Here is a 57,671-nt window from a genome sequence, read left to right on the forward strand (position 1 = left end):
GCAACGCGCGCTCGACCCGAAGGTCAGGCGCCGCAACATCATCCTGACCTCGATCGGACTCGTGATCATCGCGGCCGTCGTCGGCTTCTACGTGTGGAAGTTCGGGATCGTGATGCCCTGGAAGATCAAGGACCAGTGAACCGCCGCCGCGGCGAGGGGGCGGCCCGACCGTGGTCACGGGGACCCGCTGACATGCGGTAATGTACTTCCTGCGCCCGGGCGATTAGCTCAGTGGGAGAGCGCTTCGTTCACACCGAAGAGGTCACTGGTTCGAACCCAGTATCGCCCACCCGGCACGACGGCCCGTCTGCGACAGAGCAGACGGGCCGTCGTCGTGTGTGCGGGCCTCCCGACCCCGCGCAGCCCGCGAAGACCCGCACGTGCCGCGCCGCGGACAGGCGTGGCGCACGGTCCCCGCCGTGACGGGCGGCCCGTGACAGCGGCCCTCGGGCATCGCCCGCACCGGTCCCCTCCCGCTTTCCCGGTCCTGCGTTCGGCCCCTTGTGCCCGGTTCCGCGACCAGGACGTGCGAACGGCTCCCGTGCCCCGCCCTTCGCGCCCTGCCGCCGTCAAGCCGCCCGGCGGCCGGCTTCCGTCAGGGCGCCCGACGGCCTGTTGCGTCACGGCGCCCGACGGCCGACTCCCGCCTCCCGTCACCGTCTCCGGCGGTTGGCTCCCGGTGCATCGTCCGGTGGCCGGCTTCCGTCACGGCACTCGGTGGCCTGCTGCCGTCACGGCGCCCGACGCCCGACGGCCGTCTCCCGTCACCGTGTCCGGCGGCGGGTTCCCGGCGCGTCGCCCGGCGGCCGGCTTCCGGGGCGTCGCCCGGCGGCCGTTTGCTGTGTCCGGATTCGCCGATCGGCGGCCTCCGTGGTGAGGGTCATGCGTACCGGCGGGTCGGCCCCGGCGGGTCGGCCCGCCGGCGACCGGTCCCCGGCGCCGGTCCTCAGCGGCCGGTCCCGGCGTGACGGTCCTGCGCGCGGCCTTCGCAGTTCCTGCGTGTGGTTTCCTCGGGACCCCCGTGAGGCGGCCCGTGGCGAGGGTCTCCGTGGGGCCTCCGGGAGGCGGCCCGTGGCGGCGGGCCTCCACGGGTGGCCGTGACGGCCGCAGCGGGCCGGCCTGGCGCGGCCGGTCGACGTCGGGCGGTCCGGTGCCGCGGTGCCGCGGTGCCGGCAGGGCGGCCTCCGTCCCGCGCCCCGGCGTCGGAGCGCGGGACGAGGACCGATCCGAAGAGGGCGGCAGCCCGGCCGGCCGGAGACCGATCCGGGGCCGACGGCCCGGCCGGTCGTTCGGCCGCGGCAGGCGCGTTTCGGCCGCCCGCGCCAGCCGGGCGAAACCTCGGTCACTGTCCGGGCAGCCGAACGGCCGCCGCCCGACCTGCGCGTTCACCCTGCCGGCGGCACGATGTCGGTTCCACACCACCCCGGCGCCCCGCGGTCGTCGATCGAGAAATTCCTGTCCGAATCATTGACGCTCCCCCCACCCCCTCGTACCTTGTGCCAGCAAGCGCTTTCTTGAAACGATTCATGCAAGCGGCAACGACGCTGCGGGGAGGCCGGCTGTGGGAACCAGCGGGAATGTGGAGAGGCGAACGATCCTGAAGGTCGCGGGGGCCACGGCGGCGACGCTCGGCCTGGCCGCGACCACGGGTTGCGGGGGGAGTGGAGGCGCCTCCTCCGACGGGACGGTGACGCTCCGTTACGCGTGGTGGGGCGGCGAGCCGCGCACCATTGCGATCAAGAAGACGATCGCACTCTTCGAGAAGAAGTTCCCGAAGATCAAGATCAAGCCTGAATTCACCGACTACGAGGCGTTCTGGGAGAAGTTCCAGACCCAGGCCTCCGGCGGGAATCCGCCGGACGTTTTCCAGAACGCGGTCGGTTTCCTGCGCAAGTACGACAAGCGCGGCGTTCTGATGGACCTCAAGTCGCAGGCGGACGCGGGCAATCTGAGCCTGGAGAACTTCCGCAACGGCGTTCTGGCGAACGGTCAGGTCGACGGCAAGCAGATCGGCGTCCCGGTCGGCGCCAACACCATGTCGCTCGTCATCGACCTCAACGCCTTCAAGAAGGCGGGCGTCGAGGCGAAGTTCGGCTGGACCTGGGACGAGTACTTCGACGCGCTCCAGACGATCCAGGACAAGCTGAAGATCGCCGGCGACACCGGCTACTTCAGCATCATGTACCTCTACGACCTGTACCTGCGCCAGAACGGCAAGGCCTTCTTCACCGACTCCGACCTCGGATTCACCGAGGACGACCTGACGCAGTGGTGGGAGGACGGCTACAAGCGCGTGAAGTCCGGGCTCGTCGCCGACCCGAAGAAGGTCGAGCAGGCCAAGCCCAAGTCCGCGCTCTCGGCCGGCCTCGCCGCGTCCGAGTTCACCTGGGACAACTTCTCCATCCGCTACCAGGGCGAGGGCGAGTCGGACTACGGGCTCGCGCCGATCCCCACCCGGGACGGCAAGAACACCGGCCAGTACCTCGGCTCGCTGATGCTCAGCGCCTTCTCCGGGACCAAGCACCCCAAGGAGGCCGCGCAGTTCATCGACTTCATGGTGCACGACCCCGAGGTCGGCAAGATCATGGGCTACGACCGCGGCATCCTCGCCACGACCGAGCAGTACGAGGCGTTCACGCCCACCGACGACAACAACAAGGGCGTCAAGGCGTACGAGGAGGAGGTCGCCGCGGCCGGCGTGCTCGGGAAGATCACCCCGCACCCGTCCGGCGCCGACGTCATCGAGGCAGCGTTCCTGCGGCTGGGCGGTGAGGTCGCCCAGGGCAAGTCCAAGCCGTCCGCCGCCGCCAAGGCGCTGTTCAGCGAGGCCAAGGCCGCGTTCGCGGGCTGAGGGGACCTACCATCATGACGCTCGTCAAGGAAGCGCCCGCGCGCCCGGCCGGGAAGCGGCCCGCCGCCCCCGTCGCCGGGCGGCGCGGGCGGCGCCGCGAGAACCTCGCCGGCTATCTCTTCATGTCGCCGTGGATCGCGGGGTTCCTGCTGCTCACGGCGGGGCCGATGATCGCGTCCCTCTACTACGCGTTCACCAGCTACAACCTGTTCACACCGCCCCGGTGGGTGGGGCTGGACAACTTCACGACGATGTTCGAGGACCCGCGCTGGCAGAAGTCGGTGCAGGTCACGCTCAAGTACGTCGTCGTGGCCACGCCGCTGAAGCTGCTGCTCGCGCTCGGCGTCGCGCTGCTGCTCGCGCAGAAGCGGCGCGGCCAGGGCCTGTACCGGGCCGCGTTCTACATGCCCTCGCTCATCGGCGCCAGCGTCTCCGTGGGCTTCGTGTGGCGGGCGCTGTTCTCCGACGACGCGGTCGTGGACCGTACGCAGAAGATCTTCGGTCTCGACGTGGGCGGCTGGATCGGCAACCCGGACTACGTCCTCTACGCCCTGGTGGCCCTGAGCATCTGGCAGTTCGGCGCACCCATGGTCATCTTCCTGGCCGGCCTCAAGCAGGTTCCGCGGGAGCTGTACGAGGCCGCAGAGATGGACGGGGCCGGACCCTTCCGCAGGTTCTGGAACGTCACGCTTCCGATGATTTCCCCGGTGCTGTTCTTCAACGTGCTGCTGGAGTCCATCCACGCGTTCCAGGTGTTCGGCTCCGCGTACGTCGTCTCCGACACCCGGTGCGGGCCCGCCGACGCCACGCTGGTCTACACCTGTTACCTCTACCAGAAGGGCTTCAAGGAGGCCCAGATGGGCTTCGCCTCCGCGATGGCCTGGACCCTGGTGGTCGCGGTGGCGCTCGTCACGGCGGTCCTGTTCTGGTCGCAGAAGAAGTGGGTGCACTACGAGGAGGCCGCCAAGTGACCACCGCCACCAGCCCCGCCGCGCGTACCGCGAACGAGCGGCGGCGCACCGGATCGCTCGCCTGGCACGTGGGCGCGCTCGCCGTCCTCGCGGTCGTCCTGTACCCCGTGGTCTGGGTGGTCGGCGCCTCGTTCAAGCCGAGCAAGGACATCATCGCCAGCCTCGACCTGCTGCCCACCGAACCGGTCCGGGCGAACTTCTCCGGACTCGCCGACGGCATCTCGGGCATCTCCATCAGCAGCTTCTTCGTCAACTCGCTGATGTACGCGGTCCTCGCCGTGGCCGGTGTCGTGGTGTCCAGCTCGCTGACCGCGTACGCCTTCGCCAAGATCCGGTTCGCCGGCCGGAACCTGCTGTTCACGCTGATGATCGGCACGCTGCTGCTGCCGTACCACGTCCTGCTCATCCCGCAGTACGTGATGTTCCGCAACCTGGAGCTCGTCGACACGCTGGTGCCGCTCGTCGCGGGCAAGTTCCTGGCCACGGAGGCGTTCTTCGTCTTCCTGATGGTGCAGTTCATGCGCGGGCTGCCGCGCGAGCTGGACGAGGCCGCCAGACTCGACGGCTGCGGTCACCTGAGGACCTACTGGTCCATCGTGCTGCCGCTGTGCCGGCCGGCCATCATCACCAGCGCCATCTTCACCTTCATCAACGCGTGGAACGACTTCATGGGGCCGTTGATCTACCTCAACACCCCCGAGAAGTACACCGTCTCGCTCGGCCTGATGATGTTCCGCGACCAGGAGGGCGTCTCCAACTACGGCAGCATGATCGCGATGTCGCTGGTGGCGCTGGTGCCGGTCATCGCCTTCTTCATGGCCTTCCAGCGCTACCTCATCGACGGTATGGCGACGTCCGGACTGAAGGGCTGAGGCGGTCACCGTGGCGCAAGCACGCGTGAAGGAGCGCGCCCCGCGCAAGGGGCGCCCGCGCGGGGAGTCCGTGTTCGGCGAGCGCTTCGCGGTGTTCGCCGAGTGCCTTCTCACCGGCGTGTGGATCGCCGTGGCCTGCCTCGGGGTCGTCACCTACCCCGCCGCCTTCGCCGCCGGCGCCCGGCACCTGCGGCGGCGTACGCGTCACGAGGACGGCGGCGGGCGGGAGTTCGTCACGGACTTCCGGGCGGCCCTGCGCCGCGGCTGGGCCGTCGGGCTCGCCGGGTGGGCGGCGGGCGCCGCGGTATGGGTGGACGTCCAGGCCGCGCGGGCCGGGCTGCCCGGCGGGCCGTTCGCCGGAGCCGTCGGCCTGTTCGCGCTGATCGGCCTGACCGTGGCCCTGCTGCGGGCGACGGCCGTCTGGACGCCGGGAACCTCCTGGCGGAGCGTGCTCGCGGACGCCGGACGGCGGACGGTGCTCGACCCTGCCGGGTCCTTCCTGATCGTCTGCGGGCTGGGCGTCGTGGCCCTGTCCGCCCTGTTCGTCGCGCCGCTGGCGGTCCCCGTCCTCGGGGCCGTCGCGGCGGCGGCCGTCGCCGTCGAGGAGCGTCACCGGCGCCGCTGACGGGCGCTGCTCCCCCTCCGGGCCGGCGCCCCGCGCGCCGGACCTCGATCTGTCATGCCCCTGACCACCCCCTGCATTCCGCACGGAAGGAAAGGCAGCATCCCATGTCTCCCATCCCCCGCAGGTCCCTCCTCAAGGCGGCGGCCGTCGCCGGAGCCGCCGCACAGTTCTCCTGGGCGCTAGGGACGAAGAACGCCGAGGCGGCCCCCGCGGCGGCCTCCGCGGACGCCGACCCGGTCACCCTGGACTGGCTGGAGGACGGCGGCCTCGGCGCCGCCCCCGGCTCCACGCTCGGCGTGCCCTGGCCGATGGGCGTCCACCGGGAGGACCAGACCTTCGCGCTGACGGACGCCGACGGCAGGGCCGTCCCCGTGCAGTCCTGGCCGATCGCCTACTGGCCGGACGGCTCCCTCAAGTGGACCGCCCACGCCGTGAGTTCGGGCAACGGCAAGCTCACCCTGGCCGCCGGCGCACCGGCCGCCCCCGCCAAGAAGGTCACCGTCGACAAGAGCGGCGGCACCATCGACGTGTCGACCGGCGTCATCACCGCGAAGATCGGCAAGTCCGGCGCCACCCTCGTCAAGTCGGTCACCCGCGGCTCCACAGAGATCGCCAGGAACGGCCGCCTCGTGCTCATCCGGCAGCCCGAGATCGAGGACGGGGACCAGGCCGCCGTCAGGACCGAGCGCTTCGACGGGGCCGTCGACGCCGTCACCGTCGAGCAGGAGGGCCCGGTCCGCGCCGTCGTCCGCATCGACGGCAAGCACCGCAAGGGCAGCCGCAGCTGGCTGCCCTTCTCGATCCGCCTCTACTTCTACGCGGGCGCCGACTCCTTCCGCATGGTGCACACCATCACCTACGACGGCACGCAGGAGCCCGGCAAGGCCAGTGGCGACTTCATCCGCGGCCTCGGCGTGCGCTTCACCGTCCCGATGCGCGACGCGGCCTACGACCGCCACGTCCGCATCGGCGGCGAGGGCACCGGCCTGCTGCGCGAGGCCGTCAAGGGCATCACCGGACTGCGCCGCGACCCGGGCGCGGCCGTGCAGGCGGCCCAGTACGCGGGGGAGAAGCTGCCCGACCCGGCCACCTGGGACCAGCGGGTCACCACCCGGCTGCAGTACATCCCCGAATGGGGCGACTACACCCTGTCCCAGCTCTCCGCCGACGGCTTCACCGTGCGCAAGCGCACCAAGAAGGGTCACGGCTGGATCGGCGCCGGCGGCGGCGGACGCGCCTCCGGCTTCGGATACGTCGGCGGGGCGAGCGGCGGACTCTCCTTCGGGCTGCGGGACTTCTGGGAGAGGTTCCCCGCCCAGCTCGACATCCGCGACGCCCAGACCGAGGAGGCCGAGGTCACCCTCTGGCTCTGGTCGCCCGAGGCGCAGCCCATGGACCTGCGCTTCTACCACGACGGCATGCAGCAGGACACCTTCCCCGAACAGCTCGAGGGCCTCAACATCACCTACGAGGACTACGAGCCCGGCTTCGGCACCCCCTACGGCATCGCCCGCACCTCCGAACTCCTCTTCTGGGCCAACGAGTCGACGCCGACCCCCGCCCGGCTCGCCGAGCAGGTCGAGGCGGTCCGGGTGCTGCCCCAGCTCGCCGCCCCGCCCAAGCAGCTCATCAAGGCCCAGGTCTTCGGTCCCGGCCTGTACTCCGAGCCGGACCGCTCCACCCCCGCCAAGGCGAAGATCGAGGACCACCTCGACTTCCTCTTCGCCTACTACAAGGACCAGGTGGAGCAGCGCCGCTGGTACGGCTTCTGGGACCACGGCGACATCATGCACACGTACGACACCGTGCGCCACCAGTGGCGTTACGACATCGGCGGCTACGCCTGGGACAACTCCGAACTGTCGCCGGATCTCTGGCTCTGGTTCGCGTACCTGCGCAGCGGCCGGTCGGACATCTTCCGCTTCGCCGAGGCGATGACCCGGCACACCGGCGAGGTGGACGTGTACCACCTCGGCCAGTGGGCCGGCCTCGGCACCCGGCACGGCGTCCAGCACTACGCCGACAGCGCCAAACAGCAGCGCATCGCCAACACGACGTACCGCCGCTACTACTACTTCCTCACCGCGGACGAGCGGGTCGGCGACCTCATGCACGCCAACGTCGACTCCGACGAGACGTTCCTCGTCCTGGACCCGATCCGCAAGATCCGCACCGAGCCGTACACCCCCGACCGGCACGCCCTGTCGATCGGCTTCGGCACGGACTGGAGCGGCCTGGTGTCGGCCTGGCTCACGGAGTGGGAGCGCAGGGGCCCCAAGTGGGAGAAGGCCAGGGCGCGCGTGCTGTCGACGATGGAGACGATCGCCGCCCAGCCCAACGGGTTCGTCCAGGGCACCGGCCTCTACGACCTGGACACCGGGAGGTTCGCCGTCGCCGACGAGCCCGCCGTCGGCGTCTCGCACCTCTCGGCCGTCTTCGGCCTCAACGAGCTGTGCGCCGAGCTCATCCACCTCGTGGACATGCCGAAGTTCGACGAGGCCTACTTCGACTACTGCCGCTACTTCAACGCCACCAAGGCCGAGCAGGCGGCCCGCTACGGCTCCCACTTCGGCACCCTGCTGCTGTTCCAGGGCCACTCCCGCCTCGACGCGTACGCCGCCGTGCGGACCGGGGACGACAAGCTCGCCAGGCGGGCCTGGGAGAAGTTCTACAACTCCGACGGCTACAAGGAGTCCGCGCCCTGGAGGACGGAGGCCCTGAGCGGGCCCGTCACCCTGGTGCCGGGCAGCGAGGCCGCGTGGGTGTCCACCAACGACACCGCGCTCTACGGCCTCGCCGCCATCGAGAACCTGGCACTCCTCGGCGACAGGATGCCGTCGTAGGGAAGCCGCGGGGAGCCGGTCCGCGCGGGACCGGTTCCCCGAAGGCGGTTTCCTCGCGGGCTAGTTCAGCCTGCCCAGCACCTCCCGCACGTGCCGGACGTCCCGCAGCCGCCGCTCGTAGGTCGCGCCCACGGCGAGCAGCAGGATCCCGGCGAGCGCGGGGGGCACCCAGCGGGGCAGCGCGTCGGCCACCTGCACCAGGTAGGGGGCCAGTTCGTGGAGGGCGTCCAGCACCAGCACCGAGCCGCCGAGGAGCAGCGGGGCCCGCAGCCGGTACCGGGCGCCGAGCAGCGTGACCAGGAGGGCGGCCGCGCCCAGCAGCAGCGGGCGCGGCCACTCCGGGTCGCGCCAGGCCGCGGCGAGGCTCGGCACCAGGGTCGCGGCCAGGCCGGGGCCGTAAGCCGTCCACGACCGGGTCAGCGGATCGCGGCGGCGGCGCCAGGCGCCGACGAGCAGGGCCGGGACGGTCACGGGAAGCGTGTACGCCTCCGGGGTGGTGACGTCCCAGGCGGCGAGCCTGACCCAGGCGGCCAGCAGGAACAGGGCGGCGGCCGGGTACGCGGCCCGGCGCCGGTCGGACCGGGCCGCCGTGCCCGCGGCGATCGTGGCGCAGGCCGCCAGCACCGTGGCCAGCACCGGCGCGTCGGTCACCGCCAGGCCCAGGGCGAGCAGCGCGGCGGCGGCTCCCGCCGTCTCGACCGGCACGGTCGCCGGTGACGCGCCGAGCCGGGCGGCGGTCAGGGCGGCGGCCGCGGGCACGCAGAGGACGAGCAGCGCCGTGTGGGACGGCTGCCAGCCCGCCGCGGCGCCGGTCGCGACGGCCAGCGCGGTGGCGTACCCGAGGGCGGCGGGCGCCGCGACCGGGGTGAGGCGGGGCCACCGGGACGCCGCCGCGCACGACACGGTCAGCGCCGACAGGACGGTCAGGGTCGCCGACTGCGTCGCCAGGGAGAGGAACGCCAGGTGGAGCGACCCGGCCAGGGCCGGCCACGGCGTCGGCAGGAGGACCGCCGCCACCGTCAGCGCTCCCGGCACCGCCAGGGCCGCGACGTAGGGGAGTCCGAGCACCGCGGGGAGGGCCGCGCAGCCCGCCCAGGCCAGGGCCAGCGCTCCGGTCCGCGCCCACGGCCGCCGGGCCTCGTGCCGCCCGGCCAGGAACAGGACGCCGGCGACGGTCACCAGGACGAGGAGGGCCTGCCCCGCGTACGGCGGCCACGGCGTGTGCACGGTGACCGCGGCGCGGGCGTCCGACGGCTCGCCCCACCAGGGGCGCTCCGCCCAGCCGAGCGGTCCCAGCAGCGTGACGACCACCAGCGGCACCGCCCACAGCAGCGCGAGGGCCTGCACGGCGGCGGCGGCCCGGACCAGCCCCTGCCGCACCGGCTCGGGGAGCCGGTGCGCGCGCACCGCCGCCGACAGCGCGACGCCGAAGGCCAGATGGACCGGGACCGCCCAGCCCGCGGGCAGGGCGGCCCGCAGCGGGCCGCCGGCCGCCGCCACCAGCAGCAGGCCCCCGGCGACCGCCGTGCCCGCCGCCACGCCCGGCTCCGGCAGCCGCGCGGCCGCCACCAGGGCGATCACCGCCGCGAAGGCGAGGAGCACCGCCGCACGGGCGGCGGCGCCCGGACCGGCGGCCGTCCACGACAGCCAGCCCGCCGCCAGAACACCCCAGCCGCCCAGGCCGTACCCGCAGGCGGTGGCAGTCACCCGGACGGCACCGCCGGCAGCGACGGCACCGGCCGGCAGCACCAGCGCCAGGACCGTGTCGAGGCCGGCCGTCACCAGCAGCGCCGTCCCCACCGCGTGGGGATCAGCGCCCGCCGCGACCGCCCAGAGGACCAGGGGGAACTGGGCCGCCACCAGCGCGGCGGGCAGCGGCAGCCGCAGGGCGCCGAGACCGCGGCCGTACGCCGCCCAGAGCCCGGCGAGCACCGCCGCCGCGCCCGCCGCGTAGCCCGTGCCGTCGGTGCCGGTGAGGGCCGCCTCGTGCAGGGCGTAGGCGTCCAGCACCGTCAGGGCCAGGCCCAGACCGGCCACCGACTCCGCCGTCGAGCGCAGTCCGCGGCGCAGCAACGGCAGCGGGGCGGCGAGCACCGCCAGCGTGACCGTGCCGAGGACCAGGGCCCGCCCGGTGATGCCGAGGTGCCCCCAGCTGACGAGCGTGAACGCGATCGCCGCGACGGTGAGCAGGATGCCGCCGAGCAGCAGGAGCACGTTCTGGACCCGCGGGGCGCTCGCCTCGGGGCGGGGCACGGTCGGGGGCAGGGGCGGCGCGGCCGGGATCGGCGACCGGAGCGAGGCGACCAGCCAGGCGCGGCGCGCGAGCAACTGGCTGCGCCGGGCGTCCAGTTGCCACAGCTCCGCGTCGAGGAGCCGCAGCTCCTCGGCCGGGGGCGGAAGGGGCGTCATGGAACGGAGTGTGGCCCGCGCCACGCCGCGGGGCATGAGCGTGGCTACTCAGGACGTACTCAGATCCCGGCCGGTGCGGTCGCTCCGGCCGGTCCGGTCGTGCCGGCCGCCTGGCCGCCTGGCCGTCCGGTCGGTCCGGTCGCCGGGCCGGTCCGGTCGCGCGGTCGTTTCGCCCTGTGGCGGGCACACTCGACGCATGGACCGCAACCACTACCGTTTCCTCAGCCGGTGGCCGCTGCCCGCGCCGCCCGCCGCCGTCCACGCGGCGCTGGAACGGGTCGAGGACTATCCGCGCTGGTGGCCGCAGGTCCGCGAGGTGACCCGGCTCGACGGCAGCACCGGCGTCATCACCGTGCGTTCGTTCCTGCCGTACCGCCTGACCTTCACCGTGCGGGAGGTGCGGCGCGACCCGGCGGCCGGTGTGCTGGAGACCGCGATGACCGGGGACCTCGAGGGCTGGGCGCGCTGGACGGTCACCGCGCACGGCTCCGGGAGCCTGGCCCGGTACGAGCAGGTCGTCGACGTCACCAAGCCGCTGCTCAGGAGGTTCGCCGTGCCCGGGCGTCCGCTGTTCCGCGCCAACCACCGGCTGATGATGAGGGCCGGGCGCCGCGGCCTGCTCCGGTATCTCGAAGCGGTTTGAAGGAACCCCGAGGGGACCTGTATTGTTCAGTCCGTTCCCGGGCGATTAGCTCAGTGGGAGAGCGCTTCGTTCACACCGAAGAGGTCACTGGTTCGAACCCAGTATCGCCCACCGGGAAAGGCCGGTCCGCAGCACGCGGACCGGCTTTTTGCATGACCCCCGCGAGCCGGGAGGGCGCCCTCCTCACGCCGCCGCCGACAGCGCCGGGCGCAGCGGCCAGGACGTGTCGACCGTCTCGGGGGTGCCGCTGCGCGCGAACCACGCCTGGAGCCCGCGGGCCTGCGCCGCGTGCCAGGAGGTCTGGAGCGCGTGCAGCTCGGCGGGGGACAGCCGCTCCAGCCGGGCCGCGAAACGCCGGCCCAGCGCCCGTACGACCTCCAGCGCGGCCAGCGCGTCCGCGGCCGCGTCGTGCGCCTCGGCCAGCGTCACCTCGTAGTGCCCGCACAGGTCGGTGAGCGTGCGGCGGCCCTTGCGGTAGCGGTCCAGGTGCTTGTCCAGGACCCGCGGGTCCAGCACCCGCAGCGGCGCCTGCTCCAGCCAGTGGCCCAGCGTGGACGCACGGTGCCGGCGCAGCTCGCGGTCGAGCAGCGTCAGGTCGAACGGCGCGTTCATCACCACCAACGGCCGTCCCGCCGAAGCCTGTTCGCCGAGGAGTTCGGCTATCTCGTACATCACCGGCGCCGGCCAGCGGCCGTTGCGCTGGAGGTGTTCGTCCGTCAGCCCGTGGACCGCCGTCGCCCCTTCGGGCACCGGTACGCCCGGGTTCACCAGCCACCGGCTCACCCGGGGCCGGTGGCCCGGCGCTTCCTGCACGACCAGCGCGGCCGACACGATCCGGTCGGTCTCGACGTCGACGCCCGTCGTCTCCGTGTCGAAGGCCGCCAGCGGGCCCTCGTACCAGCTCGTCATATCCACCAACCCCTCACTCACCCAGGACAGCCGATGTCCCGTTCCCTGCCCATCCGGTGATACCCGGGCTGTTTGCGCCGTACGCCGCGAGGAGACAACAGGAGTACGGGTCTTACCAGTTCAGGGGCCCGGCGCGACGTTCTCCCGGTCCCCGGCACGGGGATCCTCATTGCTCGGAAGGCTGTTGGGTCATGGTGACAGCGCAGCCCGAACGGGGCGGGCTGCTGCCCGAACTCACGGGCCCCCCTCGCGGATCACTCGCCACCACGGCGTGCATGGAGACACTCCAGGTGGGCTATCTCCACGCGGTCGCCGCGGCCGCGGGCTGTTCGCTGTCCCAGCCGTTCCCCGACAACGGCATCGACTGGCACGTCAGCCACAGCGCCCCCGGTCACACCGTCGACGACGAGGTGACCATCAAGGTGCAGCTGAAGGCCACGTACCAGCTGCCGCCCCGCCCTCCGGGGCACTCCTTCTCCTTCACGCTGGACAACGACCACCTGCGCAAGCTCGCCCGCACCCCGGTGTCGGTCCACAAGATCCTCGTCGTGATGATCGTCCCGCGGTCGCGGGACCAGTGGCTGCGGGCCGGACACGACCGGCTCGACCTGCGGCACTGCTGCTACTGGGTCAACCTGGCCGGGCATCCGGTCACCGGCCGGTTCCGGACCAGCGTGCGCGTCCCGACCGCGCGGATCTTCGACGACCGGGCGCTGTGCGAGATCATGACGCGGGTCGGGACGGGAGGCAGACCATGACGCACCGCCCCCCGGAGGAGCACCCGGGGCCGGTACGGCCGCACCCCGTCGACTCCTCCTGGAACCGGCCCCCCGGGGCCGCCGACGTCGACCCGGCCGTCCTCGGCGCCCTGCTGCGCCGGCACGGCTGGCAGCGCCGCGGCGGTGCCGCCGGCCGGTACGGCCGCTGGACCCCGCCCGGTCCGGGCGGCGCCGCGACCAGCCTGCTCGTACCGGAGAACCGCGCCTACCCCGACAGCGACGACCTGCTCGGCGAGGCGCTGCTGGCGCTGGAGCGCAGCCAGACGCCCGCCGCCCGCGAGGTGCTCCTCGCCCTGGCCGTCCCGAGCGACGAGATCCGCTGGTGGCGGGAGACCCCGTCCGGGCCCGCCGAGGCGGCCGGAACCGCCTCCTGGGCGGTCGAGGACCGGCTGCGCGACGCCGCCCGGCAGATGCTGCTCGCCGGCGCGCTCGCCACCCGCGCGCGGGCCGGCTACCACGGTGCCCGGCACCGGCGGTCGGCCGGCGCCCTGCTGGAGAGCGTCCTCGTCGGCACCGCCGCCGACGGCCGACGGCTGACCGCCTTCGCCCCCGTCGGCCCGGCCCGCCCCCTCGCCGTACGCCTCCACCAGGCGCTGCACGCCGTCCGCGAGGCCATCGACTACCGGCGCGCCACCGGCGGCATGGACGCCTTCGACAGCGCCGTCGAGGCCGGTGCCAGCCGTGAGCTGGCCGAGGCGATCGTCGCCCTGGTGCAAGGCACCGAGGGAGCCCGGATCGCCGTCGAGTGGGCGCCCGCCGCAGGGGTCCCCGAGGGCTGTGCGGCCGGTGCCGGCCCCGTGGAGTTCTCCCCCGGGGACCTCGCCGCCCTGCGCGAGGCGGGCGCCCGCTACCTGCGCGAGGAACCCTCCGTGTCCGTGCGGATCACCGGCGCCGTGGTCCGGCTGCACAGGTCGGGGCCGCGCGGCGAGGGCGGCGTACGGCTGCGGGTGCTCGCCGGGGCCGAGGTCCCGCACGTCCGGCTCACCCTCGACGAGGAGGACTACCGCATCGCCGGCCAGGCCCATCTGGTCGGACTGCCGGTGCGGGTGCGGGGCCGGCTGGAGAGCCGGGGCGGTTTCCGCAGGCTGACCGGCGTCCGCGGCGTGGTCCCGGTGCAGGTGGACGACGCCGGACGGGACCGGCTGATGAAATCGCTCCAGGAGAACCTGGACTTCTTCGGGGAGGCCTGCGGAGGGGAATGATTTCGCGGAGGGTGCTCCCGGGTCGGTACGATCGCCTCTTGCGTGGCGATGTGTCCCGGGCCGCGCTTCCGCCTTCAGTCAGGAGAGACCGGTGTCAGACGTCCGTGTGATCATCCAACGCGATTCCGAGCGGGAAGAGCGCACGGTGACGACGGGCACCACGGCCGCCGACCTCTTCGCCGGTGAGCGCTCGATCGTCGCCGCGCGCGTGGACGGCGAGCTGAAGGACCTCGCCCACGAGCTGCGCGACGGCGTGACCGTCGAGGGCGTCGAGATCTCCTCCGCGGACGGTCTCGACATCCTGCGCCACTCCACCGCGCACGTCATGGCGCAGGCGGTGCAGGAGCTGTTCCCGGAGGCCAAGCTCGGCATCGGCCCGCCCGTCAAGGACGGCTTCTACTACGACTTCGACGTCGAGAAGCCGTTCACGCCCGAGGACCTCAAGGCCGTCGAGAAGAAGATGCAGGAGATCCAGAAGCGCGGGCAGCGCTTCTCCCGCCGTGTGGTGAGCGACGAGGCCGCCCGCGAGGAGCTGGCGGACGAGCCGTACAAGCTGGAGCTGATCGGTCTCAAGGGCTCCGCCTCCCACGACGACGGTGCGGACGTCGAGGTGGGCGCCGGCGAGCTGACCATCTACGACAACCTGGACGCCAAGACCGGCGAGCTGTGCTGGAAGGACCTCTGCCGCGGTCCCCACCTGCCCACCACCCGCCTCATCCCGGCGTTCAAGCTGATGCGCAACGCGGCCGCCTACTGGCGCGGCAGCGAGAAGAACCCCATGCTCCAGCGCATCTACGGCACCGCCTGGCCGTCCAAGGACGAGCTGAAGGCGCACCTCGACTTCCTCGCCGAGGCGGAGAAGCGCGACCACCGCAAGCTGGGCAGCGAGCTGGACCTGTTCTCCATCCCCGAGCAGATCGGCTCCGGCCTCGCCGTCTTCCACCCCAAGGGCGGCATCATCCGCCGGGTCATGGAGGACTACTCGCGCCGCCGCCACGAGGAGGAGGGCTACGAGTTCGTCTACACCCCGCACGCGACGAAGGGGAAGCTCTTCGAGACCTCGGGCCACCTGGACTGGTACGCCGACGGCATGTACCCGCCCATGCAGCTCGACGAGGGCGTGGACTACTACCTCAAGCCCATGAACTGCCCGATGCACAACCTGATCTTCGACGCGCGCGGCCGCTCCTACCGCGAACTGCCGCTGCGCCTCTTCGAGTTCGGGACCGTGTACCGGTACGAGAAGTCCGGCGTCGTGCACGGCCTGACCCGTGCCCGCGGCTTCACCCAGGACGACGCGCACATCTACTGCACGCGCGAGCAGATGTCGGAGGAGCTCGACAAGACGCTCACCTTCGTCCTCGGCCTGCTGCGCGACTACGGCCTGACCGACTTCTACCTGGAGCTGTCCACCAAGGACCCGGAGAAGTTCGTCGGCTCCGACGAGGTCTGGGAGGAGGCGACCGAGACGCTGCGCCAGGTCGCCGAGAAGCAGGGTCTCCCGCTCGTGCCCGACCCGGGCGGCGCCGCCTTCTACGGCCCCAAGATCTCCGTCCAGACCAAGGACGCGATCGGCCGCACCTGGCAGATGTCGACCATCCAGCTCGACTTCAACCTGCCGGAGCGCTTCGACCTCGAGTACACCGGCCCCGACGGCTCCAAGCAGCGCCCGGTCATGATCCACCGTGCGCTGTTCGGCTCCATCGAGCGGTTCTTCGCGGTGCTCCTGGAGCACTACGCGGGCGCCTTCCCGGCCTGGCTGGCCCCCGTCCAGGCGATCGGCATCCCGATCGGCGACGCGCACGTGGAGTACCTGGAGAAGTTCGCCGCGGCCGCGAAGAAGCAGGGGCTGCGGGTCGAGGTCGACTCCTCCTCCGACCGCATGCAGAAGAAGATCCGCAACGCCCAGAAGCAGAAGGTGCCCTTCATGGTCATCGCGGGCGACGAGGACATGTCGAACGGCTCGGTGTCCTTCCGCTACCGCGACGGCTCCCAGGAGAACGGCATCCCGCTCGACGAGGCCGTCGCGAAGATCGCGAAGGTCGTCGAGGAGCGCGCGCAGCTCTGATCCACCGGACGCGGGGCCCCGGGGAGTCCGCTCTCCGGGGCCCCCTCCCGTTCCCCCGAGGCCGGCTTTCCCGGGACGTGCCGTCGGGTCCCCGCCGCGTCCCCGTCGGGTCATCCGTTCGACGGACGCCCCGCCTCCTCCTCGCCCTCCTGCTCGTCCTCGCGCGAGAAGACCTGGATCAGCCAGGACGAGAACGAGCCGGTCACCGCGCCCAGCAGGGCCAGACCGCACGCCATCAGCCCGACCCCGACCAACCGGCCCATGGGCGTGATCGGCACGACATCGCCGTAGCCGACCGTGGCCAGTGTGGAACAGGTCCACCACACCGCGTCGCCGAAGGTGTGCATCTCCGTGCCCGGCACCCCGCGCTCCTCGGCGTACACGGCGAGCGCGCCCGCGAAACCGAGCAGCAGCGTCGACACCCCCGCGTAGAGCATCACGCGCGCGTGCAGCGACAGCCGCGGCTCCCCGCGCCGTCGCAGTACCGCCTCGTAGAGCCGCACGATCCGCAGCGGACGCAGCAGCGGCAGCACCATCACCAGGGTGTCCAGGGAGTGCCGCCGCACGAAGCCCGGGCCCTGTCCGCTGAGCCGCCAGCGCACCGCGTAGTCCACCACGAACAGCGCCCACGACGCGAGCACGACCGCCAGACTGGCGTCCCGCCAGGCGTCGGCGAGGTCGGGGGCGAGGACGAGGACGGCGTACCCGGCGAGGTAGGTCAGCGAGGCGAGCGAGAGGAGCATCTCGGTACGCCGTTCCCAGCGCACCAGACGGCTGACTTCGGTCATCGGCCCAGCTTGGTCCCCGTCGCGTTCGCGCTCCCCCCGCCGACACGCCGCGAACGGGCGAAGCCATATGCTGCCTAGCATGACGAGTGAGCCGGAGCAGCAGATCGGAGTGGGGACGCAGGACGCGTTCCAGCGCCTGTGGACGCCCCACCGGATGGCCTACATCCAGGGGGAGAACAAGCCCACGGGCCCCGGAGCCGACGACGGCTGTCCGTTCTGCGCGATCCCGGCGAAGTCCGACGAGGACGGCCTGGTGGTCCGGCGCGGCGAGCACGTGTACGCCGTGCTGAACCTGTACCCGTACAACGGCGGCCACCTGATGACCGTCCCCTACCGGCACGTGGCCGACTACACCGGCCTGACCGGGCCGGAGACCGCGGAGCTCGCCGAGCTGACCAAGCAGGCGATGACCGCGCTGCGTACCGCGTCCGGCGCCCAGGGGTTCAACATCGGCATGAACCAGGGATCGGTCGCGGGCGCCGGCATCGCCGCGCACCTGCACCAGCACATCGTGCCCCGCTGGGGCGGCGACACGAACTTCATGCCGGTGGTCGGCCACACGCGCGTGCTGCCGCAGCTGCTCGCGGACACCCGCAAGATGCTGGCGGAGGCGTGGCCGACCTCGCCGTGACGGCTGCGCCGGGCGCATCCAGCCCGTCCGGTGCTCGAGGACGAGGCCGTCCAGGCCGACAGCGGGGCCCGGGGGCGGCAGCCCCCGGTACCGCCCCGGCGAGAGGCCCCCTGCCCCACCGCCGGAGGCCTACGCGTCGTAGGTGTCGGCCTTCTTCGGCGTCAGGTCCTGGACCGCGCCGCTGAGGGCCGACGAGCGGGAGCTGAACTTCTCGATGTCCACGTCGTGCTCCTTGAGGACCCGCAGCGCCGCGCTGTGCACCACCCTGAGCACCGGCGTCGCCGCGCGCAGCGCGTCGTCGGCCATGAAGCGGTGCCGCCACGGCTGGTCGGCCCAGGCGTGCCGCAGACCGAACGGCTCGGGCAGGCCGATGGAGCCGCCGAGCCAGTTCAGCAGCGGCGGGTACCAGCTGATCGTGGCGCGCGCCGCCACCCGGACCACCTCGTCGGCGGTGACCAGCGGCAGGCTGATCTTCCGCGTCTCCCAGAACCGGACGGTCTTGGCGACCTCCTTCGTGGGCGCCTCCGGCTTGGAGGTGAACAGGGAGTTCACCGGCCCCAGCGCGTGACCGGTGACCTCGATGCGCAGCGTCTCGTGCAGCACGGTCACGGTGATCAGCATGGTGATGATCAACTGGCCGTCCCACAGCGGCCACTGCACGCCGAGGTAGTGCCGGTCGCCGCCGCCGAACTGCTGGTTGTTGCAGATGTCCTCCACGGCCCTCGGCTTGACCTGGTACGCCTCCACGTCGGTGCCCTCCGGCCGGGCCACCGCCTTGGCGTTCTCGCCGACCGGCGTGACGATCCAGTGCCGTACCGAAGGCGGCGGGAAACCGCCGGTCTTCAGGCTCTGCCGGTGCAGCACCTGGAGCTGGTCGTGGATGGCCTTGACCACCGTCCAGCTGCGGAACTCGTGGACGCCCTTGACCGGGTCGACCGGGACCAGCTCCTCCGCGAGGTGCCAGGCGCCCCAGCGGGTGCCCATGCCGAGGATCCCCTTGGGACCGGCGTAGAACACCGAGTTGGACTGCTGCTCGGCGCTCAGCCGGGCCAGGGACTGGCGCAGCTGCTCGGCCGCCGTCTGGTTGGGGCTGGTCGGCACCGCCTCGGGGACCTTGGCGCCGACGCTGCCCCCGGACAGCAGGCCGTCCCAGCGCTCGCGCAGGTCCTTCGCCGTGCCCTCGCAGATCCGCTTGGCCAGGAACCAGCCGGCCACCGGTGCGACGACCGCACCGCGCGCGTACCACCCGGCCAGGCCGGAGAACGGCATCTTGAGGAGGAAGAGCGCGGCGAGCGCGGCGACGGCCACGAGCAGACCGGTGGCCAGCCCGGAGACCCGCTTGTCGCCCGCCTTCGTCATGGTGGCCCGGAGCTGGAAGACCAGCAGCCACACCAGCAGTCCGGGCAGGAAGAGCAGCCCGCACACGACCATGATGCCGGTGAGCTTCTTGTCGCGCTCCCGGCGGATCCGGTTGGCGGCCAGGCAGTGCTCGACGACCACCTGCGGCTCACTGCCGAACGACTGGATCAGCGGCTTGCGCCCGACGCCCAGCATGCGGTCGACCACCGCCTGGGAGAACGCCTCGCCGAGGTTGGGCCGGAAGATCCTGGCCCAGCCGCGGCCGGTGGAGACCGCCGACTGGTGCCATTCGTTGTCGGCCTTCTTGATGTCCTCGACGGGGTTGTCCCGGTAGGCGGCCGACGCCAGCGCGAAGGTCGGCGTCTGCCCGCCGTCGCCCTGCTGCGGCACCTGTGGCCCGAAGAAGTCCCCAACGGTCATTCCCGCCCCCGATCGCCGCCACTGTCGCTCCTGCGGCCTTCCCGACTTCCGTGCTCCGCACACCTGTTGATCAGGTCATCAGCGTATATCCAGGCACGGGCGTCCGTCGGCGGACGGCCGAAGCCGCCCGCCGACGTGGAAACACGCTGTCCCGCCCGTCACTTGAGAGCGGCCGTGCCCCGACTCCTATCCGGCCCGCTCCTGTTGGCGGAGCCGTTCCGCCACCGGTGCCGGCATCGGTTCGTGCCGGGCGTACGCGCGGTGGAAGCGGGCCGTGCCGTGCGAGAGGGAACGCAGGTCGACCGCGTACCGGCCGATCTCGATCTCGGGCACCTCCGCGCGCACCAGCGTGCGACCGCCACCGCTCTGCTCGGTGCCCAGGACCCGGCCGCGCCGCCCCGACAGGTCGCTCATCACGGCGCCCACGTACGCGTCGCCGACCAGCACGGTCACCTCGGCCACCGGCTCCAGCAGATGGATCCTCGCGCCGCCCGCGGCCTCCCGCAGCGCGAGCGCCCCAGCCGTCTGGAAAGCGGCGTCGGAGGAGTCCACCGAGTGTGCCTTGCCGTCGACCAGGGTCACCCGGACGTCGACGAGGGGATGGCCCGCGGCGACCCCCCTGGCCGCCTGCGCCCGTACGCCCTTCTCCACGGACGGGACGAACTGGCGCGGCACCGCGCCGCCCACGACCTTGTCCACGAACTCGATGCCCGAACCGCCCGGCAGCGGCTCCACCTCGATCTCGCAGATCGCGAACTGCCCGTGCCCGCCGGACTGCTTGACGTGCCGGCCGCGCCCGGTGGCGGCGGCGGCGAACGTCTCCCGGAGGGAGACCTGGTGCGGGACGACGTCCACCTGCACGCCGTAGCGGCTGCGCAGCCGCTCCAGCGCGACGTCCGCGTGGGCCTCGCCCAGGCACCACAGCACCACCTGATGGGTGTCCTGGTTCTGCTCCAGCCGCATCGTCGGGTCCTCGGCCACCAGCCGGGACAGCCCCTGCGACAGCTTGTCCTCGTCGGCCTTGCCGTGCGCCCGGATGGCCACCGGCAGCAACGGGTCGGGCATCTGCCACGGCTCCATCAGCACCGGGTCGTCCTTGGCGGAGAGCGTGTCGCCGGTCTCCGCGCGGCTCAGCTTCGCCACGCACGCCAGGTCGCCCGCGATGCAGTGCGTCAGCGCCCGCTGCTGCTTGCCGAAGGGCGTGGACAGGGCGCCGACGCGTTCGTCGACGTCGTGGTCCTCGTGGCCGCGGTCGGTGAGCCCGTGCCCGGACACGTGGACGGTCAGGTCGGGGCGCAGGGTGCCGGAGAACACGCGCACCAGCGAGACGCGGCCGACGTACGGGTCGGAGGCCGTCTTCACGACCTCGGCGACCAGCGGACCGTCCGGATCGCACGGGTCCAGGACGCGCGGCTCGCCGCCGACCGTGGTGACGCGGGGCGCCTCGCGCTCCAGGGGCGTCGGGAAGCCCCTGGTGACCAGTTCGAGCAGCTCCACGGTGCCGATGCCCTGCCGGGCGCCCTCCGCGGCCGGGGCCGCGGCCAGGACGGGGAAGAACGTGCCGCGGGCCACGGCCCGCTCCAGGTCCTCGATCAGCGTCTTCACGTCAATCCGCTCGCCCCCGAGGTAGCGGTCCATGAGGGTCTCGTCCTCGCTCTCGGCGATGATCCCCTCGATCAGCCGGGCGCGGGCCTCCTCGATCCGGGGCAGCGCGTCCTCGCCCGGCGCGGACTCCTCGCGCGCGCCGGAGGAGTAGTCGAACAGCCTCTGCGACAGCAGCCCGGTCAGACCCGTCACGGGCGCGTGCCCGTCCGGCGACCGCGGGCCGCGCAGCGGAAGGTACAGCGGCAGCACGGCGTCGGGGTCGTCGCCGCCGAAGGCCTCGGCGCAGATCCGCGTCATCTCCTCGAAGTCCGCGCGCGCGGACTCCAGGTGCGTGACGACGATGGCGCGGGGCATCCCGACGGCCGCGCACTCCTCCCACACCATCCGGGTCGGGCCGTCCACGCCGTCCGAGGCCGAGACGACGAAGAGGGCCGCGTCCGCGGCGCGCAGACCGGCCCTCAGCTCCCCGACGAAGTCGGCGTACCCGGGGGTGTCGAGGAGATTGATCTTGATGCCGTCCCATTCGACCGGCACCAGGGAGAGCTGCACCGAGCGTTGCTGACGGTGCTCGATGTCGTCGTGGTCGGAGACGGTGCCGCCGTCCTCCACGCGGCCCGCCCGGTTCACCGCGCCCGCCGTCAGCGCGAGAGCCTCCACCAGGGTCGTCTTGCCGGATCCGGAGGGGCCGACCAGCACCACGTTCCGTACGGACGCGGGGTGGTCGGCCGCCCTTGCCCTGCCGGCGGCCCCGGGATGTGTGTTCGCCTTGTCGCCCATTTCTCCGCCTCCCGTGCACGGTGAGGTCATCGGGGCGCGGACCCGGCGGCTCCTCCCCCCGGACTCCCCTCCGAGGCGACCCCGGCGGTGGCGGCTCCGGCGACGCCCGCGGTCCTTCGAGCTTTCCACTCCCGTCACGGCCCGTCCATACGGAGGACGCGACGCCGCCCCCGACACGACCGGGGCACGGCCGGGGCACGGGCGCCGGCGCGGCTTCGGACGCGACCCGGCCGCGGCCCGAACACGCCCCGGACGGGGCCCGGTCGTGACACCGGGCCCGGTGCCCGAGGGCCGCGCACGCGCGCGCGTGGCTACGATGGGCCAGCCGGTGGCCAGCAGGGGCCGCGCGGTCATACAACCTTCGGGAAGGCCATGCTGAACAAGTACGCGCGTGCATTCTTCACGCGTGTCCTCACACCGTTCGCCGCGTTTCTCATCCGCCGGGGCGTGAGCCCCGACACGGTCACGCTGCTCGGCACCGCCGGCGTGGTCGCGGGCGCGCTGGTCTTCTACCCCAGGGGCGAGTTCTTCTGGGGCACGATCGTGATCACACTGTTCGTGTTCTCCGACCTCGTCGACGGCAACATGGCCCGCCAGCTCGGCCGCTCCAGCCGCTGGGGCGCCTTCCTGGACTCCACGCTCGACCGGGTCGCCGACGGCGCCGTCTTCGGCGGCTTCGCCCTCTGGTACGCGGGCCACGGCGACGACAACGTGCTGTGCGCCGTCTCGATCTTCTGCCTCGCCAGCGGCCAGGTCGTGTCGTACACCAAGGCGCGCGGCGAGTCGATCGGGCTGCCGGTCGCGGTCAACGGGCTCGTCGAGCGCGCCGAGCGGCTCGTGGTGTCGCTGGTCGCCGCCGGGCTCGCGGGCCTGCACGCGTTCGGCGTGCCGGGCATCCAGTACCTGCTGCCGGTCGCCCTGTGGATCGTCGCCGTGGGCAGCCTGGTCACGCTGATCCAGCGGGTCGTCACCGTACGGCGCGAAGCGGCGGAGGCCGACGCGGCGACCGCGGCGGCCGGGCCGAAGCCCGACCCGAAGCCCGAGCCGGAGGGGCGTGAGACGGCCCAGTGAGCGCACGTGACCAGCTGACCGACGGGCTGTACGGGCTCGGCTGGAGCACCGTCAAGAAGCTCCCCGAGCCGGCCGCGGTCCGCCTCGGGCGCACCCTCGCCGACCTCGCCTGGAAGCGGCGCGGCAAGGGCGTCCAGCGCCTGGAGAGCAACTACGCGCGCGTGGTGCCGGGCGCGAGCCCCGAACGGCTCGCCGAGCTGTCCCGCGCGGGCATGCGCTCCTACCTGCGCTACTGGATGGAGTCCTTCCGCCTCCCCGCCTGGAGCCGGGAACGGATCGCGTCCGGGTTCGAGCCCAAGGACCTGCACCACCTCACCGACGGCCTCGCGGCCGGCAACGGCGTCATCATCGCGCTGCCGCACCTGGCCAACTGGGACCTCGCCGGCGCCTGGGTCACCACGAAGCTGCGCGTCCCGTTCACCACGGTCGCCGAACGCCTCAGGCCCGAGACGCTCTACGACCGCTTCGTCGCCTACCGCGAGGGCCTCGGCATGGAGGTCCTGCCGCACAGCGGCGGCACCGCCTTCGGCACCCTCGCCCGGCGGCTGCGCGACGGCGGCCTGGTCTGCCTGGTCGCCGACCGCGACCTGTCCGCCTCCGGCGTCGAGGTCGACTTCTTCGGCGCCACCGCGCGCATGCCCGCCGGTCCGGCCCTGCTCGCCCAGCAGACCGGCGCGCTGCTGCTCCCCGTCACGCTCTGGTACGACGAATCGCCCGTGATGCGGGGCCGCGTCCACGCCCCGATCGAGGTGCCCGGGGCGGGCACGCGCGCCGAGCGGACGTCCGCCATGACACAGGCGCTGGCAGACGCCTTCGCCACCGGCATCGCCGACCACCCGGAGGACTGGCACATGCTCCAGCGGCTGTGGCTCGCCGATCTCGACCCCGCGAAGGGACCCTCGTGAGAATCGGCATCGTCTGCCCGTACTCCTGGGACGTGCCCGGCGGCGTCCAGTTCCACATCCGCGACCTCGCCGAGTACTTCATCCGGCTCGGCCACGAGGTGTCCGTCCTCGCCCCCGCCGACGACGACACCCCGCTGCCGCCGTACGTCGTCTCGGCCGGCCGCGCCGTCCCGGTGCCGTACAACGGCTCGGTGGCCCGGCTCAACTTCGGTTTCCTGAGCGCCGCCCGGGTGCGGCGCTGGCTGCACGACGGCGCCTTCGACGTGGTCCACATCCACGAGCCGACCTCGCCGTCGCTCGGACTGCTGACCTGCTGGGCGGCACAGGGCCCCATCGTGGCCACGTTCCACACGTCGAACCCGCGCTCGCGCGCGATGCTCGCCGCCTACTCGATCCTCCAGGCAGCCCTGGAGAAGATCAGCGCGCGGATCGCGGTGAGCGAGTACGCCCGCCGCACCCTGGTGGAGCACCTAGGCGGGGACGCCGTGGTCATCCCCAACGGCGTCGACGTCGACTTCTTCGCCCGCGCCGAGCCCAGGCCCGAGTGGCAGGGCCAGACGATCGGCTTCGTGGGGCGCATCGACGAGCCCCGCAAGGGCCTGCCGGTGCTGATGGCGGCCCTGCCGAAGATCTTCGCGGAACGCCCGGAGGCCCGCCTGCTGGTGGCCGGCCGCGGCGACGAGCAGGAGGCCGTCGAGAACCTCCCGGCGGAACTGCGCCCGCGCGTCGAGTTCCTCGGCATGGTCAGCGACGAGGACAAGGCCCGCTTCCTGCGCAGCATCGACCTCTACGTCGCCCCCAACACCGGCGGCGAGAGCTTCGGCATCATCCTGGTCGAGGCCATGTCCGCCGGGGCCCCGGTGCTCGCCTCCGACCTCGACGCCTTCGCCCAGGTGCTCGACCAGGGCGCCGCGGGCGAACTCTTCGCCAACGAGGACGCGGACGCGCTGGCCGAGGCGGCCGTACGGCTGCTGGGCGACCCGGAGCGGCGGGCCGGCCTGCGCGAACGCGGCAGCGCCCACGTCCGGCGCTTCGACTGGTCCACGGTCGGCGCGGACATCCTCTCCGTCTACGAGACGGTGACGGCGGGCGCGGCGGCGGTGGCCGCGGACGACAAGGGTTCCCCGGGACTGCGGGGCCGGTTCGGCCTGGCCCGGGACTGATCCGGCCCGGCCCGGGACTGATCCGGCCCGGCCCTGGATCGACCCGGGCGGGCACGGGACCGATCCGGCCCTGTCCAGGACCGATCCGGGCGGACCCGGCGACGCCGGTCGGGCGACCCGGCCCGTCGGCGTTCGCCGCCGAGGAGCGCCGAGGACCGCCGAGGGCCGGGGCGGGCCCCGGCAGCCGCCGGGGGAGGCGTCCCGGCCGCGCCCGCGGAGCGGCTAGCCTTGCCGCCCGTGACCGCAACCCTCATCTGGATCCTCGTCGCCCTCGTCGCCGTCGGCCTCTACCTGAGCTGGACCGCGGGCCGCCTGGACCGGCTGCACGCCCGCATCGACGCCGCCCGCGCCGCACTGGACGCGCAACTGCTGCGCAGGGCCTCCGTCGCCCAGGAACTGGCCACCTCGGGCGTGCTCGATCCGGCCGCCTCGATCGTGCTGTACGAGGCCGCGCACGCCGCCCGGCAGGCCGAGGAGGAACAGCGGGAGGTCGCCGAGAGCGACCTGAGCCAGGCGCTGCGGGCGGTCTTCGCGGACGCGCAGCAACTGGACGCCGTCCGCGAGGCGCCCGGGGGGGAGACCGCGGCGCACGAGCTGACCGAGGCGGTCCTGCGGGTGCCCATGGCCCGCCGTTTCCACAACGACGCGGTCGGCGGGGCCCGCAGGCTGCGCGAGCACCGCAAGGTGCGCTGGTTCCGGCTGGCCGGCCACGCCCCGTTCCCGATGGCCTTCGAGATGGACGACGAGCCGCCGGCCGTGCTGACGGCCCGTTCGCACGCGTGAGCCCCGCGGCCCGCGGGGCCACCCGAGGGGCCACGGCGAGACCCCGCTGCCCGTCCCGCCGGTGACCCGCGACCGGGCCGCCCGACCCGTCGGGGGAGGGGACCGTCCGGGGGAGGGGCCCCTCCGGAGAGGAGCCGGTCCGGAGGGGGAGCCGCCCCGGACCGGCCGAGGAGCCGCCCGGACCGGCCAAAAGGATCCACCGCCTTCCCATTGGCCCTTGCTGTGGACTGGTCCACTCGCGTTTCCTCGGTCCGGTAGAAAACCCTCTTCCCCTTCAGCGAGGTCAACCCGTGTCCAGCACCCAGAACCAGGCCCCCGAGACCGGCACCGCGCGCGTGAAGCGCGGCATGGCCGAGCAGCTCAAGGGCGGCGTGATCATGGACGTCGTCAACGCGGAGCAGGCGAAGATCGCCGAGGACGCGGGCGCCGTCGCCGTCATGGCCCTGGAGCGGGTGCCCGCCGACATCCGCAAGGACGGCGGCGTGGCCCGGATGTCGGACCCCAACATGATCGAGGAGATCATCGAGGCGGTCTCCATCCCGGTCATGGCCAAGTCCCGCATCGGCCACTTCGTCGAGGCCCAGGTGCTCCAGTCCCTCGGCGTCGACTACATCGACGAGTCCGAGGTCCTCACCCCGGCCGACGAGGTCAACCACTCCGACAAGTGGGCGTTCACCACCCCCTTCGTCTGCGGCGCCACCAACCTCGGCGAGGCCCTGCGCCGCATCGCCGAGGGCGCCGCGATGATCCGCTCCAAGGGCGAGGCCGGCACCGGCAACGTCGTCGAGGCGGTCCGTCACCTGCGCCAGATCAAGAACGAGATCGCCCGGCTCCGCGGCTTCGACAACAACGAGCTGTACGCCGCCGCCAAGGACCTGCGTGCCCCGTACGAGCTGGTCAAGGAGGTCGCCGAGCTGGGCAAGCTGCCCGTCGTGCTGTTCTCCGCCGGTGGCGTGGCCACCCCCGCCGACGCCGCCCTGATGCGCCAGCTCGGCGCCGAGGGCGTCTTCGTCGGCTCCGGCATCTTCAAGTCCGGCGACCCGGCCAAGCGCGCCGCCGCCATCGTGAAGGCCACCACCTTCTACGACGACCCGAAGATCATCGCGGACGCGTCCCGCAACCTCGGCGAGGCCATGGTCGGCATCAACTGCGACACCCTCCCCGAGGCCGAGCGCTACGCGAACCGGGGCTGGTAAGCACCCATGGGCGACACCCCCGTCATCGGCGTCCTGGCCCTCCAGGGCGACGTCCGGGAGCACCTCATCGCCCTGGCCGCGGCCGACGCCGTGGCCAGGCCGGTCAGGCGCCCCGAAGAACTCGCCGAGGTCGACGGCCTGGTCCTGCCCGGCGGCGAGTCCACCACCATCTCCAAGCTGGCCGCCCTCTTCGGCGTGCTGGACCCCCTGCGCGCACGCGTGCGGGCCGGCCTGCCCGTCTACGGCACCTGCGCCGGCATGATCCTGCTCGCCGACAAGATCCTCGACCCGCGCTCGGGCCAGGAGACCGTCGGCGGCATCGACATGATCGTGCGCCGCAACGCCTTCGGACGGCAGAACGAGTCCTTCGAAGCCGAGGTCGACATCAAGGGCGTCGGAGGCGATCCTGTGGAGGGCGTCTTCATCCGCGCCCCCTGGGTGGAGTCCGTCGGCGCCCGCGTCGAGGTGCTCGCCGAGCACGAGGGCCACATCGTCGCGGTCCGCCAGGCGAACGCGCTGGCCACGTCCTTCCACCCGGAACTGACCGGCGACCACCGGGTGCACGCCCTGTTCGTGGACATGGTGCGCGCGAGCCGGACACCGGAGTCCTTGTAGGATCTCTGGCGTTCACGCAGAGATGGGTTACGCGAAGGAGACAGGCAGATGTCCGGCCACTCTAAATGGGCCACGACGAAGCACAAGAAGGCCGTGATCGACGCCAAGCGCGGCAAGCTCTTCGCGAAGCTGATCAAGAACATCGAGGTCGCGGCGCGCATGGGCGGTGTCGACCTGGACGGCAACCCGACGCTCTACGACGCCGTCCAGAAGGCGAAGAAGTCGTCGGTCCCCAACAAGAACATCGACTCCGCGATCAAGCGCGGCGGTGGACTCGAGGCCGGCGGCGCCGACTACGAGACGATCATGTACGAGGGCTACGGACCGAACGGCGTCGCGGTGCTCATCGAGTGCCTCACCGACAACCGCAACCGCGCCGCCTCCGACGTCCGCGTCGCCATGACCCGCAACGGCGGATCCATGGCCGACCCCGGCTCGGTGTCGTACCTCTTCCATCGCAAGGGCGTCGTCATCGTCCCCAAGGGCGAGCTGACCGAGGACGACGTGCTCGGCGCCGTCCTGGACGCGGGCGCCGAGGAGGTCAACGACCTCGGTGAGTCCTTCGAGGTCCTCAGCGAGGCCACCGACCTGGTCGCGGTCCGCACGGCCCTCCAGGACGCCGGCATCGACTACGACTCCGCCGACGCCAACTTCGTCCCGACCATGCAGGTCGAACTGGACGAGGACGGCGCCCGGAAGATCTTCAAGCTGATCGACGCGCTCGAGGACAGCGACGACGTGCAGAACGTCTTCGCCAACTTCGACGTCAGCGACGAGGTCATGGAGAAGGTCGACGCGTAGCGCCGCAGCGAACCGAGCGGACCCGTCGGGCCGGTGGGACACGTCCTGCCGGCCCGACGGCGTTGTCGGTGCCGGCGGATAGCCTGGCGACCGTCAGACACCACAGGTCGCGGCCTTCGGCCGGGCCGGCCCGGCGCGATGCCACCGCCGGGGCCGCGGGGCGGAGGTCCGGGCGCGAGCACGGACGAGGAGGAGAGGGCGCGTGCGCGTACTCGGGGTGGACCCCGGTCTCACACGATGCGGCGTGGGCGTCGTCGAGGGCGTCGCGGGCCGGCCGCTCACCATGCTCGGCGTGGGCGTCGTGCGGACGCCCGCGGACGCCGAGCTGGGACAGCGCCTCGTCGCCGTCGAGCAGGGCATCGAGCGGTGGCTGGACGAGTACCGCCCCGAATGCGTCGCCGTGGAGCGGGTGTTCAGCCAGCACAACGTGCGCACGGTCATGGGCACCGCCCAGGCCAGCGCCGTCGCCATGCTGTGCGCCGCCCGCCGCGGCCTCCCGGTCGCCCTGCACACCCCCAGCGAGGTCAAGGCGGCCGTCACCGGCAGCGGCCGCGCCGACAAGGCCCAGGTCGGCGCCATGGTGACCCGGCTGCTCCGGCTCGACGCACCCCCCAAGCCCGCCGATGCCGCCGACGCCCTCGCGCTCGCCATCTGCCACATCTGGCGCGCCCCCGCGCAGAACCGACTCCAGCAGGCCGTCGCCCTGCACACATCGAAAGGCCGTACGGGATGATCGCCTTCGTGAGCGGACCGGTCGCCGCCCTCGCCCCCGACTCCGCGGTGATCGAGGTGGGCGGCATCGGCATCGCCGTCCAGTGCACCCCCAACACGCTCTCGGGCCTGCGCACGGGCCGGGAGACGAGACTCGCCACCTCCCTGGTCGTCCGCGAGGACTCCCTCACCCTGTACGGCTTCGCCGACGACGACGAGCGCCAGGTCTTCGAGCTGCTCCAGACCGCGAGCGGGGTCGGCCCCCGCCTCGCCCAGGCCATGCTCGCGGTCCACGCGCCGGACACCCTGCGGCGAGCCGTCGCCACCGGCGACGAGAAGGCCCTCACCGCCGTCCCCGGCATCGGCAAGAAGGGCGCCCAGAAGCTCCTGCTGGAACTGAAGGACCGCCTCGGCGAGCCGACCGGCGCCCCCGCCGTCGGCACCCCCGTCACCCAGGGCTGGCGCGACCAGCTGCACGCGGCCCTGATCGGCCTCGGCTACGCGACCCGCGAGGCCGAGGAGGCCGTGACCGCGGTCGCGCCGCAGGCCGAGGCCGCCGGTGGCACACCCCCGGTCGGCCAGCTCCTGAAGGCGGCGCTGCAGACCCTCAACCGAGCCCGCTGACCCCCTACATCCCCGAGGCACACCACATGAACTGGGACGACCCGACCGACGCGACCGCCGACGAGGGGCTCGCCGGCCCCGCCGCGGAGCGGCTGGTGGGCTCTGTCGCCGACGGCGAGGACCAGGCCGTCGAGGCCGCCCTGCGCCCCAAGGACCTGGGCGAGTTCATCGGCCAGGAGAAGGTCCGCGAACAGCTCGACCTCGTCCTGCGCGCCGCACGCGCGCGGGGCGCCACCGCCGACCACGTCCTGCTCTCCGGCGCCCCCGGCCTCGGCAAGACCACCCTGTCGATGATCATCGCGGCCGAGATGGGCGCCCCGATCCGGATCACCAGCGGCCCCGCCATCCAGCACGCGGGCGACCTCGCGGCGATCCTCTCCTCCCTCCAGGAGGGCGAGGTCCTCTTCCTCGACGAGATCCACCGCATGTCCCGGCCCGCCGAGGAGATGCTCTACATGGCGATGGAGGACTTCCGCGTCGACGTCATCGTCGGCAAGGGCCCCGGCGCCACCGCCATCCCCCTGGAGCTGCCCCCGTTCACCCTGGTCGGCGCCACCACGCGCGCGGGCCTGCTGCCGCCCCCGCTGCGCGACCGCTTCGGCTTCACCGCGCACATGGAGTTCTACGAGCCGGCCGAACTGGAGCGGGTGATACACCGCTCGGCGAACCTCCTCGACGTCGAGATCGACACCCACGGCGCCGCCGAGATCGCCGGCCGCTCCCGCGGCACGCCCCGCATCGCCAACCGCCTGCTGCGCCGCGTCCGGGACTACGCCCAGGTCAAGGCCGACGGCGGGATCACCCGCGAGATCGCGGAAGCCGCGCTGAAGGTCTACGAGGTCGACGCCCGCGGCCTCGACCGCCTCGACCGCGCGGTCCTCACGGCCCTGCTCAAGCTGTTCGGCGGCGGACCGGTCGGCCTGTCCACGCTCGCCGTCGCCGTGGGGGAGGAGCGCGAGACCGTCGAGGAGGTCGCCGAACCCTTCCTCGTCCGCGAGGGCCTGCTCGCCCGCACGCCCCGCGGCCGGGTCGCGACCCCCGCCGCCTGGACCCACCTGGGCCTGACCCCGCCCCGCCCCGCCACCGCGGGAAACGGACAACAGGACCTGTTCGGGGCGTGACCGCCCGGGCGTCGGCCCGGGATCGGACGCGGTGATGGCGGCACCAGGAACCCTGGTGCCATGCTGAGCGTTGTTCCCTGCGCGCGGACTCGCTTAGACTCCGCCGATGCCGCCCCTGTGGGCAGCGCACACACCCCCAACCATCAGGCCGCTCACCATCGCGGTCGCGTGAAGGAAGTACCGACCCGTGAGTCTCGTGACCCTCCTCCCGTTCATCGTGCTCATCGGGGCCATGTTCCTGATGACCCGGTCGGCGAAGAAGAAGCAGCAGCAGGCCGTGGACATGCGCAACCAGATGCAGCCCGGCAGCGGTGTCCGCACGATCGGGGGCATGTACGCGACGGTCAAGGAGGTCAACGAGGACACGGTCCTCCTCGACGCCGGCCCGGGTGTGGACCTGCTCTTCGCGAAGAACTCGATCGGTGCCGTACTGACGGACGACGAGTACAACCGCATCGTCCACGGCATCGAGCACGACCTGAAGTCCGACGCCGACGTCGTCCCGGACGACGCCTCCTCCCTCACCGGGACCGACGGGTCCGCCGACGCTGCCGCCGTCTCCGACGACCGGCCCGTCGATCTCGGCAAGCCCGGCAAGAAGGACGAGGACCCCGTCACGAAGAACGAGGCCGAGGAGAGGACCGCCGCTGCCGAGGCCGACGAAGAGCCGAAGAAGACCGACGGCGACTCCGACACGAAGAAGTAGCCACGACCCGGGGCACGCGGGCCCGTCCCGCGTGCCCCGGGCGCGCGCAATCTCGCACGTAGGGGATCCCGACACCATGCCATGGCCGCTGCCGCGCTGACCCGGCGCGAGGCGGCCCGAGAGGGAGTACGAGAAGGTGGCAGCACCTAAAAAGGGCCGGAGCGCGAGCGCCCAGAGCAAGCCGTGGCGCTCGCTGGCCCTGATCCTGATCGCCATCGTGGGGCTCACCGGAGGCATGTTCCTCTCCGGTCACACGACTCCGCGTCTCGGCATCGACCTTGCCGGCGGTACGAGCATCACGCTCCAGGCGAAGGCCGACCAAGGGTCCGCGATCAACAAGGCCAACATGGACACCGCGGTCGAGATCATGAACCGCCGTGTCAACGGCCTCGGCGTCTCCGAGGCGGAGGTGCAGACCCAGGGCGACCGCAACATCATCGTGAACATCCCCAAGGGCATCAACTCCAAGGACGCCCGGGCACAGGTCGGCACCACCGCCAAGCTGTACTTCCGTCCGGTCCTGGCGAGCGAGCCCAGCGGTGCCGCCGCGAGCGGCTCGCCCAGCCCGTCGGCCAGCGGTTCCCCGAACGCCTCCCCGAGCCCCTCCGCGAGCGCCTCGGCAGGGGAGAAGGCCTCCTCCTCGACCTCCCCCTCGGCCTCCGCCACCTCCCAGGGGCGTGCCGTCACCGACGCCCTGAAGGCCGACTCCACGCCGTCGCCCTCCGCGAGCGCCTCCGCCGCCGCCTCCGCCAGCCCCTCGGCGTCCGCGAGCGGCGGCACCGCCGACGAGACCGCCCTCCAGGCGAAGTACGCCGCCCTGGACTGCAGCAAGGACGAGCAGCGCAGCGCGATCGGCGAAGGCGTCAAGCCCGGCGACACGACCGTGGCCTGCGGCGACATCGACGGCGTCTGGTACAAGTACCTGCTCGGCCCGGCCGCCGTCGACGGCACCGAGGTCGACGAGGCCAAGGCCATCTACGACACCCAGGGTGCCGCCGGCTGGCAGGTCAACATGAAGTTCGACTCCAAGGGCGCGAAGAAGTTCGCGGACATCACGGGCAAGCTCGCCCAGAACCAGTCGCCGCAGAACCAGTTCGGCATCGTGCTCGACGGCGAGGTCGTCTCCAGCCCCTACGTCAGCTCCTCCATCGCCGGCGGCCAGGCCCAGATCTCCGGCAGCTTCCAGCAGGAGGAGGCCCAGAACCTCGCCAACATGCTGTCGTACGGCGCGCTGCCGCTCAGCTTCGAGGAGTCGAGCGTCCAGACCGTGACCGCCGCGCTCGGCGGTGACCAGCTCCGCGCCGGCCTGATCGCGGGCGCCATCGGCCTCGGCCTGGTCATCATCTACCTGGTGGCCTACTACCGCGGCCTGTCGCTCATCGCGATCGCCTCGCTGCTGGTCTCCGCCGCGCTGACGTACGTGATCATGTCGCTGCTCGGCCCGACGATCCACTTCGCCCTCAACCTGCCGGCCGTCTGCGGTGCCATCGTCGCCATCGGCATCACCGCGGACTCGTTCATCGTGTACTTCGAACGGGTCCGGGACGAGATCCGCGAGGGCCGCTCCCTGCGCCCCGCGGTCGAGCGGGCCTGGCCGCGGGCGCGGCGCACCATCCTGGTCTCCGACTTCGTGTCGTTCCTCGCCGCCGCGGTGCTGTTCCTCGTCACCGTCGGCAAGGTCCAGGGCTTCGCGTTCACGCTCGGTCTGACCACCGTCCTCGACGTGGTCGTGGTCTTCTTCTTCACCAAGCCGCTGATGACGCTGATCGCGCGCCGCAAGTTCTTCGCGGGCGGCCACAAGTGGTCCGGCCTCGACCCGAAGAGCCTGGGTGCCAAGCCGCCGCTGCGCCGCACCCGCCGTCCCTCCGGTCCTGCCGCCGGTCCCGTCGAGACGAAGGAGGCGTGAGCGATGTCGAAACTCGGCAGCCTCGGCGCCCGACTGCACCGTGGTGAGATCAGCTACGACTTCATCGGTCACCGCAAGATCTGGTACGGCATCTCGATACTGATCACGATCACGGCCATCCTCGGCCTGGCGGTCCGCGGCCTGAACATGGGCATCGACTTCCAGGGCGGTGCCATCTTCACCACCGCCAAGAACAGCTCCGTCTCCGTCTCGCAGGCGGAGAGCGCCGCGGAGGAGGCGGCGGGCCACCCGGCGCTCGTGCAGAAGCTCGGCGACGGCTCGCTGCGCATCCAGATCGCCGGCATGGACACCAAGCAGTCCGACAAGGTCAAGGAGGACCTGGCCGGGGAGTTCAAGGTCGACCCCGAGACGATCGCCGCCGACCTGGTCGGCCCCAGCTGGGGTGACCAGATCGCCAACAAGGCCTGGCAGGGCCTGGCGATCTTCATGGTCCTGGTCGTGATCTACCTGGCGATCGCCTTCGAGTGGCGCATGGCCATCGCGGCGCTCATCGCCCTGATCCACGACATCACCATCACCGTCGGCATCTACGCCCTCGTCGGCTTCGAGGTCACGCCGGGCACGGTGATCGGTCTGCTGACCATCCTCGGCTACTCCCTGTACGACACGGTCGTCGTCTTCGACTCCCTCAAGGAACAGACGAAGGACCTCACGAAGCAGACCCGCTTCACCTACAGCGAGATCGCCAACCGCTCGATCAACGGCACCCTGGTGCGTTCCGTCAACACCACGGTGGTCGCGCTGCTCCCGGTCGCGGGCCTGCTGTTCATCGGCGGCGGTTTCCTCGGCGCGGGCACGCTCAACGACATCTCGCTGTCGCTGTTCGTCGGCCTCGCCGCCGGCGCCTACTCCTCGATCTTCATCGCCACCCCGCTGGTCGCCGACCTCAAGGAACGCGAGCCGCAGGTGCGGGCCCTGAGGAAGCGCGTCCTCGCCAAGCGCGCCCAGTCGCACACCGACGAGGAGCCCGCGCGGCCGTACGGCCACGACGGGCGTGACGAGGACGCCGGATACGGCGGGGACCCCGAAGACGCGGAGACGGCCGTCGTCGGCCCCCGGACCCAGCCCTCCTCCCGCGGCCGCGGCCGCGGCCGTCCTTCGGGGAAGCGCCGATGACCGAGACCACCGACCTCACGACGCTGCTGCTCAGCCGCATCCGTGACGTGGCCGACCACCCGGAGCCGGGCGTGATGTTCAAGGACATCACGCCGCTGCTCGCGGACCCGGCGGCGTTCGCCGCGCTCACCGAGGCGTTCGCGGAGATCGCCGTGCGCACCGGTGCCACCAAGGTCGTCGGCCTGGAGGCCCGCGGCTTCATCCTGGGCGCCCCCGTCGCCGTCCGGGCCGGCCTCGGCTTCGTCCCCGTGCGCAAGGCGGGCAAGCTCCCCGGAGCCACCCTCACCCAGGCCTACGACCTGGAGTACGGCTCGGCCGAGATCGAGATCCACGCCGAGGACCTGACCGCCGACGACCGCATCCTGATCGTCGACGACGTCCTCGCCACCGGTGGCACCGCCGAGGCGTCGATCCAGCTCATCCACCGCGCCGGCGCCGAGGTCTCGGGCGTCGCCGTCCTCATGGAACTGGGCTTCCTCGACGGCCGGCCCCGCCTGGAGGCGGCCCTGGCCGGAGCGCCGCTGGAGGCGCTGCTCACGGTCTGACAGCGCGGTGACGCACGACCGGCACGGCACGACGACCGCCGTACGGCGAGCGGGCGGGCCCGGAGGAATCCGGCGCCCGCCCCTTGCGTTCCACGGGCGGACCGTTCTCGCATCCCGGTCCGGAGGCGATCCCGGAGCCCGGGATCGCTACGATGGATGCTCCGGAGCCTGACCGGGGCACCCGGATCGCGCACGAGGAGCCCTCTTGCCAGACGAGGCCCAGCACCTGACCGCCGCCAAGCCCGAGTCTCCCTCGGAGTCCGCGGCCGAGCCCGCGTCGCAGGCGCCCGACGCCCGCGGGCCGGTCGAGCACGACCGCTCCGCCCCCGTCGAGCAGCAGCCGGCCGAGCCGCCCCGCCCCAAGCCGGCCCCCGCGCCCGACGCGGCCCGAGCGGCGGCACCCTCCTCGCCCGAGCGCCCCGCAGCCCGCCCCGCCGCCCCGCCGGCCGCCCGTCCCGCCGCCGCGCAGCCGCCCGCCCGTTCCGGCTCCTCCAACCGCGTCCGCGCCCGTCTCGCCCGCCTCGGCGGCCAGCGCGCAAACCCGTACAACCCGGTCCTGGAACCGCTGCTGCGGATAGTGCGCAGCAACGACCCGAAGATCGAGACCGCCACCCTGCGCCAGATCGAGAAGGCCTACCAGGTCGCCGAGCGCTGGCACCGGGGGCAGAAGCGCAAGAGCGGCGACCCGTACATCACGCACCCCCTCGCGGTGACGACGATCCTCGCCGAACTGGGCATGGATCCGGCCACCCTCATGGCGGGCCTGCTCCACGACACGGTCGAGGACACCGAGTACGGCCTGGACGACCTGCGCCGTGACTTCGGCGACGCGGTCGCCCTCCTCGTCGACGGCGTCACCAAGCTCGACAAGGTCAAGTTCGGCGAGGCCGCGCAGGCCGAGACCGTCCGCAAGATGGTCGTCGCCATGGCCAAGGACCCGCGCGTCCTGGTCATCAAGCTCGCCGACCGCCTGCACAACATGCGCACCATGCGCTACCTCAAGCGCGAGAAGCAGGAGAAGAAGGCGCGCGAGACCCTCGAGATCTACGCGCCGCTCGCCCACCGCCTGGGCATGAACACCATCAAGTGGGAACTGGAGGACCTCGCCTTCGCGATCCTCTACCCCAAGATGTACGACGAGATCGTCCGGCTGGTGGCCGAAAGGGCGCCCAAGCGTGACGAGTACCTGGCCATAGTGACCGACGAGGTCCAGGCCGACCTGCGTGCCGCCCGCATCAAGGCGACCGTCACCGGCCGCCCCAAGCACTACTACAGCGTCTACCAGAAGATGATCGTCCGCGGCCGCGACTTCGCGGAGATCTACGACCTGGTCGGCATCCGCGTCCTGGTGGACACCGTCCGCGACTGCTACGCGGCGCTGGGCACCGTCCACGCCCGCTGGAACCCGGTCCCGGGGCGGTTCAAGGACTACATCGCGATGCCCAAGTTCAACATGTACCAGTCGCTGCACACGACGGTCATCGGCCCCAACGGCAAGCCGGTCGAACTCCAGATCCGCACGTTCGACATGCACCGCCGCGCCGAGTACGGCATCGCCGCGCACTGGAAGTACAAGCAGGAGGCCGTCGCCGGCGCCTCCAAGGTCCGCAGCGACGTGCCCAGGTCGTCCGGCAAGGGCAAGGACGACCACCTCAACGACATGGCCTGGCTGCGGCAGCTCCTGGACTGGCAGAAGGAGACCGAGGACCCCAGCGAGTTCCTGGACTCGCTGCGCTTCGACCTCTCCCGCAACGAGGTCTTCGTCTTCACGCCGAAGGGCGACGTCATAGCGCTCCCGGCCGGGGCGACGCCGGTCGACTTCGCGTACGCGGTGCACACGGAGGTCGGCCACCGGACGATAGGAGCACGGGTCAACGGCAGGCTCGTACCGCTGGAGTCCACGCTGGACAACGGCGACCTGGTGGAGGTCTTCACCTCCAAGGCGGTCGGCGCCGGACCCTCCCGCGACTGGCTGGGCTTCGTCAAGTCACCGCGCGCCCGCAACAAGATCCGGGCCTGGTTCTCCAAGGAGCGCCGCGACGAGGCGATCGAGCAGGGCAAGGACGCCATCGCCCGCGCGATGCGCAAGCAGAACCTGCCCATCCAGCGCATCCTCACCGGCGACTCCCTGGTCACGCTCGCGCACGAGATGCGCTATCCGGACATCTCCTCGCTGTACGCCGCGATCGGCGAGGGCCACGTCGCCGCGCAGAACGTCGTGCAGAAGCTGGTGCAGGCCCTCGGCGGCGAGGAGGCCGCGAGCGAGGAGATCGACGAGACGGTCCCGTCCCGCGGACGCGGGCGCAAGCGGCGCAGCAGCAACGACCCGGGGGTGGTCGTCAAGGGCGTCGACGACGTGTGGGTGAAGCTGGCCCGCTGCTGCACGCCCGTCCCCGGCGACCCGATCATCGGCTTCGTCACGCGCGGCAGCGGCGTGTCCGTCCACCGCAGCGACTGCGTCAACGTGGACTCGCTCTCGCGGGAGCCGGAGCGCATCCTCGAGGTGGAGTGGGCGCCGACGCAGTCCTCGGTCTTCCTGGTCGCCATACAGGTCGAGGCGCTGGACCGCTCACGGCTCCTCTCGGACGTCACGCGGGTCCTGTCGGACCAGCACGTCAACATCCTCTCGGCGGCCGTGCAGACCTCCCGCGACCGCGTCGCCACCTCCCGCTTCACCTTCGAGATGGGCGATCCCAAGCACCTGGGACACGTCCTGAAGGCCGTCCGCGGGGTCGAGGGCGTCTACGACGTCTACCGGGTGACCTCGGCACGCAGGCCGTAACCTACGGGCGGAGGGCAGGGGCCGACGGGGACGGGGGAGCGGGATGGGCGGCACCGGACGGGACGGATCGACGGGCGGGGCGTTACCGGCCGGCGAACCGGTGGACGCGCCGGTGGAGGCGCCGGTGGAGGCGTCGCCGCCGGCCGCGCCCCTTCTGGTGGCCGAGCGCTACCGCCCGGTCCGCTTCCTCGGCCGCGGCGGCATGGGCGTCGTCCACGAGGCGGAGGACACCCGGCTCGACCGCCGCGTCGCGGTGAAGATGCTCACCGCCGTCGAGGGCCTGGCCCGGGACAGCGAGGCCTGGGACCGCTTCCGCCGGGAGGCCCGCGCCCTGGCCCGGATCGAGCACCCGGGCGTCGTCACCCTCTACGACAGCGGGGTGCACGACGGCACCCCCTACCTCGTGATGCAGGTGCTCGACGGCACGACCCTGGCCGAGCTGGTGGCGGACACCGGCCCGCTGCCGACGGCCGTCGTGTGCACGGTGGCCTTCGGCATGGCCGAGGCCCTGGAAGCCGCGCACACGGCCGGGGTCCTGCACCGCGACGTCAAGCCCACCAACGTGGGCATCACCCGCAGCGGACGGGTGGTCCTCCAGGACTTCGGCCTGGCCCGGCTGGCCGGCGAGGCCGCCATCACCCGCACCGGCGCCCTCGTCGGCACCCCGCAGTTCATGGCACCCGAGGCCATGCGCGGCGTCCTGCCGGAACGCGCGGCCGACTGGTACGGCCTCGGCGTCTGCACGTACCTGATGATCACCGGCGAGCTGCCGTTCGGCCCCACCGTCGACTTCGGCGCGATCATGGAGCGGGCCCTCGGCGACGGCGTCCCCCCGCTCACCGGGAGCCGCCACGACCGCCCCGAGAGCCTGCGCCGGCTGGTCGACGACCTCTGCCGCCAGGACCCCGCCGCCCGCCGCCAGGACCCCGGCGCGATCCGGGACGTCCTGCTGCCCCTGACCTACGGCGGCACGGAGACCCTGGCCGCCCTGGTGACCGGCCGGGCCCGGGAGGAGGCCGTACGGGACGCCCGGGCAGCGCCGTACGCGGTCCGGGCCGCCCCGCCCGGCGGAGCGCACGAGGACGTGCCCGAGTACCTCTGGGACGAGGCGCCCGTCCTGCCCGAGCCGCGGGACGCCCCGGCGGATCCCTTCCGGCCCGCCACCCTCAGCGACACCACCCGCCGGATCGTGCTCGGCAGCATGACCCCGCAGACCGCCCTGTCCCGGCAGCGCGAAGCGGTCAACCTGGTGCAGCGCGGACGGCTCCGGGAGGCGGCGCAGATGCTGTCGGTCGTGGTCCCGGTCTGCCTCTCCACGCTCGGACCCGATCATCCGACCACCCTCACCAGCCAGTACTGGCACGCGGTCTGCCTGGCCCGGCTCGACGCCGGACGGGACGCGCTCGAACTCTTCTCCCGCGTCAACGCACGCGTGGCCCGACGAACGGACGGACACGATGACTGATCCCGGCCCGGGGATCTCCGCCTCCCTGGACGACACCGGCACCGAGGACGACCTGCGTTCCCTGCTGCGCTGGCTGCGCGCGGACGACACCACCGGCGTGCGGGCCCGCCCCGTCGCCGCACCGCCCCCGCCCGGCGGCATGGGCACCGGCTTCGACGTGCTCCAGTTCGCCGTGTCGGGCGGACTGTCCGCGGCCTCCCTGGTGCTCTCCGTCCTGCAGTGGCAGGCCTCCCTGCGCCGCGCCCCGGCCGTCACCCTGCGCCGCGGCGACGTGGAGGTCCTGCTCACGGCCCGGGCGGCCCGCGACGAGGAGGCCGTGCGGCGCCTCGTCGCCCTCCTCGACGGCGACACCGCCCCCGCCGGCCCGCCCGCCCCCCGCACCGAGGGAAGCGGAGGCGATGACGGCACTGCCTGATCCGGCGCGCTCGCGGGCCGTGCTCATCGGCACCGCCTCCTACCGCCACCTGCCCCAGCTCCCCGCCGTCGAGACCGGTGTCGTCGACCTCGCCGCCGAGCTGTGCGACGCCACCGTGTGGGGGCTGCCCGTGCAGCACTGCACGGTCGTCACCGACCCGCTGAGCCCCCAGGCCATCCTCGACCCCGTCCACCGGGCCGGCGAGGAGGCCACCGACACCCTGCTGGTGTACTTCGCCGGACACGGCATGCGCGACGCGGAGTCCGCCGACCTCTACCTCGCCCTCGGCGACTCCCGCGAACACCTCGGCTACACCGCCGTCGCCTACCAGCACCTGCGCACCGCGCTGCGCTCCGCCCGCGCCCGCCGCAAGGTCGTCGTCCTGGACTGCTGCTTCAGCGGCCGCGCCGCCCGGGCCCTGTCCGGCGGCGACGTCCTCGCCGCGGAGGCCGCCGTGGACGGGGCGTACGTCCTGACCGCCTCCCCCCGCGACCGGATCGCCCTGGCCCCCGACGGCGAGCGCTACACCGCCTTCACCGGCGAACTCCTCACCGTGCTGCGGCACGGCGTCGAGGACGGCCCCGAACTGATCGACCTGGACACGCTCTACCGCGTCCTGCTGGAACGCCTGCGCGCCAAGAACCGCCCGCTGCCCCAGCACTCCCAGGAGAACGGCGTGGGACGGCTCCCGCTGGCCCGCAACAAGTCCCGGGCCGGCCGCCACACCCCGGCGGGCCCGGTCCTGCCGGCCGACGTCCGCGCCGCGATGGTCTCCACCGGCCTCGCCGTCGCCCGGCTGCTGCGCGCCGAGGGCAACACCCGCGACGCCCTGCCCGTGCTGCGGCTCGCCCTCCAGGAGCAGCGGACCGCCGGCGCCCAGGGCGACCTGCTCGCCGTCCAGCTCGAACTCTCCGAACTCCTCGCCGAGACCGGCCAGGTCAAGGACGCCATCGAGGTCCTGGAACTCGCCTTCCAGCAGGTCCACAAGGTCTACGGCCCGGAGGCCGTCCTGGTCTGCCGGCGCCTCGCCGACCTGCTCCAGGAGTCCGGCAACCACCTCCAGGCCTGCGAGGTCCTCAAGCACGCCCTGGACATCAGCGAACGCGGCGGCCCCGCCTGAGCCCCGGCCCCGCCTGAGCCCCGGCCCCGGGGCCCGAACCGCTCCCCGGACACCGTGCGACACCCGGGAACGCCGAACGGCCCGGCCGTGGTCTCCCACGGCCGGGCCGTTCGAGCCGGTTCCGGCGGGCGGGTGTCAGCCGCCGAACTCCTGGAGTCCCTTGAGCGCCTGGTCCAGCAGCGCCTGACGGCCCTCCAGCTCACGCTCCAGCTTGTCGGCCCGGGCGCTGTTGCCCTGCGCGCGCGCCTGCTCGATCTGGGAACGCAGCTTGTCCACGGCGGCCTGGAGCTGACCGGTCAGACCCTCGGCACGCGCGCGCGCCTCCGGGTTGGTCCGGCGCCACTCGGCCTCCTCGGCCTCCTGGATCGCCCGCTCCACCGCGTGCATCCGGCCCTCGACCTTCGGCCGGGCGTCGCGCGGCACGTGGCCGATGGCCTCCCAGCGCTCGTTGACCGAGCGGAACGCGGCCCGCGCCGCCTTGAGATCCGTCACCGGGAGGATCCTCTCGGCCTCCTCGGCCAGCTCCTCCTTCAGCTTCAGGTTCTCCGTCTGCTCGGCGTCGCGCTCCGCGAAGACCGAGCTGCGGGCGGCGAAGAAGACGTCCTGGGCGCCGCGGAAGCGGTTCCACAGGTCGTCCTCGTGCTCGCGCTGGGCGCGGCCGGCCGACTTCCACTCGGTCATCAGGTCGCGGTAGCGCGCGGCCGTCGGGGCCCAGTCGGTCGAGCCGGACAGCGCCTCGGCCTCGGCGACCAGCCGCTCCTTGACCCGGCGGGCGTCCTCGCGCTGGGCGTCGAGCTGCGCGAAGTGGGCCTTGCGGCGCTTGGAGAACGCCGACCGGGCGTGCGAGAACCGGTGCCACAGCTCGTCGTCCGACTTGCGGTCCAGGCGCGGCAGGCCCTTCCAGGTGTCCACCAGGGCCCGCAGCCGCTCACCGGCCACCCGCCACTGGTCGGACTGCGCCAGCTGCTCGGCCTCCGCGACGAGGTCCTCCTTGGCCCTGCGGGCCTCGTCGGACTGCTTGGCCCGCTGCTGCTTGCGCTCCTCGCGGCGCGCCTCGACCGTCGCCACCAGCTTGTCCAGCCGGGTGCGCAGCGCGTCCAGGTCGCCGACCGCGTGGTGCGCGTCCACCTGCTCGCGGATGTGACCGATCGCGACCTGGGCGTCCTTCGCCGACAGGTCGGTGGTCCGCACCCGCTTCTCGAGGAGGCCGATCTCGACAACCAGGCCCTCGTACTTGCGCTCGAAGTAGGCCAGCGCCTCCTCGGGAGAGCCGGCCTGCCAGGAACCGACGACCTGCTCACCGTCGGCCGTACGCACGTACACGGTCCCCGTCTCGTCGACGCGGCCCCACGGGTCGCTGCTCACAGCGCCTCCTCCACATGATGCCTCCGAAGGGCTTCGGCGCCCCGGGCATCGTCCACAGTTTCGTCACCGCCAACATAGGCGACCGGCGGGCCGCCTGTCCGCATCCAGCGCGACCGAAATCGGGCGGTCGGCCGCCCCGTCGTCAGGACTTGGCGACCGTCGCCTTGTCGATCACCACGGTGGCGTTCGGGGCACCGTCACCGGCGCCCGTGTTCTCGCCCGCGGCGGCGATCTTCTTGAGGACGGCCATGCCGGTCTCGGAGACCGTGCCGAACGGCGTGTAGCTGGGCGGGAGCTGGCTGTCCTCGTAGACCAGGAAGAACTGGCTGCCGCCGCTGTTCGCCTGACCGGTGTTCGCCATCGCCACCGTGCCGGCCGGGTAGACGTTCGCCTTGAGGCTCGTGTCCTTCAGGTTCTCGTCCGGAATGGTGTAACCGGGCCCGCCGCTGCCGCTGCCCGTCGGGTCGCCGCACTGGAGCACGAAGATGCCGTTGGTGGTGAGCCGGTGGCACTTGGTGTGGTCGAAGTAGCCCTTGCCGGCGAGGAAGGCGAACGAGTTCACGGTGTGCGGGGCCGCCGACGCCTTCAGCGCGAGGTCGATGTCGCCGCAGGTCGTGGCCAGCTTCATCGTGTACTTCGCCGACTTGTCGATCGTGATCGCCGGCTCCTTCTTCCACGTCTGCGTCTTGACCGCACCCTCGGCGGGCTTCTCGCACGGGTCCTCGACGGCGCTGGGCGAGGCCGACGGGCTCGCCTCGGAACTCGCGTTCGCCTTGTCGTCGTCCTTGAGGACGCCGGTCGTGTACAGCGCCAGACTGCCCACCAGGATCACGCCGAGGACCGACGCGATCACCGCGTTGCGAGCGCGTGCCTTGCGGCGCAGGGCCGTACGGCGCTGCTGCTGCCGCAAGAACTTCTCCCGGGCGAGCTGACGCTTGCGCTGTTCCTGGGTGACCACCGGGTTCTCTCCTCGTGCGTCTCGTATGTCCACCGGTACGCGTGCGTCCAGTGAGCCGACCGCCTGCGTGTGCCCCGTACCGTATATGGGTTCGCTGAGGAATCGGCAGCGCCGGTAGGCTCTGACCACAGGCGCAGCCGCTCCCAAGCCACCCTTATCGACACAAACGAAGGACGATCGTGCTCATTGCCGGGTTCCCCGCCGGGGCCTGGGCGACGAACTGTTACCTCGTCGCCCCCGCCGCCGGTGAGGAGTGCGTGATCATCGACCCGGGCCACCAGGCGGCCCCCGGAGTCGAGGAAGCGATCAGGAAGCATCGGCTCAAGCCCGTCGCCGTCGTCCTCACCCACGGCCACCTCGACCACGTGGCCTCGGTCGTCCCGGTCTGCGGGGCGCACGACGTCCCGGCCTGGATCCACCCCGAGGACCGCTTCATGATGAGCGACCCCGAGAAGGCGCTCGGCCGCTCCGTCGGCCTGCCGCTGCTGGGCGAGCTGACCGTGGGGGAGCCCGACGACGTCCGTGAGCTGACGGACGGGGCGAAGCTCGAACTGGCGGGTCTGGAGCTCTCCGTCGCGCACGCGCCGGGCCATACCAGGGGGTCGGTGACCTTCCGGATGCCCGAGGGCGCGGACGTCCCGCCCGTCCTCTTCTCGGGCGACCTGCTGTTCGCCGGCTCCATCGGACGCACCGACCTGCCCGGTGGCTCCATGGACGACATGCTCGAGTCGTTGGCCCGCGTGGTCCTTCCGCTCGACGACTCCACCGTGGTGCTGCCCGGTCACAATGAGCACACGACCATCGGCCGGGAACGCGCCGCCAACCCGTACCTGCGGCAGGTGGCAGCCGGCCAGGGAGCCTCCGAGGCTCCCCGACGAGGAATGTGACGAGAGACCTCCCGTGAGTACCTTCCAGGCCCCCAAGGGCACGTACGACCTCATCCCTCCGGACAGCGCCGCGTACCTGGCCGTCCGCGAGGCGATCGCCGCCCCGCTGCGCAACTCCGGCTACGGCTACATCGAGACGCCCGGCTTCGAGAACGTCGAGCTGTTCGCGCGCGGTGTCGGCGAGTCCACCGACATCGTGACCAAGGAGATGTACGCCTTCGAGACCAAGGGCGGCGACCGGCTCGCGCTGCGCCCCGAGGGAACGGCGTCGGTCCTGCGCGCCACCCTCGAGGCCAACCTCCACAAGGCGGGAAACCTCCCGGTCAAGCTCTGGTACTCCGGCTCGTACTACCGCTACGAGCGCCCGCAGAAGGGCCGTTACCGCCACTTCTCCCAGGTCGGCGCCGAGGCGATCGGCGCCGAGGACCCGGCGCTGGACGCCGAGCTGATCATCCTGGCCGACCAGGCGTACCGCTCCCTGGGGCTGAGGAACTTCCGCATCCTGCTCAACAGCCTGGGCGACAAGGAGTGCCGCCCGGTGTACCGGGAGGCGCTGCAGGCCTTCCTTCGCGGCCTGGACCTCGACGAGGACACGCTCCGCCGCGCCGAGATCAACCCGCTGCGGGTCCTCGACGACAAGCGCCCCGACGTCCAGCGGCAGCTGGCCGGTGCCCCGCTGCTGCGTGACTACCTCTGCGACGCCTGCAAGACCTACCACGAGGAGGTCCGCGAGCTGATCACGGCGGCCGGCGTCGCCTTCGAGGACGACCCGAAGCTGGTCCGCGGCCTGGACTACTACACCCGCACCACCTTCGAGTTCGTCCACGACGGCCTCGGCTCGCAGTCCGCGGTGGGCGGCGGCGGGCGCTACGACGGCCTGTCCGAGATGATCGGCGGCCCCGCGCTGCCGTCCGTCGGCTGGGCCCTGGGCGTCGACCGCACGGTGCTGGCACTGGAGGCGGAGGGCGTCGAGCTCGAACTCCCCGCCACCACCAGTGTGTTCGCCGTACCGCTCGGCGAGGAGGCCCGCCGGGTGCTGTTCGCGAAGGTCTCCGAACTGCGCAAGAACGGGGTGGCCGCGGACTTCGCCTACGGCGGCAAGGGACTCAAGGCCGCGATGAAGGCGGCCAACCGGTCGGGCGCCCGGTACGCGCTGCTCCTGGGCGAACGCGACCTCGCCGAGGGCGTGGTCCAGCTCAAGGACCTGGAGTCCGGGGAGCAGACGGCGGTCGGCGTGAACGAGATCGTGGCCGAGCTGGAGTCGCGGCTCGGCTGACGGGGCACGCACGGGGCGCCGGACATCTCCTCGGACGTCCGGCGCCCTCGTCGTGTCCGGTGCCGGGCCCGGAGCGGTGTCCGGGGTGATGTCCGCACCGGGTGTCCGGCGGTGCCCGATCCGGACACCCGGTGCGGCCGTCCGAAACCGAACACCCGTACCGGATCTCACCTTCATCCTTATGTGAAGCGAACGGTGCGCACGCGCGCGTGTACGGCACAATGGCCGTGCCCGAAGAAGGTCCAAGTCTCAAGTGACGGAATCGGCGTGATGAGCAAGACGACAGTCAGGGACGTCGACATGGAGCCCGAACCCCCGACCTCGCCGGAGCGCGCCCCCGCGCCGGCCAAGGGGAGTGCCGGCCGGGCGTTCGCCCTGCTCCTGGTGATCACCGGCGCGGCCGGACTGCTCGCCGCGTGGGTCATCACGATCGACAAGTTCAAGCTCCTCGAGGCCAAGGTCGAGGGCAAGACCTTCACCCCCGGGTGCAGCCTCAACCCCGTCGTCTCCTGCGGCAGCGTCATGGAGAGCGACCAGGCCTCGGTCTTCGGCTTCCCCAACCCGATGCTCGGCCTCGTCGCCTACGGCATCGTCGTCTGCGTCGGCGTCAGCCTGCTCGCGGGCGCGCGCTTCCCGCGCTGGTACTGGCTCACCTTCAACGCCGGCACGCTCTTCGGGGTCGTCTTCTGCGCCTGGCTGATGTTCCAGTCCCTGTACCGCATCAACGCCCTGTGCCTGTGGTGCTCCCTGGCCTGGGTCGCCACGATCATCATGTTCTGGTACGTGACCTCGTTCAACGTCCGCAACGGCTTCCTGCCCGCCCCCGGCTGGCTCAAGAGCTTCTTCGGCGAGTTCACCTGGGTCCTGCCCGTCCTGCACATCGGCATCATCGGCATGCTGATCCTGACCCGCTGGTGGGACTTCTGGACCAGCTGACCCGGCCGCGCCGGGCGGATCCGGCCGCCGGGGCCTCCCGGCGGCCGAGGGCGTTGTCGGTGCGGTGAACTAGGGTTTCAGCGTGGAGCCCGATCTGTTCACCGCCGCAGCCGAAGAACGCCAGGAGAAGGACCCCGCCGGGAGCCCCCTGGCGGTCCGGATGCGCCCGCGCACCCTCGACGAGGTCGTGGGCCAGCAGCACCTGCTGAAGCCGGGCTCGCCCCTGCGCCGCCTGGTCGGCGAGAGCGCGGGCCAGAGGGGCGGGGCCGCAGGCCCCTCCGGCAAGGGCGGTGGTGGGAGACGGGTGGGACCGGCCGGCCCCTCCTCGGTGATCCTCTGGGGCCCGCCGGGCACCGGCAAGACCACCCTCGCCTACGTCGTCTCCAAGGCCACCGACGCCCGCTTCGTCGAACTGTCCGCGATCACCGCCGGCGTCAAGGAGGTCCGCGCCGTCATCGACGGCGCCCGCCGCGCCACCGGAGGCTTCGGCAAGGAGACGGTCCTCTTCCTCGACGAGATCCACCGCTTCAGCAAGGCCCAGCAGGACTCCCTCCTGCCCGCCGTCGAGAACCGCTGGGTCACCCTGATCGCGGCCACCACGGAGAACCCGTTCTTCTCGGTCATCTCGCCCCTGCTCTCCCGCTCGCTCCTGCTCACCCTCGAACCGCTCACCGACGACGACCTGCGCGGTCTGCTGCGGCGCGCGGTGGCCGACGACCGCGGGCTGAAGGGCGCCGTGGACCTGCCCGAGGACACCGAGGACCACCTCCTGCGCATCGCCGGCGGCGACGCCCGCCGCGCCCTCACCGCCCTGGAGGCCGCCGCCGGGGCCGCCCTGGACAAGGACGAGGCGCAGATCTCCCTCGCCACCCTGGAGGAGACGGTCGACCGGGCCGCCGTAAAGTACGACCGCGACGGCGACCAGCACTACGACGTCGCCAGCGCCCTGATCAAGTCGATCCGCGGCTCCGACGTCGACGCCGCCCTGCACTACCTGGCCCGCATGATCGAGGCGGGCGAGGACCCCCGTTTCATCGCCCGCCGCCTGATGATCTCCGCCAGCGAGGACATCGGCCTGGCCGACCCCGGCGCCCTGCCGATCGCGGTCGCCGCCGCCCAGGCCGTCGCCATGATCGGCTTCCCCGAGGCCGCCCTCACCCTCAGCCACGCCACCATCGCCCTGGCCCTCGCCCCCAAGTCGAACTCCGCGACGACGGCGATAGGCGCCGCCCTGGACGACGTGCGCAAGGGGCTGGCCGGGCCCGTGCCGGCGCACCTGCGGGACGGGCACTACAAGGGAGCCGCCAAGCTGGGGCACGCGCAGGGGTACGTGTACCCGCACGACCTGCCCGAGGGGATCGCCCCCCAGCAGTACGCCCCGGACGCCCTCAAGGACCGCCGGTACTACGAGCCGACCCGGCACGGCGCCGAGGCGCGGTACTCGGACGCCGTCGAGTGGACCAGAAAACACCTCGGTCGCACACGGGACTGAGCACCCTGTAAACTCGCTCGCAGTGCTGTGTCCCGCGCTGTCAGAACGGGACGGTCAGCCGGAGCCCCGGTCCCTCGCGGACCGGCTCCAGGAGCGTCGCGCACCGTCGAACGGTGTCGCGGGCAGCCCACCACCAGCCGGGTTCCCGGTCAGGGTCGGTGGGCCACTCGCGTGCTGCACGTATGTGCCCAGACCAGGGGAGCGGCTGCCCGGCAGGTCCCTCGCGGACCCGGCGGGTCTCCCCGGCTGCGGATGCGACCTCCCTCAACCCTGACAAGCCGAAAACCAGGAAATGAGAGACAGTGGCGAACCAGCCCCGCCCCAAGGTCAAGAAGTCGCGTGCCCTCGGCATCGCGCTGACCCCGAAGGCCGTCAAGTACTTCGAGGCGCGCCCCTACCCGCCGGGCGAGCACGGCCGCGGCCGCAAGCAGAACTCGGACTACAAGGTCCGTCTGCTCGAGAAGCAGCGTCTGCGCGCGCAGTACGACGTGTCCGAGCGCCAGCTCGTCCGCGCCTACGAGCGTGCCTCCAAGGTCCAGGGCAAGACCGGTGAGGCCCTGATCATCGAGCTCGAGCGCCGTCTCGACGCGCTGGTCCTGCGTTCGGGCATCGCCCGCACGATCTACCAGGCCCGCCAGATGGTCGTCCACGGCCACATCGAGGTCAACGGCCAGAAGGTCGACAAGCCCTCGTTCCGCGTCCGTCCCGACGACGTCGTGATGGTCCGCGAGCGCAGCCGCGAGAAGACCCTCTTCGCGGTCGCCCGTGAGGGCGGCTTCGCCCCCGACGGCGAGACCCCGCGCTACCTCCAGGTGAACCTCCGCGCCCTGGCCTTCCGCCTGGACCGCGAGCCGAACCGCAAGGAGATCCCGGTCATCTGCGACGAGCAGCTGGTCGTCGAGTACTACGCCCGCTGATCCTCCGGCGGCCGCAGGACTTCCGTGCCCGGACCCGTCGTCCCCCCGCCCCTCCGGGCGGGCGGGGCGGCGGGTCCGCGCGTGTCCGGGGCCACGGCCGCGACGCGGCCCGCGCCGCCCGTTAATCCGGTGCGGACCGGTCCCGGCGGCGCGATAGGCTCGGTGCACGACTTTTCCGATGCAGAGGCACGTTTCAGGGAGCGGGTGCGCAGTGTCCGGTGGAGAGGTGGCCGGCATCCTGGTGGCCGTGTTCTGGGCGATCCTGGTCTCCTTCCTCGCGGTCGCGCTGGCGAGACTGGCCCAGACGCTCAAGGCCACCACCAAGCTGGTCGTGGACGTGACCGACCAGGCCGTACCGCTGCTGGCGGACGCCTCCACGGCGGTCCGCTCGGCACAGACCCAGATCGACCGGGTCGACGCGATCGCCTCGGACGTCCAGGAGGTCACCTCCAACGCCTCCGCGCTCTCCACCACGGTCGCCTCCACCTTCGGCGGCCCCCTGGTGAAGGTCGCCGCCTTCGGCTACGGCGTCCGCCGGGCCCTCGGCGGACGCAAGGAAGACGGGCCCGCCAAGGAGCCCCGACGTACCGTGATCGTGGGCCGGACCGTCCCGGCCCAGCGGTGGGGCAAGCGGAAGAAGGACTGAGACTCAAGCGATGTTCCGCCGTACTTTCTGGTTCGGCACCGGTGTCGCCGCCGGTGTGTGGGCCACCACCAAGGTCAACCGCAAGCTGAGGCAGCTGACCCCCGAGAGCCTCGCCGCGACCGCGGCCGAGAAGGCTCTCGAGACGGGAGCGCGCCTCAAGGACCGCGCGGTGGGTTTCGCGCTCGACGTCCGCGACAACATGGCCCGGCGGGAGGCCGAACTGGGGGAAGCGCTCGGGATCCGCTCGGACCCCGAACTCCCCGCACCCCGGCGGTACACCGCCATCGAGAACCACCCCCGCAAGCCGAAGCACGTCGACGACACGACGTACTCGTACAACCGGAATGAGGACCACTGATGGAGTCGGCTGAGATCCGCCGCCGCTGGCTGAGCTTCTTCGAGGAGCGCGGGCACACCGTCGTCCCTTCGGCGTCGCTCATCGCGGACGACCCGACTCTGCTCCTGGTCCCCGCCGGCATGGTGCCCTTCAAGCCCTACTTCCTCGGCGAGGTCAAGCCGCCCTTCCAGCGCGCCACCAGCGTGCAGAAGTGCGTGCGCACGCCCGACATCGAAGAGGTCGGCAAGACGACCCGCCACGGCACGTTCTTCCAGATGTGCGGCAACTTCTCCTTCGGCGACTACTTCAAGGAAGGCGCCATCAAGAACGCCTGGGAGCTGCTCACCAGCCCCCAGGACAAGGGTGGTTACGGCCTGGAGCCGGAGAAGCTCTGGATCACCGTCTACCAGGACGACGACGAGGCCGAGCGCATCTGGCACGAGGTCGTCGGGGTGCCGAAGGAGCGCATCCAGCGCCTCGGCATGAAGGACAACTACTGGTCCATGGGCGTCCCCGGCCCCTGCGGCCCCTGCTCCGAGATCAACTACGACCGAGGCCCCGAGTTCGGCGCCGAGGGCGGCCCCGCCGTCAACGACGAGCGGTACGTGGAGATCTGGAACCTCGTCTTCATGCAGTACGAGCGGGGCGAGGGCATCGGCAAGGACAACTTCGAGATCCTCGGCGAGCTGCCGAGCAAGAACATCGACACGGGCCTCGGCCTGGAGCGCCTCGCCATGATTCTGCAGGGCGTGCAGAACATGTACGAGATCGACACCTCCATGGCCGTCATCAAGAAGGCCACCGAACTGACCGGCGTGGCCTACGGCGACGCCCACGACTCGGACGTCTCCCTGCGCGTGGTCACCGACCACATGCGCACCTCGGTGATGCTCATCGGCGACGGCGTCACCCCCGGCAACGAGGGCCGCGGCTACGTCCTGCGCCGCATCATGCGCCGCGCCATCCGCAACATGCGCCTGCTCGGCGCCACCGGCCCGGTCGTCAAGGACCTCGTCGACACCGTCATCGCGATGATGGGCCAGCAGTACCCCGAGCTGGTCACGGACCGCGAGCGCATCGAGAAGGTCGCCCTCGCCGAGGAGAACGCCTTCCTCAAGACCCTCAAGGCCGGCACCAACATCCTCGACACCGCCGTCAGCGACACCAAGGCCGCCGGCGGCACCGTCCTGGCCGGCGACAAGGCCTTCCTGCTCCACGACACCTGGGGCTTCCCGATCGACCTCACCCTGGAGATGGCCGCCGAACAGGGCCTCTCGGTGGACGAGGACGGCTTCCGCCGCCTGATGAAGGAACAGCGCGAGCGCGCCAAGGCCGACGCCCAGGCCAAGAAGACCGGCCACGCCGGCGCCGGCGCCTACCGTGAGATCGCCGACAAGGCCGGTGCGACCGACTTCATCGGCTACACCGACACCGAGGGCGAGACCACGGTCGTCGGCATCCTCGTCGACGGCGTCTCCTCCCCGGCCGCCACCGAGGGCGACGAGGTCGAGATCGTCCTGGACCGCACCCCGTTCTACGCCGAGGGCGGCGGCCAGATCGGCGACACCGGCCGCATCAAGGTCGACACCGGTGCCGTCGTCGAGATCCGCGACACCCAGAAGCCGGTGCCGGGCGTGTACGTCCACAAGGGCGTCGTCCAGTTCGGCGAGGTGACCGTCGGTGCCAAGGCTCACGCCTCCATCGACGGCCGCCGCCGTACGGCCATCGCCCGTGCCCACTCGGCCACGCACCTCACCCACCAGGCCCTGCGCGACGCCCTCGGCCCGACGGCCGCCCAGGCCGGTTCCGAGAACCAGCCCGGCCGCTTCCGCTTCGACTTCGGTTCCCCCGCCGCCGTCCCGACGGCCGTGATGACCGACGTCGAGCAGAAGATCAACGAGGTGCTCGCCCGCGACCTGGACGTGCACGCCGAGATCCTGAGCCTCGACGAGGCCAAGAAGCAGGGCGCCATCGCCGAGTTCGGCGAGAAGTACGGCGAGCGGGTCCGCGTCGTGACCATCGGCGACTTCTCCAAGGAGCTGTGCGGCGGCACCCACGTGCACAACACCGCCCAGCTCGGCCTGGTGAAGCTGCTCGGCGAGTCGTCGATCGGTTCGGGCGTGCGCCGCATCGAGGCCCTCGTCGGCGTCGACGCCTACCACTTCCTGGCCCGTGAGCACACGGTCGTCGCCCAGCTCCAGGAGCTGGTCAAGGGCCGCCCGGAGGAACTCCCGGAGAAGATCTCCGCCATGCTCGGCAAGCTGAAGGACGCCGAGAAGGAGATCGAGAAGTTCCGCGCCGAGAAGGTCCTCCAGGCCGCCGCCGGTCTCGCCGGCTCCGCCAAGGACGTCCGCGGCATCGCCGTCGTCACCGGGCAGGTCCCGGACGGCACCACGCCGGACGACCTGCGCAAGCTGGTCCTCGACGTGCGCGGCCGCATCCAGGGCGGGCGGGCCGCCGTGGTCGCCCTGTTCACCGTGAACAACGGCAAGCCGCTCACGGTCATCGCCACCAACGAGGCCGCCCGCGAGCGCGGCCTCAAGGCCGGCGACCTGGTCCGCACGGCGGCCAAGACCCTCGGCGGCGGCGGTGGCGGCAAGCCGGACGTCGCCCAGGGCGGCGGCCAGAACCCGGCCGCCGTCGGCGAGGCCGTCGACGCCGTCGAGCGGCTCGTGGCGGAATCGGCCAAGTGAGCGGTCCCATGCGCAAGGGCCGTCGTCTCGCCGTCGACGTCGGGGACGCCCGGATCGGGGTCGCCTCGTGCGACCCCGACGGGATCCTCGCCACCCCGGTGGAGACGGTCCCCGGCCGCGACGTCCCGGCGGCCCACCGCCGACTGCGGCAACTCGTCGAGGAGTACGAGCCGATCGAGGTCGTCGTCGGCCTGCCCCGCTCCCTCAAGGGGGGTGAGGGCCCGGCCGCGGTCAAGGTGCGCGCCTTCGCCCAGGAGCTGGCCAAGGGCATCGCACCGGTCCCGGTCCGGCTGGTCGACGAGCGGATGACGACGGTGACGGCCGGTCAGGGACTGCGTGCCTCGGGCGTGAAGTCCAAGAAGGGACGTTCCGTCATCGACCAGGTGGCCGCCGTGATCATCCTCCAGCAGGCCCTGGAATCCGAACGGGTGTCAGGCTCGGCACCCGGCGAGGGCGTCGAAGTGGTCATCTGATCGCGATACGGTAACGTTCCGCGCGATGCGGTGGTGTTCGAACAGCGACCGCACAGAAAGAGGCGGGACGGTAGCCGGGCCCGCAAGCCCGGCGACCGCCGCCTCGCGGCTCTAGGGGATCGATGACTGAGTATGGCCGGGGCCCCGGCTCCGAACCGTGGCATCCGGAGGACCCGTTGTACGGGGACGGCGGATGGGAAGGGCAGCAGGGCCACACCGGCCACCAGCCTGCCTACGGCGGCCAGCAGCACCAGTACCCGCAGCAGCCGCAGCAGCAGGAGTACACGGGCTGGAACGACGGCCGGCCGCAGCAGTACGGCCAACAGCACGACCAGCAGCAGTACCAGCAGTCGTACGAGCAGCAGCAGTACACCGCCCAGGGACAGCAGCACGCCCACCAGAACCAGCAGCAGCCCTACCAGGAGGGCGGCTGGGACGGCACCGGCAGCCACGCGCACGTCCCGTACGCCGCGGACCCCGGTGACCCGTACGGCCAGCAGGCCGCGGCCTACGGCGCCGAGCAGCCCGACCTCTACGGGACGCCGGACGCCTATCCGCCCCCGGAGCCGCCCGCGCGCAGGCGCGCCGAGCCGGAACCGGAACCGGAGGCGGAGCAGCCGCGGCCCGACTGGGACCCCGGTCCCGACCAGGGCGAGCACGCCTTCTTCGCGGGCGGCGGGGACGACGAGGACGACGACGAGCCGGAGGGGCGCGGCGACCGGCGCGGCCGCGGCGGCAAAGGGTCCAAGGGCGCCAAGAACAAGAAGAGCCGCAACGGCTGCGCCTGCCTGGTGGTCCTGCTGGTGTTCGGCGGCGGCCTCGGCGGCATCACCTATTTCGGTTACCAGTTCTATCAGAATCGTCACAGCGCGGCGCCCGACTTCGCGGGCGACGGCACCGGCGAGACCGTCAGCATCGAGATCCCGAAAGGCGCCCGCGGAGTCGACATCGGCCGCAAGCTGAAGGACGCCGGCGTGGTGAAGAGCGTCGACGCCTTCGTGTCCGCCTTCACCACCAACGACGGGGACAAGATCCAGGCGGGCGCGTACATCCTCAAGAAGGAGATGTCCGCCAAGAGCGCCGTGGAGATGATGCTCGACCCCAAGAGCCAGGCCAACGTCATGGTCACGCCCGGCCAGCGGAACATCACCGTCTACAAGACGATCGACGCCAAACTCGGCCTCGCCGCCGGCACCACCCGGGGCGTCGCGGAGAAGGACTTCGAGAGCCTCGGCCTGCCCGACTGGGCGAACGCCCACGGCGACGTCAAGGACCCGCTGGAGGGATTCCTCTACCCCGGCACCTATCCCGCGGCCAAGGGCATGAAGCCCGCCGCGGTCCTCAAGCAGATGGTCGGCCGGGCCGACGAGGCCTACGGCAAGTACGACCTCGAGGCCAAGGCCGAGGCGCTGAAGCTGGAGAACCCGCTCCAGCTCGTCACGGTCGCCAGCCTGGTCCAGGCGGAGGGCAAGACGCACGAGGACTTCCGCAAGATGGCGGAGGTGGTCTACAACCGCCTCAAGCCGACGAACACCGAGACCAACCAGCTGCTCCAGTTCGACTCGACCTTCAACTACCTGAAGAACGAGAGCAACATCCACATCAGCGAGTCCGAGATCAACAGCAACCAGGACCCGTACAACACGTACACCCAGAAGGGCCTCCCGCCGGGACCGATCGGGAACCCGGGGAGCGAGGCGCTGACGGCGGCGCTGACGCCGACGAGCGACGGCTGGATCTACTTCGTGGCGACCGACGGCCAGAACAAGACCGAGTTCGCCAAGACCTACGCGGAATTCGAACAGCTCAAGGACAAGTTCAACGAGAGCGCCGGTAACTGAGAGCATGACCGACACCACCCGACCCGGGCACGGCCCGCGGCACCGCGCCGCCGTGCTCGGCAGCCCCGTCGCCCATTCCCTCTCCCCGGTGCTGCACCGCGCCGCGTACCGGGCGATGGACCTCACGCAGTGGACGTACGACCTCTTCGACGTGGACGAGGCGGCCCTGCCCTCCTTCGTCGAGGGGCTCGGGGCCGAGTGGGCGGGGCTGTCGCTGACCATGCCCCTCAAGCGCGCGGTCATCCCCCTGCTGGACGAGATCAGTGAGACGGCGGCCTCCGTCGAGGCGGTGAACACCCTGGTGTTCACCGAGGACGGCCGCCGCGTCGGCGACAACACCGACATCCCCGGCATGGTCGCCGCCCTGCGCGAACACGGCGTCGAGCAGGTCGACTCGGCCGCGATCCTCGGTGCCGGCGCCACCGCCTCCTCCGCGCTGGCCGCGATGTCCGCGGTCTGCGCGGGCGAGGTCGTGGTCTACGTGCGCAGCGCGGACCGTGCCGCCGAGATGCGGCGGTGGGGCGAGCGCCTCAACGTGGACGTCCGCACGGCCGACTGGGCCGACGCGGCCGAGGCGCTGCGCGCCCCCCTGGTGATCGCCACCACGCCCGCCGGCACCACCGACGCCCTCGCCACCGCCGTACCGGGGCGGCCCGCCACCCTCTTCGACGTGCTCTACCACCCCTGGCCGACCGAACTGGCCGCCCGCTGGTCCATGTACGGCGGCGCCGTCGTCAGCGGCCTCGACCTGCTGGTGCACCAGGCGGCGCTCCAGGTGGAGCGGATGACCGGGCGCGCCCCGGCCCCCGTGGACGCGATGCGCAAGGCCGGAGAGCACGCCCTCGCCTCCCGCGAGTAGTGCGGTTCCCGCGCCCCGTGCGGCCCCCGGGGCCCCGCCCGCCGGCCGCCGGCGTCCGCCAGATGGACCGGCGGCCGGTCCCGGGTGGCGGACGTGGGAGGATCGGGGTGGCGGACCAGGGTCGCGCACCCGGTCGCGCCGTTGCCGTACGCGAGGACACGCCTACGCAGAGCAGTACCAGGCGCGAGACTGAGGAGCACCGTTGAGCACGTTGCGCTGGCTGACCGCGGGGGAGTCCCACGGTCCCGCACTCGTGGCGACGCTGGAGGGCCTTCCCGCCGGCGTGCCGATCACCACGGACATGGTGGCGGACCATCTGGCGAGGCGCCGGCTCGGCTACGGGCGCGGTGCGCGGATGAAGTTCGAGCGGGACGAGGTGACCTTCCTCGGCGGTGTACGCCACGGCCTCACCCTCGGTTCCCCGGTCGCGGTCATGGTGGGCAACACCGAGTGGCCGAAGTGGGACCAGGTCATGGCGGCCGACCCGGTCGACCCCGAGGTGCTCGCCGGGCTCGCCCGCAACGCGCCGCTGACCCGCCCCCGCCCCGGCCACGCCGACCTGGCCGGCATGCAGAAGTACGGCTTCGACGAGGCCCGGCCGATCCTGGAGCGCGCCTCCGCGCGCGAGACGGCCGCCCGCGTCGCCCTGGGCGCCGTCGCCCGGTCGTACCTGAAGGAGACGGCCGGCATCGAGATCGTGTCCCACGTCGTGGAGATCGCCGCCGCCAGGGCGCCGTACGGCGTGTACCCGACCCCCGCCGACGTCGGGAAGCTCGACGCCGACCCGGTGCGCTGCCTGGACGCGGACGCGTCGAAGGCGATGGTCGCCGAGATCGACCAGGCCCACAAGGACGGCGACACCCTCGGCGGGGTCGTCGAGGTGCTGGCCTACGACGTGCCGGTGGGCCTGGGCTCGCACGTGCACTGGGACCGCAAGCTGGACGCCCGGCTGGCCGGCGCCCTCATGGGCATCCAGGCGATCAAGGGCGTCGAGGTCGGCGACGGCTTCGACCTCGCGCGCGTGCCCGGCTCGCAGGCGCACGACGAGATCGTCGGCACCCCCGAGGGCCTGCGGCGGACCTCCGGCCGCGCCGGCGGCACCGAGGGCGGCCTGTCCACCGGCGAACTGCTGCGCGTCCGCGCGGCCATGAAGCCGATCGCCACCGTGCCGCGCGCGCTGCGGACCGTGGACGTGGCCACCGGCGAGGCGACGCAGGCCCACCACCAGCGCTCCGACGTCTGTGCCGTGCCGGCGGCCGGCATCGTCGCCGAGGCCATGGTCGCGCTCGTCCTCGCGGACGCCGTCGCGGAGAAGTTCGGCGGCGACAGCGTCGCCGAGACCCGCCGCAACGTGCGGTCGTACCTCGACCACCTCCCCGTCCGATGAGCGGGCCGCTGGTCGTCCTGGTCGGGCCGATGGGCGTCGGCAAGTCCACCGTCGGCCAGCAGCTGGCCGAGCGCCTCCGGGCCGCCTACCGGGACACCGACGACGACATCGTCGCCGGACAGGGCCGCGCCATCGCCGACATCTTCGTCGAGGAGGGCGAGCCCGCCTTCCGCGCCGTCGAGAAGGCGGCCGTGCTGCGCGCGCTCGCCGAGCACGACGGCGTCCTGGCGCTCGGCGGCGGCTCGATCCTCGACGAGGAGACGCGCGGCCGGCTGGCCGGGCAGCGGGTGGTCTACCTGTCGATGGACGTCGAGGAGGCCGTCCGGCGGACCGGCCTCGGCACGGCCCGCCCGCTGCTCGCCGTGAACCCGCGCAAGCAGTGGCGCGAGCTGATGGAGGCCCGCCGGCACCTCTACGAGGAGGTCGCCACCGCGGTCGTGCCGACGGACGGCCGTACACCCGAAGAGGTCACCCAGGCAGTCCTGGACGCGTTGGAGTTGAAGGAAGCATGAGTGAGGCAGTGACGCGGATCCGGGTCGGCGGCAGCGCCGGCTCCGAGCCGTACGAGGTGCTGGTCGGACACCGGCTCCTCGGCGAGCTGGGCGGGCTGATCGGCGACCGCGCGAAGCGGGTCGCGGTGATCCACCCCGAGGCGCTCGCCGAGACCGGGGAGGCGCTCCGCGCCGACCTGGCCGAGCAGGGCTTCGAGGCGGTCGCCATCCAGGTGCCCAACGCGGAGGAGGCCAAGACCGCCGACGTCGCGGCCTACTGCTGGAAGGCGCTCGG

The 57,671-nt window shown here is 72.2% G+C and carries 50 protein-coding genes and 2 tRNA genes (2 of these 52 cut by a window edge); 45 read left to right on the forward strand and 7 right to left on the reverse strand.

The window, feature by feature from the left end; genetic code table 11:
* The 7 genes from ACF09K_RS26445 to ACF09K_RS26475 all read left to right on the forward strand — a co-directional run.
* On the forward strand, positions 1–139 hold the 3' portion of the coding sequence (locus tag ACF09K_RS26445; RefSeq protein ID WP_392247333.1) for a TIGR02611 family protein. Its footprint begins 320 nt before the window's first position; the window shows 139 of its 459 coding nt (coding positions 321–459); its start codon lies off the left edge, out of view; it ends in the stop codon at positions 137–139.
* A 78-nt stretch (positions 140–217) separates the two neighbouring features.
* Positions 218–289: transfer RNA gene (locus ACF09K_RS26450), tRNA-Val, on the forward strand.
* A gap of 1,272 nt (positions 290–1,561) precedes the next feature.
* Entirely contained in the window at positions 1,562–2,851 is a 1,290-nt protein-coding gene (locus ACF09K_RS26455; protein WP_392247335.1) for an extracellular solute-binding protein, read from the forward strand.
* Positions 2,852–2,865: 14 nt separating this feature from the next.
* Positions 2,866–3,822: a carbohydrate ABC transporter permease gene (locus ACF09K_RS26460; RefSeq protein WP_392247337.1), complete on the forward strand. Its 957-nt coding sequence runs from the start codon at positions 2,866–2,868 to the stop codon at positions 3,820–3,822.
* Complete coding sequence (locus tag ACF09K_RS26465) at positions 3,819–4,694, forward strand: carbohydrate ABC transporter permease (RefSeq protein ID WP_392247338.1); 876 nt, start codon at positions 3,819–3,821, stop codon at positions 4,692–4,694. The genes ACF09K_RS26460 and ACF09K_RS26465 overlap by 4 nt, the downstream gene beginning before the upstream one ends.
* Positions 4,695–4,704: 10 nt before the next feature.
* A complete protein-coding gene (locus tag ACF09K_RS26470) occupies positions 4,705–5,319 on the forward strand; it encodes a hypothetical protein (protein WP_392247339.1) in 615 nt (204 codons plus the stop codon).
* A 104-nt stretch (positions 5,320–5,423) separates the two neighbouring features.
* Entirely contained in the window at positions 5,424–8,162 is a 2,739-nt protein-coding gene (locus tag ACF09K_RS26475; RefSeq protein ID WP_392247341.1) for a Tat pathway signal sequence domain protein, read from the forward strand.
* Positions 8,163–8,222: 60 nt separating this feature from the next.
* Here ACF09K_RS26475 and ACF09K_RS26480 read toward each other — a convergent pair whose 3' ends face one another.
* Positions 8,223–10,571, reverse strand: a complete 2,349-nt coding sequence (locus ACF09K_RS26480) for an SCO7613 C-terminal domain-containing membrane protein (protein WP_392247343.1) — start codon at positions 10,569–10,571, stop codon at positions 8,223–8,225.
* Between the two features lie 196 nt (positions 10,572–10,767).
* Between ACF09K_RS26480 and ACF09K_RS26485 the strand changes: the two genes are divergently transcribed.
* A complete protein-coding gene (locus ACF09K_RS26485) occupies positions 10,768–11,214 on the forward strand; it encodes an SRPBCC family protein (RefSeq protein WP_392247344.1) in 447 nt (148 codons plus the stop codon).
* A 39-nt stretch (positions 11,215–11,253) separates the two neighbouring features.
* Positions 11,254–11,325 (forward strand) — tRNA-Val (locus tag ACF09K_RS26490).
* Positions 11,326–11,397: 72 nt separating this feature from the next.
* Here ACF09K_RS26490 and ACF09K_RS26495 read toward each other — a convergent pair.
* Positions 11,398–12,123 (reverse strand): 3'-5' exonuclease, encoded by a 726-nt coding sequence (locus ACF09K_RS26495; RefSeq protein ID WP_392247346.1) that lies wholly within the window; start codon positions 12,121–12,123, stop codon positions 11,398–11,400.
* Positions 12,124–12,314: 191 nt separating this feature from the next.
* Here ACF09K_RS26495 and ACF09K_RS26500 point away from each other — a divergent pair, with 191 nt between their 5' ends.
* The 3 genes from ACF09K_RS26500 to thrS all read left to right on the forward strand — a co-directional run bounded on the left by ACF09K_RS26500 (position 12,315) and on the right by thrS (position 16,172).
* A complete protein-coding gene (locus ACF09K_RS26500; protein WP_392247348.1) occupies positions 12,315–12,881 on the forward strand; it encodes a DUF4365 domain-containing protein in 567 nt (188 codons plus the stop codon).
* Positions 12,878–14,104 (forward strand): hypothetical protein, encoded by a 1,227-nt coding sequence (locus ACF09K_RS26505; protein WP_392247350.1) that lies wholly within the window; start codon positions 12,878–12,880, stop codon positions 14,102–14,104. The genes ACF09K_RS26500 and ACF09K_RS26505 overlap by 4 nt, the downstream gene beginning before the upstream one ends.
* Before the next feature lie 91 nt (positions 14,105–14,195).
* Positions 14,196–16,172 (forward strand): threonine--tRNA ligase, encoded by a 1,977-nt coding sequence (thrS, locus tag ACF09K_RS26510; protein ID WP_392247352.1) that lies wholly within the window; start codon positions 14,196–14,198, stop codon positions 16,170–16,172.
* A gap of 110 nt (positions 16,173–16,282) precedes the next feature.
* Here the strand turns inward: thrS and ACF09K_RS26515 are convergent, their stop codons facing one another.
* On the reverse strand, positions 16,283–16,960 hold the full coding sequence (locus ACF09K_RS26515) for a potassium channel family protein (protein WP_392247354.1): 678 nt from the start codon (positions 16,958–16,960) through the stop codon (positions 16,283–16,285).
* A 67-nt stretch (positions 16,961–17,027) separates the two neighbouring features.
* Here ACF09K_RS26515 and ACF09K_RS26520 point away from each other — a divergent pair, with 67 nt between their 5' ends.
* Positions 17,028–17,591 carry an HIT family protein gene (locus tag ACF09K_RS26520; RefSeq protein WP_392247356.1) on the forward strand — a complete coding sequence of 188 codons (564 nt, stop codon included), beginning with the start codon at positions 17,028–17,030 and terminating at the stop codon, positions 17,589–17,591.
* Between the two features lie 129 nt (positions 17,592–17,720).
* On the opposite strand, the gene ACF09K_RS26525 is transcribed toward ACF09K_RS26520, so the two are convergent.
* Both ACF09K_RS26525 and ACF09K_RS26530 read right to left on the reverse strand, forming a co-directional pair.
* Positions 17,721–19,370 carry a hypothetical protein gene (locus ACF09K_RS26525; protein WP_392247357.1) on the reverse strand — a complete coding sequence of 550 codons (1,650 nt, stop codon included), beginning with the start codon at positions 19,368–19,370 and terminating at the stop codon, positions 17,721–17,723.
* Between the two features lie 186 nt (positions 19,371–19,556).
* Positions 19,557–21,752, reverse strand: a complete 2,196-nt coding sequence (locus ACF09K_RS26530) for an elongation factor G-like protein EF-G2 (RefSeq protein WP_392247359.1) — start codon at positions 21,750–21,752, stop codon at positions 19,557–19,559.
* 372 nt (positions 21,753–22,124) lie between these two features.
* Here ACF09K_RS26530 and pgsA point away from each other — a divergent pair, with 372 nt between their 5' ends.
* The 18 genes from pgsA to ACF09K_RS26620 all read left to right on the forward strand — a co-directional run bounded on the left by pgsA (position 22,125) and on the right by ACF09K_RS26620 (position 40,818).
* A complete protein-coding gene (pgsA, locus tag ACF09K_RS26535) occupies positions 22,125–22,823 on the forward strand; it encodes a phosphatidylinositol phosphate synthase (protein WP_392247361.1) in 699 nt (232 codons plus the stop codon).
* Positions 22,820–23,728: a phosphatidylinositol mannoside acyltransferase gene (locus ACF09K_RS26540; protein ID WP_392247362.1), complete on the forward strand. Its 909-nt coding sequence runs from the start codon at positions 22,820–22,822 to the stop codon at positions 23,726–23,728. Before pgsA ends, ACF09K_RS26540 begins: the two co-directional genes overlap by 4 nt.
* Positions 23,725–24,891 (forward strand): glycosyltransferase family 4 protein, encoded by a 1,167-nt coding sequence (locus ACF09K_RS26545; RefSeq protein WP_392247364.1) that lies wholly within the window; start codon positions 23,725–23,727, stop codon positions 24,889–24,891. The genes ACF09K_RS26540 and ACF09K_RS26545 overlap by 4 nt, the downstream gene beginning before the upstream one ends.
* Positions 24,892–25,128: 237 nt before the next feature.
* Entirely contained in the window at positions 25,129–25,674 is a 546-nt protein-coding gene (locus ACF09K_RS26550; RefSeq protein WP_392247366.1) for a hypothetical protein, read from the forward strand.
* A gap of 290 nt (positions 25,675–25,964) precedes the next feature.
* Complete coding sequence (gene pdxS / locus ACF09K_RS26555; RefSeq protein ID WP_356567268.1) at positions 25,965–26,870, forward strand: pyridoxal 5'-phosphate synthase lyase subunit PdxS; 906 nt, start codon at positions 25,965–25,967, stop codon at positions 26,868–26,870.
* Between the two features lie 6 nt (positions 26,871–26,876).
* On the forward strand, positions 26,877–27,485 hold the full coding sequence (gene pdxT, locus ACF09K_RS26560; protein WP_392247367.1) for a pyridoxal 5'-phosphate synthase glutaminase subunit PdxT: 609 nt from the start codon (positions 26,877–26,879) through the stop codon (positions 27,483–27,485).
* Between the two features lie 48 nt (positions 27,486–27,533).
* Entirely contained in the window at positions 27,534–28,286 is a 753-nt protein-coding gene (locus ACF09K_RS26565; protein ID WP_392247368.1) for a YebC/PmpR family DNA-binding transcriptional regulator, read from the forward strand.
* Between the two features lie 202 nt (positions 28,287–28,488).
* On the forward strand, positions 28,489–29,019 hold the full coding sequence (gene ruvC / locus ACF09K_RS26570) for a crossover junction endodeoxyribonuclease RuvC (RefSeq protein ID WP_392247370.1): 531 nt from the start codon (positions 28,489–28,491) through the stop codon (positions 29,017–29,019).
* Positions 29,016–29,621, forward strand: coding sequence for a Holliday junction branch migration protein RuvA (gene ruvA / locus ACF09K_RS26575; protein WP_392247371.1), 606 nt, complete (start codon positions 29,016–29,018; stop codon positions 29,619–29,621). The genes ruvC and ruvA overlap by 4 nt, the downstream gene beginning before the upstream one ends.
* Before the next feature lie 26 nt (positions 29,622–29,647).
* On the forward strand, positions 29,648–30,742 hold the full coding sequence (gene ruvB, locus ACF09K_RS26580; protein WP_392247373.1) for a Holliday junction branch migration DNA helicase RuvB: 1,095 nt from the start codon (positions 29,648–29,650) through the stop codon (positions 30,740–30,742).
* A gap of 187 nt (positions 30,743–30,929) precedes the next feature.
* Positions 30,930–31,448 carry a preprotein translocase subunit YajC gene (gene yajC / locus ACF09K_RS26585; RefSeq protein ID WP_392247374.1) on the forward strand — a complete coding sequence of 173 codons (519 nt, stop codon included), beginning with the start codon at positions 30,930–30,932 and terminating at the stop codon, positions 31,446–31,448.
* A 136-nt stretch (positions 31,449–31,584) separates the two neighbouring features.
* The gene (gene secD / locus ACF09K_RS26590) at positions 31,585–33,354 is read left to right on the forward strand and encodes a protein translocase subunit SecD (protein WP_392247376.1); all 1,770 of its coding nucleotides are present in this window, start codon (positions 31,585–31,587) and stop codon (positions 33,352–33,354) included.
* 3 nt (positions 33,355–33,357) lie between these two features.
* A complete protein-coding gene (secF, locus tag ACF09K_RS26595) occupies positions 33,358–34,491 on the forward strand; it encodes a protein translocase subunit SecF (protein WP_392247378.1) in 1,134 nt (377 codons plus the stop codon).
* The gene (locus ACF09K_RS26600) at positions 34,488–35,036 is read left to right on the forward strand and encodes an adenine phosphoribosyltransferase (RefSeq protein WP_392247379.1); all 549 of its coding nucleotides are present in this window, start codon (positions 34,488–34,490) and stop codon (positions 35,034–35,036) included. The genes secF and ACF09K_RS26600 overlap by 4 nt, the downstream gene beginning before the upstream one ends.
* Positions 35,037–35,241: 205 nt before the next feature.
* The gene (locus tag ACF09K_RS26605) at positions 35,242–37,818 is read left to right on the forward strand and encodes a RelA/SpoT family protein (protein ID WP_392247381.1); all 2,577 of its coding nucleotides are present in this window, start codon (positions 35,242–35,244) and stop codon (positions 37,816–37,818) included.
* Between the two features lie 43 nt (positions 37,819–37,861).
* Positions 37,862–39,283, forward strand: a complete 1,422-nt coding sequence (locus ACF09K_RS26610) for a protein kinase (protein WP_392247382.1) — start codon at positions 37,862–37,864, stop codon at positions 39,281–39,283.
* Complete coding sequence (locus ACF09K_RS26615) at positions 39,276–39,698, forward strand: hypothetical protein (protein WP_392247384.1); 423 nt, start codon at positions 39,276–39,278, stop codon at positions 39,696–39,698. The genes ACF09K_RS26610 and ACF09K_RS26615 overlap by 8 nt, the downstream gene beginning before the upstream one ends.
* Complete coding sequence (locus ACF09K_RS26620) at positions 39,682–40,818, forward strand: caspase family protein (protein WP_392247386.1); 1,137 nt, start codon at positions 39,682–39,684, stop codon at positions 40,816–40,818. The genes ACF09K_RS26615 and ACF09K_RS26620 overlap by 17 nt, the downstream gene beginning before the upstream one ends.
* A 135-nt stretch (positions 40,819–40,953) precedes the next feature.
* Here ACF09K_RS26620 and ACF09K_RS26625 read toward each other — a convergent pair whose 3' ends face one another.
* Together ACF09K_RS26625 and ACF09K_RS26630 are read right to left on the reverse strand one after the other, a co-directional pair.
* Positions 40,954–42,183, reverse strand: a complete 1,230-nt coding sequence (locus ACF09K_RS26625; RefSeq protein WP_392247388.1) for a DUF349 domain-containing protein — start codon at positions 42,181–42,183, stop codon at positions 40,954–40,956.
* A 142-nt stretch (positions 42,184–42,325) separates the two neighbouring features.
* Positions 42,326–43,141 (reverse strand): peptidylprolyl isomerase, encoded by an 816-nt coding sequence (locus tag ACF09K_RS26630; protein WP_392247390.1) that lies wholly within the window; start codon positions 43,139–43,141, stop codon positions 42,326–42,328.
* A gap of 179 nt (positions 43,142–43,320) precedes the next feature.
* Between ACF09K_RS26630 and ACF09K_RS26635 the strand changes: the two genes are divergently transcribed.
* The 14 genes from ACF09K_RS26635 to aroB form a co-directional block, all read left to right on the forward strand.
* Positions 43,321–44,028, forward strand: coding sequence for an MBL fold metallo-hydrolase (locus tag ACF09K_RS26635; protein WP_392247392.1), 708 nt, complete (start codon positions 43,321–43,323; stop codon positions 44,026–44,028).
* Positions 44,029–44,041: 13 nt separating this feature from the next.
* Positions 44,042–45,304, forward strand: a complete 1,263-nt coding sequence (gene hisS / locus ACF09K_RS26640) for a histidine--tRNA ligase (protein ID WP_392247394.1) — start codon at positions 44,042–44,044, stop codon at positions 45,302–45,304.
* A gap of 270 nt (positions 45,305–45,574) precedes the next feature.
* Positions 45,575–46,240, forward strand: coding sequence for a vitamin K epoxide reductase family protein (locus tag ACF09K_RS26645; RefSeq protein WP_392247395.1), 666 nt, complete (start codon positions 45,575–45,577; stop codon positions 46,238–46,240).
* An 82-nt stretch (positions 46,241–46,322) separates the two neighbouring features.
* Entirely contained in the window at positions 46,323–47,732 is a 1,410-nt protein-coding gene (locus ACF09K_RS26650; protein ID WP_392247396.1) for a replication-associated recombination protein A, read from the forward strand.
* Positions 47,733–48,034: 302 nt separating this feature from the next.
* Positions 48,035–48,649 (forward strand): 30S ribosomal protein S4, encoded by a 615-nt coding sequence (gene rpsD, locus ACF09K_RS26655; protein ID WP_073497279.1) that lies wholly within the window; start codon positions 48,035–48,037, stop codon positions 48,647–48,649.
* Between the two features lie 211 nt (positions 48,650–48,860).
* Positions 48,861–49,295 carry a DUF948 domain-containing protein gene (locus ACF09K_RS26660; RefSeq protein WP_392247398.1) on the forward strand — a complete coding sequence of 145 codons (435 nt, stop codon included), beginning with the start codon at positions 48,861–48,863 and terminating at the stop codon, positions 49,293–49,295.
* Positions 49,296–49,305: 10 nt separating this feature from the next.
* Positions 49,306–49,653 (forward strand): hypothetical protein, encoded by a 348-nt coding sequence (locus ACF09K_RS26665; protein ID WP_392247399.1) that lies wholly within the window; start codon positions 49,306–49,308, stop codon positions 49,651–49,653.
* The gene (gene alaS / locus ACF09K_RS26670; RefSeq protein ID WP_392247401.1) at positions 49,653–52,325 is read left to right on the forward strand and encodes an alanine--tRNA ligase; all 2,673 of its coding nucleotides are present in this window, start codon (positions 49,653–49,655) and stop codon (positions 52,323–52,325) included. Before ACF09K_RS26665 ends, alaS begins: the two co-directional genes overlap by 1 nt.
* An 8-nt stretch (positions 52,326–52,333) precedes the next feature.
* Positions 52,334–52,798: a Holliday junction resolvase RuvX gene (gene ruvX / locus ACF09K_RS26675; protein WP_392247557.1), complete on the forward strand. Its 465-nt coding sequence runs from the start codon at positions 52,334–52,336 to the stop codon at positions 52,796–52,798.
* A gap of 122 nt (positions 52,799–52,920) precedes the next feature.
* The gene (gene mltG, locus ACF09K_RS26680) at positions 52,921–54,639 is read left to right on the forward strand and encodes an endolytic transglycosylase MltG (RefSeq protein ID WP_392247403.1); all 1,719 of its coding nucleotides are present in this window, start codon (positions 52,921–52,923) and stop codon (positions 54,637–54,639) included.
* A 4-nt stretch (positions 54,640–54,643) separates the two neighbouring features.
* Positions 54,644–55,498 carry a shikimate dehydrogenase gene (locus tag ACF09K_RS26685; protein ID WP_392247404.1) on the forward strand — a complete coding sequence of 285 codons (855 nt, stop codon included), beginning with the start codon at positions 54,644–54,646 and terminating at the stop codon, positions 55,496–55,498.
* A 202-nt stretch (positions 55,499–55,700) separates the two neighbouring features.
* Positions 55,701–56,885, forward strand: coding sequence for a chorismate synthase (aroC, locus tag ACF09K_RS26690; protein ID WP_392247406.1), 1,185 nt, complete (start codon positions 55,701–55,703; stop codon positions 56,883–56,885).
* Positions 56,882–57,397, forward strand: coding sequence for a shikimate kinase (locus tag ACF09K_RS26695; protein ID WP_392247408.1), 516 nt, complete (start codon positions 56,882–56,884; stop codon positions 57,395–57,397). The genes aroC and ACF09K_RS26695 overlap by 4 nt, the downstream gene beginning before the upstream one ends.
* A protein-coding gene (gene aroB / locus ACF09K_RS26700; RefSeq protein ID WP_392247410.1) for a 3-dehydroquinate synthase crosses the window boundary here: on the forward strand, positions 57,394–57,671 show its start. Its footprint extends 814 nt past the window's final position; only the first 278 of its 1,092 coding nucleotides appear in the window; the start codon lies at positions 57,394–57,396; the stop codon falls past the right edge of the window. The genes ACF09K_RS26695 and aroB overlap by 4 nt, the downstream gene beginning before the upstream one ends.

Source organism: Streptomyces sp. NPDC014882 (genome assembly GCF_043081325.1).
Lineage (GTDB): Bacteria > Actinomycetota > Actinomycetes > Streptomycetales > Streptomycetaceae > Streptomyces.

Bases quoted from the DNA above. Each gene is read 5' to 3' on its own strand.
- ACF09K_RS26460 (WP_392247337.1), top strand. From the start codon at position 2,866: ATGACGCTCGTCAAGGAAGCGCCCGCGCGCCCGGCCGGGAAGCGGCCC.
- ACF09K_RS26475 (WP_392247341.1), top strand. From the start codon at position 5,424: ATGTCTCCCATCCCCCGCAGGTCCCTCCTCAAGGCGGCGGCCGTCGCC.
- ACF09K_RS26480 (WP_392247343.1), bottom strand. From the start codon at position 10,571: ATGACGCCCCTTCCGCCCCCGGCCGAGGAGCTGCGGCTCCTCGACGCG.
- ACF09K_RS26485 (WP_392247344.1), top strand. From the start codon at position 10,768: ATGGACCGCAACCACTACCGTTTCCTCAGCCGGTGGCCGCTGCCCGCG.
- ACF09K_RS26495 (WP_392247346.1), bottom strand. From the start codon at position 12,123: ATGACGAGCTGGTACGAGGGCCCGCTGGCGGCCTTCGACACGGAGACG.
- ACF09K_RS26500 (WP_392247348.1), top strand. From the start codon at position 12,315: ATGGTGACAGCGCAGCCCGAACGGGGCGGGCTGCTGCCCGAACTCACG.
- ACF09K_RS26505 (WP_392247350.1), top strand. From the start codon at position 12,878: ATGACGCACCGCCCCCCGGAGGAGCACCCGGGGCCGGTACGGCCGCAC.
- ACF09K_RS26515 (WP_392247354.1), bottom strand. From the start codon at position 16,960: ATGACCGAAGTCAGCCGTCTGGTGCGCTGGGAACGGCGTACCGAGATG.
- ACF09K_RS26520 (WP_392247356.1), top strand. From the start codon at position 17,028: ATGCTGCCTAGCATGACGAGTGAGCCGGAGCAGCAGATCGGAGTGGGG.
- ACF09K_RS26525 (WP_392247357.1), bottom strand. From the start codon at position 19,370: ATGACCGTTGGGGACTTCTTCGGGCCACAGGTGCCGCAGCAGGGCGAC.
- ACF09K_RS26530 (WP_392247359.1), bottom strand. From the start codon at position 21,752: ATGGGCGACAAGGCGAACACACATCCCGGGGCCGCCGGCAGGGCAAGG.
- pgsA (WP_392247361.1), top strand. From the start codon at position 22,125: ATGCTGAACAAGTACGCGCGTGCATTCTTCACGCGTGTCCTCACACCG.
- pdxT (WP_392247367.1), top strand. From the start codon at position 26,877: ATGGGCGACACCCCCGTCATCGGCGTCCTGGCCCTCCAGGGCGACGTC.
- ACF09K_RS26565 (WP_392247368.1), top strand. From the start codon at position 27,534: ATGTCCGGCCACTCTAAATGGGCCACGACGAAGCACAAGAAGGCCGTG.
- ruvA (WP_392247371.1), top strand. From the start codon at position 29,016: ATGATCGCCTTCGTGAGCGGACCGGTCGCCGCCCTCGCCCCCGACTCC.
- ruvB (WP_392247373.1), top strand. From the start codon at position 29,648: ATGAACTGGGACGACCCGACCGACGCGACCGCCGACGAGGGGCTCGCC.
- secF (WP_392247378.1), top strand. From the start codon at position 33,358: ATGTCGAAACTCGGCAGCCTCGGCGCCCGACTGCACCGTGGTGAGATC.
- ACF09K_RS26600 (WP_392247379.1), top strand. From the start codon at position 34,488: ATGACCGAGACCACCGACCTCACGACGCTGCTGCTCAGCCGCATCCGT.
- ACF09K_RS26610 (WP_392247382.1), top strand. From the start codon at position 37,862: ATGGGCGGCACCGGACGGGACGGATCGACGGGCGGGGCGTTACCGGCC.
- ACF09K_RS26615 (WP_392247384.1), top strand. From the start codon at position 39,276: ATGACTGATCCCGGCCCGGGGATCTCCGCCTCCCTGGACGACACCGGC.
- ACF09K_RS26620 (WP_392247386.1), top strand. From the start codon at position 39,682: ATGACGGCACTGCCTGATCCGGCGCGCTCGCGGGCCGTGCTCATCGGC.
- ACF09K_RS26645 (WP_392247395.1), top strand. From the start codon at position 45,575: ATGAGCAAGACGACAGTCAGGGACGTCGACATGGAGCCCGAACCCCCG.
- ACF09K_RS26665 (WP_392247399.1), top strand. From the start codon at position 49,306: ATGTTCCGCCGTACTTTCTGGTTCGGCACCGGTGTCGCCGCCGGTGTG.
- alaS (WP_392247401.1), top strand. From the start codon at position 49,653: ATGGAGTCGGCTGAGATCCGCCGCCGCTGGCTGAGCTTCTTCGAGGAG.
- ruvX (WP_392247557.1), top strand. From the start codon at position 52,334: ATGCGCAAGGGCCGTCGTCTCGCCGTCGACGTCGGGGACGCCCGGATC.
- mltG (WP_392247403.1), top strand. From the start codon at position 52,921: ATGACTGAGTATGGCCGGGGCCCCGGCTCCGAACCGTGGCATCCGGAG.
- ACF09K_RS26685 (WP_392247404.1), top strand. From the start codon at position 54,644: ATGACCGACACCACCCGACCCGGGCACGGCCCGCGGCACCGCGCCGCC.
- ACF09K_RS26695 (WP_392247408.1), top strand. From the start codon at position 56,882: ATGAGCGGGCCGCTGGTCGTCCTGGTCGGGCCGATGGGCGTCGGCAAG.